Below are 56,109 nucleotides of genomic sequence, written 5' to 3'. Positions count from 1 at the left end.
CGGATGACCACAAAGTTGTCCGGCGCGGCGTCCATGAACGAGCGGCCGCATCTCGCCGAGGAGACGGTCAGGAAATCGCGCATCGAGCCGCGGTTCGTCACCGTGCGGAGGCTGGATTATCTCGAAGAGCAGTCCGTCGGACACGCTGCGTGATCTAGCATCTGGCGAGTGCCGCGCTCATCTGCAACTGCCCCACCCGTCGGTGTACTTCTGCGCCGCTACGACGACCCGGGCGAACCGCTCTCCTGCGAGCCCGTCACGCAGGGTCTCCTCAACCGCGGCTACCGGCTCGCCACCACCCGCGGCGCCTACTTCCTCAAGCACCACCTCGACGGCGACCGCGATGCCATCGCCCGGCAGCACCGTGCGACGCAGCGGCTCCAGGCCCTCGGCGTACCGGTCGCGCCGCCCGTCGAGGACGCGCACGGCGACACGGTCGCGGTGATCGGCGGCCGCTGTTACGCCCTGCACCCCTGGATCGACGGACGGCACCGCGACGGGGCGCAGCTGACAGCGGCCCAGTCGCGGCGGCTCGGCTCGCTGCTCGGGCTCGTACACACCTGCCTGGAGCAGGTCATGGAGGTCGACGCCACACAGTGCCGGGAGTACGAGAGCGCCGACCCCGAGGAGACGTTCGCGCTCATCGACGAGCTGCTGACGCTGGCGCGCGGGGCCCGGCCCCGGGACGGCTTCGACACCCTGGCCGAGCACCGGATGCTCGAGCGGCGGGCGCTGCTGGAGCGCCATGCCGACCGCAGGCCGCCGCCGGCCTCCGCGGGCTGCTGGGTGCACGGCGACTTCCACCCGCTGAACCTGCTCTACCGGGGCGGCGAGCCGGCCGCGATCGTCGACTGGGACCGGCTGGGGGTGCAGCCGCGCGCGGAGGAGGCGGTGCGGGCGGCGGCGATCTTCTTCGTCCAGCCGGCCGGGGAGCTGGAGCTGACGAAGGTACGGGCGTACGCGCAGGCCTACCGGCGGGCGGCCGGGGCGGACGCGGCGGAGCTGGCGGCCGCGGTGCACCGGGTGTGGTGGGAGCGGCTCAACGACTTCTGGATACTGCGCTGGCGCTACCAGCTGCACGACCGAAGGGCCGACCCGCAGTTTCCTGCGGCGTCGGCCCTGGCGGTGTGGTGGACGAGGGAGTACGAGGCGGTCCGCGACGCTTTCGCGGGGTGAACCGGATGAACGGGGTCAACCTGGTGAGAACGGTGTCAACCGGGTGAACGGTGTCAACGCTGTGCCGGCTTGGGCGCCGGCGTCACTCCTCGTTGCCGCCCGGGTCGCCCGTCCCGCCCGGGTCACCGGGGTCGCCAGTCGTGTTGCCGGGCGAACTCGGGTCGTCCGTCGGCTCGGTGGGGTCGTCGGTGGGATCGCCGGTCGGCTCGGTCGGCTCGGATGTCGTCGGCTCGTCCGTCGGCGTCTGCGGATCGGACGGAGTGAACGACGGGGTGTAGGACGGCGTGAACGACGGCTCCTGATTGCCACCCGTGGAGGTGTCCGGGTCCTCGCTCTGCTCGGTGTCCTGCTCGCTCGGAGTCGGCGAGTCGCCCGGAGTCGACGGGGTCTCGGTCACCGTCGTGTCGTTCTTGTCGGTGGTGCCGTTGCCGTTCGCCTTGTTCAGCGCGAACGCGACGCCCGCCGCGATGGCGAGGACCGCGAGGAACGCGAAGATCCACATCTTTCCGCGACCGCCGCCCTTGCCGCCGCGGTGACCACCGTCGTATCCGCCGTCGTTCGGGTTCATCGGCGGCAGGATCGGGCTCTGCGAGGTCTCGCCGTGGACGGGGTGGCCCATGGCGGTCGGCCCGGTCATCCCCATCGCCGGGGTCATGGCGCCGTCGTGCATCTCGACGGGACCGGTGTTCCAGGTGCCGGTGTGGCTGCCCTGCTGCTGAAGCATCTGCAGCCCGTACTGAACCAGGCCGCGCATCTCCTCCGCGCTCTGGAACCGGTCGTCCGGGTCCTTCGCCAGCGAGCGCATGACCAGCCCGTCGAGCTCCGGCGGCACCACGTCCGAGACCTCGGAGGGCGGCAGCGGGATGTCCTGGACGTGCTGGTAGACCACCGAGAGCGGGGTCTCGCCGGTGAACGGGGGCCGCAGGGCGAGCAGTTCGTAGAGCAGACAGCCGGTGGCGTACAGATCGGAGCGGCGGTCGACGGCCTTGCCCAGCGCCTGCTCGGGGGAGAGGTACTGCGGGGTGCCCATGACCATGCCGGTCTGGGTCATCGTCGACTGAGCGCCGTGCAGGGCACGCGCGATGCCGAAGTCCATCACCTTCACCGCACCGGAGTGGGTGATGATGACGTTCGCGGGCTTGATGTCACGGTGCACGATGCCGTGTTGGTGCGAGTACGCGAGAGCCTCGAGGACACCGGAGACGATGATCAGCGCCTGCTCGGGCGGCGGGGCCTCCGCGTTGAGCAGCAGATCGCGGATGGTGCGCCCCTCGACCAGCTCCATGACGATGTACGGGACGGTCCGGCCGCCCACCACGTCCTCGCCGGAGTCGTAGACAGCCACCACCGCATGGTGGTTGAGACCGGCGACCGACTGCGCCTCACGCGTGAAACGCGCCTTGGAGACGGGGTCCTCGGCGAGATCTGAGCGGAGCAGCTTTACGGCGACCGTACGGCCCAGCCGTACGTCCTCCGCGGCGAACACCTCGGCCATGCCGCCGCGTCCCAGAGGGTGCGTCAGGCGGTAGCGGCCGTCGCCGACCAGTCCGCCGATGCCCCAGTTCTCCGCCGAGTCCGGCACTCCGCCTGCTTCGGGTTCGGGTGCCATCAGTCCTCGCCGTCGTAATCTGTCCGCGTGCGTAAGGTGCCTGCGGGTGTTCGCTGTCCTCGGGGTGCTGTGCCACGTCACGCTACAGCCTTCGCGCGACGCGCCCGTTTCGAGATGGACCGGCCATCCAACCCGCTGCCGTGCGGCCAGGCAAATTCGACGCTTTTCCTGTAACGCTTCCGAGTCTCTTCTTGTGCGTACGGTCACGGAACGGGCACCTGGCTTGACGTGTCGGACCCCTCGGGCAGACTTGCCACGTACATACGGATCACGCAAGACGGGTCGCGGGTCTTACGCGCCGAGGGGGAAGCACAGCATGAGCCAGGACGGCGCACAGGGCCGCTATGCGGGAGGTTCGGTCGCCGGCGGGCGGTATCAACTCCGCGACCTGCTCGGCGAAGGCGGCATGGCCTCGGTGTATCTGGCGTACGACTCGGCGCTGGACCGCCAGGTCGCCATCAAGACGCTCCACACCGAACTGGGACGCGAGCAGTCGTTCCGCGAGCGGTTCCGGCGCGAGGCGCAGGCCGTCGCGAAGCTCTCGCACACCAACATCGTGTCGGTCTTCGACACCGGTGAGGACACGCTGACAGAACGCGGCTCCGCCGCGGGCTCCGGCGCGCTGATGCCGTACATCGTCATGGAGTACGTCGAGGGCCAGCCCCTCGGATCCGTACTGCAGGCGGACATTCAGCAGTACGGCGCGATGCCGGCCGACAAGGCGCTGAAGGTGACGGCCGATGTGCTGGCCGCGCTGGAGTCCAGCCATGAAATGGGCCTGGTCCACCGCGACATCAAGCCCGGCAACGTGATGATGACCAAGCGCGGCATCGTCAAGGTGATGGACTTCGGCATCGCGCGGGCCATGCAGTCGGGCGTCACCTCGATGACGCAGACCGGCATGGTGGTCGGTACGCCGCAGTATCTGTCGCCGGAGCAGGCGCTGGGACGCGGCGTGGATGCGCGATCCGACCTGTACTCGGTCGGCATCATGCTGTTCCAGCTGCTGACGGGGCGGATCCCGTTCGACGCGGACTCGCCGCTGGCGATCGCGTACGCGCATGTACAGGAGGAGCCGGTCGCTCCGTCCACGATCAACCGCTCCATCACTCCGGCGATGGACGCGCTGGTCGCCCGCGCGCTGAAGAAGAACCCGAACGAGCGTTTCCCGAGCGCCGCCGCGATGCGCGACGAGATCGCGCGGGTGGCGGGCGCCGGTCACACGGGCGCCCCGGTGATCATCGGTGGCGCGCCGTCGACGAGTGGCGCGGGGGTGGGTTCCGCGGTGTTCCCGCCGCTGGCCCAGTCGGCCCCGGCGCCGCAGAGCGTGCAGACGCCGTACCAGCCCGGCCCGTACGGCCCGCCGACCCCGGCGCCGACGCCGGCTCCCGCGCCGCACTACGGGTACCCGCAGACGCCCGCTCCGGCACCGGCCTACGGGACGCCGGCCTCGACGCCGCCGCCGTACACCATGGCCCCGCATTCGACGACGGCTTCGGGCGGCAGCGCCGGGGGCGGCAAGCGGAACATGCCGGTCATCGTGGGCGCGGTCGTGGTGGCGCTGCTGGCGGTCGGCGGCCTGATCACGGCGATCACACTGAACAAGGACTCGGGCGGCGGGGACAACGCGGGCGGGGACCCGAGCTCGAGCGAGTCGGCCGACACGGCGGGGGTCGTCCCGCCGGACCGCACGCGGACCATCGAGACGACGGAGTGCACGGACGCGACGGAGGACGGCACGGACCCCTCGAAGGTCCAGGCCCCCGACGTCACGTACAAGGACCTCCTCTCGGTGAAGGAGTGCCTGCGGGCAGCCGGCTGGACCTGGACGGTGACCGAGGTGGACAACCCTCAGTACGCCAAGGACGCGGTCATCGAGCAGTTCCCCAGGCAGGGCTCGCCCGTCGTGCCGAAGAACGCGGAGTTCGAGCTGAGGGTCTCCACCGGCCAGTCGGGGTGACCCTCACAGCTTTCCCATGTCCCAGGAACGGCCCGGCACGCAGCGCGCGTGCCGGGCCGTTTCCGTTGCCGTTTTCCCGTCCGCTCCGCGCGGCGTCCGCCCGAGATGCCGGAAGTGTCATGGTATGTGACGCTGAGTCCGATATCTCGGCGGCTCGGCACGGGAGGGGGTCACCCGGTGACTCCAACGCTCCGCACTCAGTGCGCGATCACGGTCGCGTCGCTCCTGCTGGTGGCCGCGCCCCACGCGTACGCCGAGGAGTCCGAGGACCCCGCCCCTTCTCCCACGGCCACGCCCAGCGTCTCGTCCTCGCTCGCCGGGCGGCCGGCCGGCGAGGGCCGCCCGCGGCCCGGACGGCCGTCCCGGAGCCCGAGCCCGAGTACGTCCCCGAGCGCCGTCCGTACGCCGTCCGGCCCTGACTCCGCGTCCCCTTCCGTATCCGCTTCCCCCTCGGCCGCTCCGTCCCGTACGCGGCCGTCCGCGTCGAAGCCCCCTCCTGTGGAGGATGAGGAACTCGAGACGGATGAGCTTGAGGAGGCGGTGGTGTCCGTGCCGCCCACCCCGTCGGCCTCCCCACCGGCCGCCGCACGTCAGCAGGCACCGCAGACGGTCCCCGAGGCGGTCGGGCGCCAGATCTCCCCGCTGTCGCTGGGGGCCGGGATGGCGCTCATGGGGCTCGGAATCGGCTTCCTGGGGGTGCGGCTGAGGCGCCGCTGATCACCATGTCCCCCTCAAGACGGACGCACAGACTCCGCCTCTCGGTGGTTGCCGCGGCTGGCATACCCGGTATACATACTGAGTATGTCGATTCGCCACGGGCTTCTCGCCCTCCTTGAGCGTGGGCCTCGCTACGGCTCTCAGCTCCGTACGGAGTTCGAGTCGCGCACCGGTGCCACCTGGCCGCTCAACGTCGGCCAGGTCTATACGACCCTCAACCGCCTGGAGCGCGACGGCATGGTCGCGCAGGGCGGCGAGGACGACGCCGGCCACGCTCTGTACGTCATCACCGATACCGGGCGCAGCGAGCTGAAGAGCTGGTTCACGACGCCCGTGGACCGCAGCAGTCCGCCCCGGGACGAGCTGGCCATCAAGCTCGCGATGGCGGTCGGCGCGCCCGGCGTGGACATCCGTGCCGTCATCCAGTCCCAGCGGCACCACACCGTGAAGGCGATGCAGGACTACACCCGGCTCAAGGCGCAGGCACTCGCCGCCATCGAGAGCGGCGGCCCGCAGGAGCGGGACGACGTGGCCTGGCTGCTCGTCCTGGAGCAACTGATCTTCCAGACCGAGGCCGAGGCGCGCTGGCTCGACCACTGCGAAGTCCGGCTCATCCGGATCTCCGCGACGGCCGATCGGGGAGGCGAGAGGGCAGCCGACCCGGCCGGGCCGCCGGCGGGCGCTGCCCTGATCGCGCCCCCGGCACCGTCGGACTCGCCGGGCCGGCCGGACTCACCGGGCCGGCCCGCGTCTGCGGCGCACGCTCGGCACGCGCCGCCGCCGACGTAGTCCGCGGGACCGGGACCGGCCGCCGCGGCACCACCCAGGCTTACCGCTCACCTCTTCGTATCCGTTCCGTACACCCGACTCGTACCGCTCGTACCGCCCGTACCGCTCGTACCGCCCGTACGCACGCCGTCCGTCCAAGGGGGGACCCTTCCCATGTCCGATCAGCATTCACAGCCGTCACCGTCGTCACAGCAGCCCGTGCTGCAACTCCAGCAACTGACCCGCGTCCACGGCAGCGGCGCCACCGAGGTGCACGCCCTGCGCGGCATCAACCTCGATGTCTTCCCCGGCGAACTCGTCGCCGTCATGGGCCCGTCGGGCTCCGGCAAGTCCACGCTGCTCACCATCGCGGGCGGTCTCGACGTCCCCACCTCGGGACGGGTGATTGTCGAGAACACCGACATCACCACCGCCGACCGCAAGACGCTCGCCGCCCTGCGCCGCCGCAGCATCGGCTATGTCTTCCAGGACTACAACCTCATCCCGGCCCTCACCGCCGCCGAGAACGTCGCCCTGCCGCGCGAACTCGACGGCATCTCCGCGCGCAAGGCCCATGGCGAGGCCGTCGCCGCGCTGGAGGAGATGGACCTCGGTCAGCTCGCCGACCGGTTCCCCGACGAGATGTCGGGCGGTCAGCAGCAGCGGGTGGCCATCGCCCGCGCCCTGGTCGGTGAGCGGCGCCTCGTACTCGCCGACGAGCCGACCGGCGCTCTGGACTCCGAGACCGGCGAGTCCGTCCTCGCTCTGCTGCGCTCGCGCTGCGACGGCGGCGCGGCCGGCATTCTCGTCACCCACGAACCGCGCTTCGCGGCCTGGGCGGACCGCGTGGTCTTCCTGCGCGACGGCGCCGTCGTCGACCAGACCATCCGCAGCCAGGCCGACTCGCTGCTCTCCGGCCAGGCGGCCGAGCTGTGATCACCTGGTACCACTCCTGGCGGGCGGCGATCCGGATCGCCCGCCGTGACGCCTGGCGCTTCAAGGGACGCAGCTTCCTCGTCCTCGCCATGATCGCCCTGCCCATCCTCGGCGTGAGCGCCGCGGATGTGACCCTGCGCAGCGCCGAGCTCTCCACGGAGCAGGGCCTTGAGCGTTCGCTGGGTGGCGCCGATGCCCGGCTGACCGACCCCGGCCTGGGCGGGGTGCCCGTCAAGCAGTCCCCGGACGCCGAAAGCTATGTGCCGGTGGGGGACTTCGACGGCAAGCCGTGGCCCGAGGGCAGGACGGACATCAGGAAGGTGCTGCCTGCCGGCGCCAAGTTCCTGACCGACTCGATCGGTTCGGCCAAGCTGCGCACCACGCACGGCCTGCTGAACACCGAGATCCGTGAGCTCAAGGCCTCGGACCCGATGGCCAAGGGCCTCCTGGCCGTCGACCGCGGCCGGCTCCCGCAGAAGGCCGACGAGGTCGCCGCGACCACGCACTTCCTGGAGAGCAGCGGCCTGAAGGTGGGCTCCGCCCTTGCGGCACGCGGCCTCGACCGCGAGTACAAGATCGTCGGCGCGTACGAACTCCCGGGCTCGCTCAAAACCGACCAGGTCAACGCGCTCCCGGGCGCGGTGCTCGCGCCGCTCGGCAAGGCCCTCGAAAAGGCCGGGCTGCCCGGTTCGGAGCCGAGCACCACGCATCTGGTGTCCCTTGCCGGTGGTTTCACGTGGAACATGGTCAAGGAGGTCAACGCCAAGGGCGTGACGGTCAATTCGCGCGTCGTGGCTCTCGACCCGCCTGCCAGGTCCGAGGTGCCGATCTACCAGGAAGAGGGCTGGGGCGACTTCGAGGAGAGCACGGCCGCCAAGGCCGCGGCCCTCGCGGCGGTGGGTACCGTCGTCGGCCTCGCCATGCTGGAGATCTGCCTGCTGGCAGGGCCCGCCTTCGCGGTCGGCGCCCGGCGTTCACGCCGCCAGCTCGGCCTGGTCGGCGCCAACGGCGGCGACCGCCGCCATATCCGTGCCATCGTCCTCGCCGGCGGTCTGGTGATCGGCGTCGCCGCCGCCGTGGTCGGCACGATCCTCGGCCTGCTTCTCACCTTCGCGCTGCGGCCGCTGCTCGAGGACTACATGGGCAAGCGCTTCGGCAGCTTCGACATACGGCCGCTCGAGCTCCTCGGCATCGGGCTGCTCGCCGTGGTCACAGGCCTGATGGCGGCGATCGTCCCGGCCATCACCTCGTCCCGGCAGACCGTGCTGGCCTCGCTCACCGGACGCCGTGGCGTACGGAAGAGCAGCCGGGTGCTCCCGGTGATCGGGCTGATCGCGGTCATTCTGGGCGCGGCGGTCGCGCTCTACGGGTCGACGATGACCGACCAGTTCATCGTTGTCGCGGGCGGCAGCGCCCTCGCCGAGCTGGGCGTGGTCGCGCTGACCCCCGCCCTGGTGGGCCTGTTCGGCAGGACCGGGCGCATCCTGCCGCTCTCCCCGCGGCTCGCGCTGCGCGACGCGGTACGCAACCGGGGCCGTACGGCTCCCGCCGTCGCCGCGGTGCTGGCAGCCGTCGCGGGCACGGTCGCCGTGGCGACGTACGCCGCGAGCGCGGACGCGCAGGGCGAGGCCCAGTACACGGCACGTCTGCCCTACGGCGCGGTCTCGGTGATGCTCGACGAGGCCGGCGGACGGGACGTCCCGTCGGTGCGTGCCACCGTGCAGAAGCTGCTGCCCATCGACGTACGGGCCGATGTGGACCGGATCTCGGTCGGCAAGCCCAACTGCCCGATGTACGGCGACGGGGAGGGCTGCGGCCGCTACGAAGTGGTCGTGCCCACGGCCAACGAATGCCCGCTGTGGAAGACCGACCCGGCGCGCCCGGACGAGGACCCCGCGGCGAAGTTCAGCAAGGCCGAACGGCGCAAGCTCGGCGACGACTGGCGCTGCAAGGAGGTCGGGGGCGGTGGGGTCTATGCCGACAGCGGTGTGCTGGTCGGCGACGCGAAGCTGCTGAAGGTGCTGAAGATCGACGACGCGGAGGCCGAGAAGGCTCTGGCGGCGGGGCAGATCGTCTCGTTCGACAAGCGCAACGTCGACGCCAAGGGCAAGATCGGCATCCGTCTGGTCACCGACATCAAGGCGGCCGACGCGGCCTCGGAGAAGGGCAAGGAGGCGCCGGGCGAGATCAAGTCGTTCGGCGTGCACCAGGCCGCCGCTGAGACGAACTCGTACGGCATCGCGATGATCGTGCCGCCCGCCGCGGTCAAGGCCTCGGGCATGGCCACAGTGCCGCTGGGTGCGTACTTCTCCACCGACAAGATGCCGAGCAGCGAGCAGCGCCAGCGGCTCTCCGGCGAGCTGGACAAGACCGGCTCGGACGTCAGTCTCAACATCGAGGAGGGCTATACCAGCGACAACAGCATCATCCTGCTGGCACTGACCGTCTTCGCCGGACTGATCACCATCGGTGCGGCCGGTATCGCAACGGGCCTCGCCCAGGCCGATGCCGAGGCCGATCTGAAGACCCTCGCGGCGGTCGGCGCACCGCCGCGGGTCCGCAGGACGCTCAGCGGATTCCAGTGCGGTGTGGTGGCAGCTATGGGTGTGCTGCTCGGCTCGGCGGCGGGTGTACTGCCGGCGATCGGGCTGCGGCTCACCGAGAAGCGCCAGCAGCTCAAGTGGTACCAGGACGCGCTTGACCAGGGCTTCGGCAGCATGCAGACACCGCCGCACGTGCCGATCATCGTCCCCTGGGCGACGCTGGCCGCGCTGCTGGTCGCGGTCCCGGTGGGCGCGGCGATCCTGGCGGCACTGGTCACCCGCTCCCGCGGGGCACTGTCCCGCCGCGCGGCCACCTGACCGGGGCCTCCTGGCCCTCCCCCGCCTGTCCAGCGGTTTTTGTGCCCCCGTGCGAGGGTGGATCACTCTCGCACGGGGGCACAACGTGTGGTGACGCACATGTGCGAGAGAATGGCGGCATGGAGATGCCGAGGAATGAACGGTCGCAAGAGAGCCCCCACGTACTCATCGTGGGACAGGACGGGAAGGCACTCGGCGGCGGTGACGGTGACGACGAGTCGCGCGAGGTCCCGGTGACGGAGATGGTCGAACAGCCTGCGAAGGTCATGCGGATCGGCAGCATGATCAAGCAGCTGCTGGAGGAAGTCAGGGCAGCACCTCTGGACGAGGCGAGCCGGGTACGGCTCAAGGCGATCCACGCCAGCTCGGTGAAGGAGCTGGAAGACGGCCTCGCCCCCGAGCTCGTCGAGGAACTCGAACGCCTCAGCCTCCCCTTCACGGACGAGGCGATCCCCTCCGAGGCCGAACTGCGCATTGCGCAGGCCCAGTTGGTGGGCTGGCTCGAGGGCCTTTTCCACGGAATCCAGACGGCCCTGTTCGCCCAGCAGATGGCGGCCCGCGCCCAACTCGAACAAATGCGCCGCGCCCTCCCGCCGGGCGCCTCCCACGAGGACGACGACGAAGGCCCGCACGGCGCGATCCGCTCGGGCCCGTACTTGTAGCCGTCGCCGCGCGACGCTGATGCCGATGCCCGGCTCACGGATGGTGAGCCGGGCATTGCCGTGGGAGCGGGTCCGGACGGACGATGCCCCAAGGCGGGCGCGGCGCGGCCGGTGCCGCGCCGGAGGTGCGGGTGGACGGAGTACCCCGTACACAAGGGCGGTGGTGGGTCAGCCGCCGCGGGCGCCACCAGCAGCACCTTGCCGACATTCGCGCCGGACTCCAGCACGGTGCCCTCCGCCGCATCCGTCAGCGGAACCGCCCGGTCCACCACCGCCCGCACCCGGCCCCTCGATCAGCGGCCAGACATGCTCCCCCACCGCCGCGATGATCGACGCCTTCTCGCCCAGCGGCCGCCCCCGCAGCGACGTCGCCGTGATCGCCGCGCGCTTCCCGAGCAGGGCCGCCAGGTTCAACTCGCCCTTGACGCCCCCCTGGAGCCCGATCACGGCAAGCCGGCCGTTGACCGCAAGCGCCCGCACATTCCGGTCCAGATACTTCGCGCCGACGATGTCGAGGATGACGTCCGCACCCGCCCCGTCCGTCGCCTTCCGCAGCTCCTCCACGAAGTCCTGCTCGCGGTAGTCGATCAGGATGTCCGCGCCCAGCTCCGCACAGCGCGCCAGCTTGTCGGGCCCGCCCGCGGTGACGGCCACCCGCGCGCCCACCGCCTTCGCCAGCTGGATCGCCATTGTGCCGATACCGCTCGCACCGCCGTGGACCAGCAGCGTCTCGCCCGGCCGCAAGTGCGCGATCATGAACACGTTCGACCACACCGTGGCGGTCACCTCCGGCAGCGCCGCGGCCGTCACCAGGTCCAGGCCCGCAGGCACCGGCAGCAGCTGCCCCGCCGGCACGGCGACCTTCTCCGCGTAACCGCCACCCGCCAGCAGCGCGCACACCTCATCGCCCACACTCCACCCGGAGACACCGGCCCCCACCTCCGCGATCCGGCCGGAGCATTCCAGGCCGGGGTAGGGGGAGGAGCCGGGCGGCGGGTCGTAGAAGCCCTGCCGCTGCAGCAGATCGGCTCGGTTGACCGCGCTCGCCACGACCTCGACGAGGACTTCGCCCTCGCCTAGTACGGGATCGGGCACCTCGGCCCAGACAAGCGCCTCGGGACCGCCAGGTTCGGGAATCGTGATCGCATGCATGGCGGCGAGGCTACTCCGGGCTGTTCATCGGCGATGCGTTCGTGGCGCGCACGATGTGATGAGCCGGTCCGTCAGCTGCGGCGGAGTCGCCGCCAGATCGTGGTAGCCGATCAGCCGGTGTCCCCGCAGCACGCACACGACCAGGTCCTCCGTCTCCCGCAGGGAGTTTCAGCCGGCTGGCGAGAAGCTGCTCGTCGGCGCCGCGCGCGATGGCGTCATGACCGGGAAGTTTCACGTGAAACACCCGCCGCCGGCGAACGCGGCCGACCAGGGCAGATCGAGGACCTCCAGCTCAACCCCGACCCGCGCGCCGCCCGGCGGAACGACGGCCAGACCATCGGCGGCGGCGATACCGCGCAGCATGGCGGGTCCGTTGTAGTGCAGCGGAACCAACTGGTCGGCGCGGTGGACGAAGGGCACCAGGCGGGTGTCGTACGGATGCCCGTGCACCTGGTCCCGTACTGGCCCGCGATACGGGGCAGGGGACGGCCGGCCCGCGAGTGCACGCAGGAGGGGCTCGGCGAGGGTGAGGAGCCCGGACACGGCGGCGAGGGGATTGCCGGGCAGGCCCACCAGATACCGGGCGGGGAGACGCGCGTCCGGCCCGTGCGGATCGGGCCCGTGCGGGTCCGGTCGAGGCGTGTCAGGGGCGAGCCGGGCCAGCAGCATCGGATGGCCGGGCCGTACCGCGACCCCGTCGACCAGCAGCTCGGCGCCGGCCTTCCGCAGGACCGGGTGGACATGGTCCACCGGCCCCGCAGCCGTCCCACCGGTGGTCAGGAGCAGGTCCGCGCCGGAGGTGGTGACAGCCTCGTGGAGGGCCTCGGCGTCGTCACCGAGTCGGCGTGTGGCGATGACCTCGACGCCGAGAGCCCGCAGCCACGGGCCGATCATCGGACCGAGGGCGTCACGGATGAGACCGTCGTGGGGGAGTCCCGCCGTGAGCAGCTCATCGCCGAGGACGAGGACTTCGACCCGCGGCCTGCGGACGGTGAGCAGCTCGTCGTAACCGGCGGCCGCGGCGAGTCCGAGTACGGCGGGGGTCACCAGGGAGGCGGCGGGCAGGAGTTCGTCGCCGGAGCGGCACTCCTGACCCCGCGGCCGGATGTCCTGACCGGGGATCACCTCACGCTCGGCGTGCAGCTGGCGCCTGTCCGCGTCGGCACGGGAGTGCTCGCCGCGGATCACCGCGGTGGCCTCGGGAGGGATACGGGCGCCGGTGGCGATGCGCACGGCCGCGCCGTCGGGGAGCGGCGAGGCGTCGCCGTGCCCGGCGAGGATCGAGCCGTCGCCCTGGATGGTCCATGGACCCGGGCCCGCGACGGCCCATCCGTCCATGGCGGAGGTGTCGAAGGAGGGCAGATCACAGAGCGCGGCGAGCGGCTCGGCGAGCACCTGGCCCAGCGCCTGATCGAGGGGCACGCGCCGGCTACGGAGCGGGGCGGCGCGCCCCAGGCGGGCGGCGAGGGCGCGGGCGTCGGGCCAGGGGGTGGCGCGGTGCCGGGTCGCGGCGGGGCCGGGTGCGGGCTCCTGCCGCGTCTGCCGGCCGACCAGCGCGAGGGCTTCCTCGACGCCGTCCACCTCGGACTCGGCCGCGTCGGCCTTGTGCACGGGGCCCACGGCGTGGCCCCTGGCATCGGCCCCATGATCCTGACCGGTCATCCGGCGTCGGCCTCGTCGGTCCTGGTGGAGTCCCCGGCAGCAGTGCCGGGAGCGGTTGGTCCCGCTCCGGCCTGGTCGGCCCGATCCGCCTCGTCGGCCCAGCGCAGGGCGAGCGCGGCGGCCTTACGGGCGGCCTCCGCGACCGCCTCCGGACCGCCACCGCCCGCCGAGGCCGCCGCGTAACCCACCAGGAAGGTGGTGAGCGGTGCGGCGGGGCGGGCGACACCGTGCGCGGCATCCCGCGCGAGGTCGAGCAGGACGCCGATGTCGACGTCGAGGTCGATGCCGAGTTCGTCCTTGACTGCGGTAATCCATTCGTCCAGCACGTTCCCATGCTCCCTGATACGGGCCCGGGCCGCGAAGATGTCCTCCCAGGTGTCGCAGTCGAAAGAGGCCAGTGGCTCCGCGGCGATCCGGGCGAGGTCCAGTTCCTGCGTCAGCAGACGCAACGGCAGCCCGGTCAGACTCCCGTACTCGGCAGCGAGAAGAGCCAGTTCACGGCGCAGCGGTTCGGTGCGGTACGCCGCTACGAGGGGCTGGTCGCGGCCGCCGGGATCGGTGAGCAGGGCAGCCTCCTGCCCGCTCGTGTCGAGAGCGCCGATCAGCTCGCGTACCGTCCGCTCCCCCAGGAACGGCAGATCGGCCGAGAGCACGAGGACGGACTGTGCCTCGACCTGCCGCACCCCGGCGTCCAGCGCGGCGAGCGGTCCGCCGCCCGGAGGCTCCTCGCGCGCCCAGACCACGGGGCGCACGGTGGCCCGGCGCCCCCCGACGACGACGGTGCGCCCCGCGTCGCGGCACACCCCGAGCACACGGTCGAGCAGGGCCCGCCCGCCCACGCTCACCGCCGGCTTGTCGGCCCCGCCCAGCCGCTTCGCGGCACCTCCGGCGAGCACGATGGCGTCATACGCGGTCATGCCTGAAGTATGGGCCGCGACGGCGTGGGCGGGGAGCCCCGATTCGATCTCTCTTCTCGGCCGGCTCTACAGGCTGCGCAGCAGAACCGCCGGATGCTCCACGCAGTCGGCCACAAAGCGCAGGAAACCGCCCGCCGTGCCGCCGTCACAGACCCGGTGGTCGAAGGTGAGGGAGAGCTGGACGACCTGGCGGACGGCCAGCTCGCCCCGGTGCACCCACGGCTTGGGCACGATCCGGCCCACGCCGAGCATGGCCGCCTCCGGGTGATTGATGATCGGCGTGGAGCCGTCGACGCCGAACACCCCGTAGTTGTTCAGCGTGAACGTCCCACCGGTCAGGTCCGCCGGAGTCAGCTTCCCTTCTCTGGCCGCGTCCGTCAGCCTCCCGAACTCCGCGGCCAGCGACTCGGCCGAGCGGCTGTGCGCATCCCGGACTACGGGGACGACAAGCCCCCGCTCGGTCTGCGCCGCGAAGCCGAGATGCACCTCGTGAAGGCGCACGATCTCCCTTGCCTCCATGTCCACCGTGGAGTTGAGCTCCGGGTGGCGCGCGAGAGCAGCCGTGCAGATCCGGGCGAGCAGCGCGAGAAGCGAGATCTTCGGGCCGCCCGCGGCGTTCATCGAGGCCCGCGCGGCCATCAGCTCGGTCGCGTCCGCATCGACCCAGCAGGTGGCGTCGGGTATCTCGCGCCGACTGCGGGAGAGCTTGTCGGCGACGGCCCCGCGCACGCCGCGCAGCGGTACGCGCTCTCCACGCCCCCCACCGACGGCAGCCGCTGTCGCAGCGACTGCGGCGGTGTCGGGTACGTCGGTCGTCCCGGCGGCGCGCACGGCGTACTCGACGTCAGCGCGCAGGATCAGCCCGTCCGGCCCGGACCCGCTCAACTGCCGCAGATCGAGATCGTGTTCACGCGCGAGCCTGCGGACGAGCGGCGAGATCACGGGCACTGGCCCGGAAGCTTCGGGCCCGGGTGGGGGCGCAGCCGCGGGCACGGCGGCCGGTACGGGCACGGGGGCACGCGTCGGCGCCTGTGCCTCGGCGCGCCCGGCCGGCCGGGCGCCGTTTCCGAGCTCCGCCCCGGGCGCGGCCGGGCGGATGCGGCGCCTGCGAGCCGCCGGCGCCCCCGTCCCATAGCCGACCAGCACGTTCCCGGACGACTCGCCGGAGGACTCGCCACCGGAAGCCGAGAGCCCGGCCGAGCCCAGGGCCGCAGCCGCCCCGGCCGACTCCACGGCACCCACCGCAACCGTCAACAGCGGTGCACCGACCGGCAGTTCCGTACCCTCCTCACCGAAGCGCGCGGTCACCACACCCCCGTACGGGCACGGCACCTCCACCATCGCCTTGGCCGTCTCGACCTCGACGACCGGCTGGTCGATCGCGACGACATCGCCGACGGCCACCAGCCAACGGACGATCTCCGCCTCGGTCAGACCTTCGCCAAGGTCCGGGAGCTTGAATTCGAGCACCTGAGCCATCAGCTCCCCGCCTCCCACTGCAGTCGCGCCACCGCGTCCAGCACCCGGTCGACTCCCGGCAGATGGTGCCGCTCGAGCATCGGCGGCGGATACGGAATGTCGAATCCGGCAACCCGCAGCACCGGCGCCTCCAGATGGTGGAAGCAGCGCTCCGTCACCCGGGCGGCGATCTCCCCGCCGGGACCTCCGAAGCCGGTCGATTCATGGACGACGACCGCCCGGCCCGTACGCCGCACGGACGCGCAGACCGTCTCGTCGTCGAAGGGCACCAGCGAGCGCAGATCGACGACTTCCAGGTCCCAGCCCTCGGCCGCGGCGGCCTCCGCCGCCTCCATGCACACCGGCACGGAGGGCCCGTACGTGATGAGCGTGGCGCTGCGCCCGGTGCGCCGGACGACGGCCCGGCCTATCGGCTCGACCGCGGACGGTGCGTCCGGCGACCACTGCGCCTTCGACCAGTACAGCCGCTTCGGCTCCAGGAAGACCACGGGGTCGTCGGAGGCGATCGCCGCCCGCAGCAGCCCGTAGGCGTCGTCGACCGTCGACGGCGTGACGACATGGAGCCCCGGAGTCGCCATGTAGTACGCCTCGGACGAGTCGCTGTGGTGCTCGACGCCGCCGATCCCGCCGCCGTACGGCACACGCACCGTGATCGGCAGCGGCATTCCGCCCCGCGTGCGGTTCCGCATCCGTGCCACATGGCTGATCAGCTGCTCGAACGCCGGATACGCGAAGGCGTCGAACTGCATCTCGACGACCGGCCGCAGCCCGTACATCGCCATGCCGACGGCCGTGCCGAGGATGCCCGCCTCCGCGAGCGGGGTGTCCGTACAGCGGTCCTCGCCGAACTCTTTGGCGAGCCCGTCCGTGACCCGGAAGACCCCGCCGAGCGCGCCGACGTCCTCCCCCAGCACATGAACGGCCGGGTCCTCGGCCATCGCGTCGCGCATCGCGCGCTGCAAGGCCTGCGCCATGGAAGCGGGCTTCACCGCGGCCGTGGTCATCGCGCCTCTCCCTCCGCGTCCAGCTCGGCCCGCAGCTGCGCCGCCTGCTCGCGCAGCTGGCTGGTCTGCTCGGCGTAGACGTGCTCGAACAGGTCCATCGGTTCCAGTACCGCATCGGCGTTCATCCGCTCGCGCAGATCCGCGGCCATCGTCTCGGCCGCGTCGGCCGCCGCCCGTATGCCGTCCTCGTCGAGCAGCCCCCGCTCGGTCAACTCACGCTCCAGCAGCCGGATCGGGTCGTGCGCACGCCAGGTCTCGACCTCGGCCTCGCCCCGGTAGCGGGTCGCGTCATCGGCGTTCGTATGGGCGTCGATGCGGTACGTCACTGCCTCGATCAGCGTCGGACCGCCACCGCGCCTGGCCCGCGCCACGGCCTCGCCGAGCACTTCGTGCACCGCGGCCGCGTCGTTACCGTCGACGAGCCGGCCCGGCATTCCGTACCCCACGGCCTTGTGGGCGAGCGAGGGTGCGGCGGTCTGCTTGGCCAGCGGCACCGAGATCGCGAAGCCGTTGTTCTGGACGAGGAAGACGACGGGGGCCCGCCACACCGCGGCGAAGTTCAGCGCCTCGTGGAAGTCGCCCTCGCTGGTGCCGCCGTCGCCGACCATGGCCAGCGCGACGACGTCGTCGCCCTTGAGGCGGGCGGCGTGCGCCAGCCCCACGGCGTGCGGCAGCTGGGTGGCGAGCGGGGTGCACAGGGGAGCTATGCGGTGCTCACGCGGGTCGTACCCGGTGTGCCAGTCGCCGCGCAGCAGCGTCAGCGCCTGTACGGGGTCCAGGCCCCGGGCCACGGCCGCCAGGGTGTCGCGGTAGCTGGGGAAGAGCCAGTCCCGCTCCTCCAGCGCCAGCGCCGCGGCCACCTCGCATGCCTCCTGCCCGGTGCTCGAGGGGTAGACCGCGAGCCGGCCCTGCTTGGTCAGGGCGGTGGCCTGGACGTTGTACCTGCGGCCGCGCACCAGCTCCGCGTACAGCCGCAGCAGCAGCTCGGGGTCGGTCCCTGCCGCGGCCTCCGTACCGAGCACGCGATACGGCTCCGGGTCCGGGAGCAGCGGTGTGGGGTCGGTGCGGGGCTTCCACGCCGGGGGCGGGGTGGGCCGGTAGGCGGAAGCGGCACCGGGCAGCTCTTGGACCGTCATGCTGCTCTTTCTCAACGCGAGCACCTCCTCGTGGGAGCGACGACGAAAGCGGGGACGAAGGTGGCGAGGCGGCACGAGTGTGGTGCGCCTCACCTACCGATTGTTCGGTCGTTGGCGCATTTTGGCTACAGGCACCTTCAGCCTGTGGACAAACGGTTCTCCACGGCTTGATATAGAGACAGGTCGTCCATGCTAGGGAGGCGGGGGGACATGGCAGCTGAACAAATGGCCGAGGACGGGGACCGCATGGAGCAAGCCCCTCCGCCGCGCCCGCTGGACGCGATCGACCGCGACATCCTGCGCATGCTCCAGACGGACGGCCGTGCCTCGATACGTTCGGTGGCCGATCGGGTCCATGTCTCGCGCGCCAACGCGTACGCCCGTATCAACCGGCTCATCGACGACGGAGTGATCCGCGGCTTCAGCGCCCGCGTGAACCACGAGCGGGCGGGCCAGGGCGCCTCCGCCTACATCACGCTCAAGATCGTGCAGAACTCCTGGCGCACGGTGCGAGAGCAGCTGCGGGCCCTGCCGGGTGCCGTGCACATCGCGCTGGTCAGCGGTGACTTCGACGTACTCCTGCTGGTGCACACCCCGGACAACCGCACGCTGCGCGAGCTCGTGCTGACCAGGCTCCAGTCGATCCCGGAGGTCCTGTCCACCCGCACGCTGCTGGTCTTCGAGGAGACGGATCTCGATCCGGGCCCCGGGCAGATTGCCGGACCGGCGCCGGACGCGGAGCCGCTCCCCTAGGGCCCTGGCGGCTCCGGGCGCCCATAGTGGCGCCGGGGGATCCAGGACCTGTCCGGCTAGGCCCTGTCCGGGCGATCTTCGAGGATCAGCCCGCGGCGTCAGATGCGGTGCATCGCAAGGCGGAGGATCGCTCTCGTACTGGACGTACTTGGGCGACTCCGACAACGCAGCGAGGTGCCGTAGCTGCCGTCGAGGGCCCGACAAGATCGCCCGGACAGGGCCTAGGAGTCCGTACGCAGCCCGTCGAAGGCCAGCCGTACGACCGCCTCGGCGACCTGGTCGCCGTCGTAGCCGCTGCCCGGATGCGGTCGGTACCACTCGACCAGGGAGTTCACCATGCCGAACAGCAGCCGGGTCGCCAGCCGGATGTCCATGTCCGCGCGGAGATCGCCGTCCGCCGCGGCCGCCTTCAGCAGGTCCGAGACCCGCTGATCGAACTCACGGCGCCGCTCCATCGCCCAGCGCTCGGTCGTCGTATTGCCCCGTACGCGCAGCAGCAGCGTCACATAGGGCAGCTCGGCCATCAGCACCTCGACGGTGCGCCGGGTCACGTACTCGACGCGCTCGACGGCCCGTCCCCGTACCGCCCCCGGCTCTTCCAGGATCGCGAAAAGGGAGTCGAGCGCCCGGCTGACGGCACGGCGCAGCAGCTCCTCCTTGCCCGCGACGTGGTGGTAGATCGAGGACTTGGAGATGCCGGCCGCCTTGGAGAGATGCTCCATGGAGGTGCCGTCGTAGCCGCGCTCGTTGAAGATCCGGACGGCTACGGTCAGCAGCGTCTCGGGTGTGTACGTGTCCCGCTTGGGCGTGGTCAAGAGCCTGCCCCGTCCTTGTCCATGCGGACGTACGAGTCGCGGTAGAGCGCCAGGGAAGCGGCGTAGCGCCCGGTGGGCACGCGCGCGTGGAGCTCGTCCAGCAGCTCGTGCGCCCAGGCGCGGCCGAGCCGGCGGCCCCACTCGACCGGCCCCAGCGGGTAGTTCACGCCGAGCCGCATCGCCGTGTCGATGTCCGCCGGTGAGGCGACCCCCTTGGCGACGGCATCCGCGGCGAGATCCACGAGCATCGCGACCGTACGGGCCACGATCATCCCGGGGACGTCGCCGATGACGCTGACCTTCTTGCCGAGTGCCTGGAAGAGGCCGATCGACTGCCTGAGCGTCTCCCATTCGGTGACCTCGGAGGCGGAGAGCGCGATCCGGGTCGCGGCCCGGTAGTCGAACGCCAGGTCGAAGTAGACGACATCGCGGAACTCGGCCGAGGTCTGTCCGTCGGTGAGCACCAGCTGTCCGCCGCTGGGCAGCAGAATCCTGGTGCCCTGGTCCTCGTCCGACTCGCGGACCGTGATGCCCGCCTCGCGGATCATCGCGAGCAGCTCTCGGGCCGGCCCGAGGTCGCCCTCGACGGTGATGTGGGACGGCGGCCCGGTGTCGGGCGCGGTGTGCGGCTCGGGGCGTATCGCGCCTTCCTCGTACGGGTACCAGCCGCGCCCGCTCTTGCGTCCGTGCAGCCCCGACTCGACCAGGCGGCGCTGGGCGAGCGACGGCGTGAACTTGGGGCTCTGGAAGAAGGACTCCCAGACCGACCGCGTCACGGCCTCGTTGACGTCCTGTCCGATCAGGTCGGTCAGCTCGAACGGCCCCATCCGGAAGCCGCCGCACTCGCGCAGCACCGCGTCGATGGTGGCCGGTTCTGCGCCGCGCTCCTCGTAGACCGCGAAGGCTTCGGCGTAGAAGGGCCGGGCGATGCGGTTGACGATGAACCCGGGGGTGTCGGTGCAGCGCACCGGCGTCTTGCCCCAGGCCGCCGCCGTCGCCCACGCGCGCGTGGCTGTCGCCGCGTCGGTCGCGTGGCCGCTGACGACCTCGACGAGGGGGAGCAGGGGCGCCGGGTTGAAGAAGTGCAGCCCGACGAAGCGGCCGGGGTGCTTCAAGGCGCCCGCGACGGCGGTGACGGAGAGGGACGAGGTGTTGGTCGCGAGCAGGCAGTCGTCAGCGACGATCTCCTCCAGGGCTGTGAACAGCTCCTGTTTGACGCTGAGTTGCTCAAGGATCGCCTCGATGACGAGGGCCGCGTCGGTGAGCTCGGCAAGATCGGCGGCCGGGTGCAGACGCTCGCGGGCGGCGTCGCGCTCGACGGCGTCCAGCCGGCCCTTCTCGACCAGCCGGTCGAGGCGCGCGCCGATGGCGTCAGCGGCCTCCGCCGCCCGTCCGGGCACGGCGTCGTAGAGGCGTACGAGGTGGCCCGCGACCAGGGCTATCTGGGCGATGCCCTGCCCCATGGTGCCGGTGCCGACGACGGCGACGGTACGTCTCTGATCGATGGCGGTCATGGGAGCGATCCTCCCCGATGAGTTGTCCACAGGTTTGACAGGCCCCCTTGTACCGACCGATCGTTCGGTTACTCTAACTCTGTCATTCCTCCCCTGCCCAGCTCGACGAGGAGTTGGTCCTTCATGCAGCTGACCGAGACCCACCGGCCCACGCTCGACCAGGCCCTCGAAGCGATCCGCACGCGCGCGTACTGGTCCCCGCACCCCGAGCACCCCAAGGCCTACGGCGAGAGCGCGCCGACCGACGGCCTCGCGGCGTTCGAGACCCTGCGCGGCTCCCGCTTCGACCTGGACCAGCCGGGCACGGACGGCTGGACGGGCGGCGAAATCTCGCCGTACGGACCGGAGCTCGGCATCGAGTATCCGCACCCGGATGTGGATGTCCTGCTGCCCGCGATGCGCGCGGGCATGGGCGCCTGGCGCGAGGCCGGCCCCGAGACGAGGGCTCTGGTCTGCCTGGAGATCCTGTCCCGGATCAGCGCCCGCACCCATGAGTTCGCGCACGCGGTGATGCACACCAGCGGCCAGGCCTTCATGATGGCGTTCCAGGCGGGCGGACCGCACGCCCAGGACCGCGGCCTGGAGGCCGTTGCGTACGCCTATGCGGAGCAGACCCGCACGCCCGAGGCCGCGGACTGGTCCAAGCCGCAGGGCAAGCGCGACCCCCTTCAGCTGCGGAAGACCTTCACCACCGCGGGACGCGGTATCTCGCTGCTGATCGGCTGCAACACCTTCCCGACGTGGAACGGCTACCCGGGGATGTTCGCCTCCCTGGCCACCGGCAACCCGGTCCTGGTCAAGCCGCACCCCCGCGCGGTGCTGCCGCTCGCTCTCACGGTGCGTGTCGCCCGCGAGGTCCTCGCCGAGGCGGGCTTCGATCCGAACCTGGTCTGTCTGGCCGCCGAGCGCCCGGGCGAGGGGATCGCCAAGACCCTCGCGGTACGCCCCGAGATCAAGATCATCGACTACACGGGATCCACCGGCTTCGGCGACTGGCTGGAGGAAAACGCCCGCCAGGCGCAGGTCTACACCGAGAAGGCCGGCGTCAACACCGTCGTCGTCGACTCCACCGACAACTACAAGGGGATGCTGTCCAACCTGGCGTTCTCGCTGTCGCTCTACAGCGGCCAGATGTGCACCACGCCGCAGAACCTCCTCATCCCGAGGGACGGCATCACGACGGACGCCGGACCCAAGTCGTACGACGAGGTGGTCGCCGATATCGCGGCCTCGGTGGGCGGCCTGCTCGGCGACGACGCCCGGGCGAACGCCCTGCTGGGCGCGCTGGTCAACCCCGATGTGAAGGCACGCCTGGACGCGGCCGCCGGACTGGGCGAAGTGGCCCTGCCCTCCAGGAAGATCGGCAACCCCGACTTCCCGGACGCCGTCGTCCGTACACCGGTCGTCGTCAAGCTCGACGGCGCGCGCAAGCTCTGGGAAGGGACCGACGCAGAGCCGGCGTATCTGTCGGAGTGCTTCGGCCCGGTCTCGTTCGCGGTCGCGGTGGACTCGACGGCCGACGGGCTGGATCTGCTGCGGCGCACGGTCCGCGACAAGGGCACGATGACAGTCGGCGCGTACACCACCTCGGCGGAGACGGAGCGTGCGATCGAGGACGTCTGCCTGGACGAGTCGGCGCAGCTCTCCCTGAATCTGACGGGCGGGGTATACGTCAACCAGACGGCCGCCTTCTCCGACTTCCACGGCTCGGGCGGCAACCCGGCGGCGAACGCCGCGCTGTGCGACGGAGCTTTCGTCTCGAACCGCTTCCGGGTGGTGGAGGTCCGCCGCCAGGCGTGATCACTTGCTGAACGCCGTGGCCCCGAGGGTGACTTGGGGCCACGGCATCATTTACGCGGGCCGCGGGACGCACCTTCCCTACGGGGAGGGGATCTCCGCGTACCGCTGCACCCACGCGTGCATCGCGATCGCCGCCGCCGCGCCCGCGTTGATCGAGCGCGTCGAGCCGAACTGCGCGATCGAGCACACCATCGTCGCGTGCTTGCGCGCCTCCTCCGTCAGTCCGGGCCCCTCCTGCCCGAAGAGCAGCACGCACCGGCGCGGCAGCTCCGTGCGCTCCAGCGGCACCGCACCCGGCAGATTGTCGATCCCGATGATCGGCAGATCCTCGGCCGCGGCCCAGGCAGTCAGCGACTCCGTGTCCGGGTGGTGCCGAACATGCTGATACCGGTCGGTGACCATGGCCCCGCGCCGGTTCCAGCGCCGTCGGCCCACGATGTGGATCTCCTTCGCCAGGAAGGCATTGGCGGTGCGCACCACCGAACCGATGTTGAAGTCGTGGCCCCAGTTCTCCACGGCCACATGGAATCCGTGCCGCCGTGTGTCCAGGTCGGCGACGATCGCCTCACGCGTCCAGTACCGGTACTGGTCGACGACATTGCGCCGGTCGCCTTCCGCGAGCAGCTCGGGGTCGTACCGCTCGTCCTGCGGCCATGGCCCCGGATGCGGCCCTACGCCGACCTTGTCCGCGCCGTAGCCGTCGTCGTACTGAATCGATTCTTCGGTGGTGCTCACCCGACGAGCGTACGGGGCTGATCCTGGCTGCCCCGCCGCTGCTCCGGCACCACGTCCGCCTTCGAGCGCACCCGGTCCCGACCCCGCACGGCCCGCCCGCCGAGCCAGACCAGGAACGCGGTCGGCAGGAACACCGCGTCGGCGGCGATCATCGCGAGCGAGAAGAAGGGCAGGCCGAGCAGCACGGCGATGCCCGCGTGCTCCAGCATCATCGCCACCAGCAGGACGTTCTTGACCCGCCGGTTGAAGAGTGTGAAGGGGAAGGCGACCTGCACGATGACCGTGCCGTAGGTCAGCACCATCACCATCAACCCGCCCGAGGCGAGGAGGTCGGAGAGGGCCGGCCAGGGCGTGAAGTAGTCGAGCTTGAGCGGGTAGTAGAGCGCGGTGCCGTCCTGCCAGCGCGAGCCCTGGATCTTGTACCAGCCGGCGGTCGCGTAGATCAGACAGACCTCGGCCATGATCACGACGAGGGCGGCGTTGTGCGTGAGGTTGGCGAGAACGTCGAGCAGGGTGCGCGGCTCGCTGTTCGGGGCGTACCGGCTCACCATCCACCAGAGGCCCTGCGCGACCCACAGCAGCCAGACAACCAGCAGGACGAGCCAGCCGGTCTGGTTCAGGAACGTGGCGATGACCAGGCCGCATCCCAGCACCAGCCACAGCGCGGGGCCGACCCGGTCGCGCGGCGGCACTCCCGGCACAGCGTTCGCACGCGCCGCGCGCCGTGCGTCCAGCGACCAGACCTGAGCGCAGCGCGTGAGGACCAGATACATCGCCATCAGATGGATGACGTTGTCGCCGCCGTCACCCATGAAGATGGAGCGATTCTGCAGCGACAGCACACCGATCATGAAGATCACGGACATGGCGCGGGTACGCCAGCCGAGCATCAGCAGCACGCTGGACAGCACGGCGGCGCCGTACACGATCTCGAACCAGAGAGTGTTGTCCGACCACATGAGCGCGGTGAAGGCGTCATTGCCCGAGATGAGCCGCCGCCCCATGTCCCAGCTCCACGGGCCGTCGGGCCCGTACATCTCATGGCGGTTGGGCAGTTCACGCAGGAGGAAGAGCAGCCAGGTGGCGGCGAAGCCGATCCGGACGACGGCGCTCTGGTACGGGCCGAGGGCCCTGGAGGTGAAGCGCTGGACGGTGCGGGCGACCTTGCCTTCGACGGGTTGGGTCACTTGCCGGCCTCCGTACGACCGTTACGGACTTGCCCGGGCAGATCCGCTGTGGTCACCGTCCACCACGGCAGCGCTCGGAAGGCCGGGCGGGTGTCGGTCTTCTCCTCGCTCCACTCCGGGGCCTTGACCGAGCGGGTGGACGACCTGAGCTGGATGCGCTCGACCGGGCCGCCCAGGTCGTGCCCCTCGAGGCGCAGCATCACGATGCGGCGGATGTAGCTCTCGGAGAGCTGGCCGCGGAGGCCGTTCGCGCGGTTCTCGTTGTCGTGGGAGTTCACGTAGAAGTCCCAGCCCCGGCGGAGCTCGTTCTGCTGGACATGGCTGGGGAGGAGATTGCCGCGGATCGCCTCGCCGTCCTCGCCGGTGAGGTCGATCCAGTCGGTGCGCTTGCGGCCGCCGTCGGGGCTGGTGACCTCGGCCCTCGCCTGCACGGCGACGTTCTGCTGGAGCGGGTTGGGGGCGAAGAGCTTCCAGTTCTGTTCGAACTCGGGGTAGACCCAGCCGTCGACCGCTTTGCCGTAGTGCTTGGTCACGGTGTTGGAGGGGGCGACGTGCAGAAAGACCATGGCCAGGTGGACACAGGCGAGTACGCCGATGATCGCGAGCGAGACGGCGGCGGCCACCTGGTAGGGGAGCGAGAGCGCCGCTATGCCACCGGTGGGGGCGGGCTCGCGCTGGTGTCCCGGCCCGGGCTGCGGCCGTACCTCGCCCGGGGGCTGTGACACGGACAGGGCATCGGGCGGGGATCCGGGCTGGTCAGAGGGGCCAGGGGCGTGCTCGGGCGGCGGCCCGGAGCTCGTGCCCCCGGCGCGTTTGACGTCCTCGTCCTCGTAGGAGTCCATCCCGCCCCGATCCCCCTCGGTCAAGCTCGGATATCCACAGGGTTGACACCCTACGGGCCGTCGACTCACCATTGAAGTCAATGAACCGAACGATCGGTCGGTAGGGAGCTCGGATGACGGCAGTGACTGCGGATGCGTACGAGGCGGTTTTTGACGCCGCCGTTGCCGCCGACGAGCGCATCGAGCCGCGCGACTGGATGCCGGACGCCTACCGGGCGACGCTGGTTCGCCAGATGGCCCAGCACGCCCACTCCGAGATCATCGGCATGCAGCCGGAGGCGAACTGGATCACGCGAGCCCCCTCGCTGCGGCGCAAGGCGATCCTGATGGCCAAGGTGCAGGACGAGGCGGGCCACGGGCTGTACCTGTACAGCGCCGCCGAAACCCTGGGCACGAGCCGCGAGGAGCTGCTCGACAAGCTCCACGCGGGCCGTCAGAGGTACTCCTCGATCTTCAACTATCCGACCCTGACCTGGGCCGATGTCGGCGCGATCGGCTGGCTGGTGGACGGCGCCGCGATCACCAACCAGGTGCCGCTCTGCCGCTGCTCCTACGGTCCGTACGCCCGCGCGATGGTCCGGATCTGCAAGGAGGAGTCCTTCCATCAGCGGCAGGGGTACGAGCTGCTGCTCGCCCTCTCCCGTGGGACGTCCGCCCAGCACGAGATGGCGCAGGACGCGGTGGACCGCTGGTGGTGGCCGTCGCTGATGATGTTCGGCCCGCCGGACGACGAATCGTCGCACTCGGCGCAGTCCACGGCCTGGAAGATCAAGCGGCACTCCAACGACGAGCTGCGTCAGCGCTTCGTGGACATCTGCGTCCCGCAGGCCGAAGCCCTCGGGCTCACCCTCCCGGACTCCGACCTGCGGTGGAACGAGGAGCGGGGTCACCACGACTTCGGCGCGATCGACTGGGCCGAGTTCCAGGAAGTCCTCAAGGGAAACGGCCCCTGCAACGAACAGCGGATAAGCCAGCGCCGCCAGGCGCACGAAGAGGGCGCCTGGGTCCGTGACGCGGCCGCGGCGTATGCCACCAAGCACCAAGCGCAGCACGTGAAGCCCGGGGAGGCGACGGCATGAGCAGCTCGACCGACTGGCCGCTGTGGGAGGTCTTCGTGCGCTCGCGCCGCGGGCTGTCCCACACCCACGCGGGAAGTCTGCACGCCCCCGACGCGCAGATGGCCCTGCGCAATGCCCGCGATCTCTACACCCGGCGGAACGAAGGCGTCTCGATCTGGGTGGTGCCGTCCACGGCGATCACCGCGTCCTCGCCCGACGAGAAGGACTCGTTCTTCGAGCCGGCCGGCGACAAGCCCTACCGCCACCCGACCTTCTACGAGATCCCGGAAGGAGTGAAGCACCTGTGACGACCACGGTGAATGCCGCCGCACTCGCCCTCGGCGACGACGCCCTGGTGCTCTCGCACCGGCTGGGGGAGTGGGCGGGTTATGCGCCCGTGCTGGAGGAGGAGGTCGCCCTCGCCAATATCGCGCTGGACCTTCTGGGCCAGGCGCGGGTGCTTCTCTCCCTCGTCGGTGACGAGGACGAGCTGGCGTATCTGCGCGAGGAGCGGGCCTTCCGCAATCTCCAGCTGGTCGAGCAGCCGAACGGCGACTTCGCGCACACCATCGCCCGCCAGCTCTACTTCTCCGTCTATCAGCGACTGCTGTACGGCCGACTGGCTGCCGGGGAAAGTGAGTTCGCCGGGCTCGCGGCGAAGGCGGTCAAGGAGGTCGCGTACCACCAGGACCACGCCGAGCAGTGGACCGAGCGCCTGGGCGACGGCACGGCCGAGAGCCATGAGCGGATGCAGCGGGCGTGCGATGCGCTGTGGCGGTTCACCGGCGAGATGTTCCAGCCGGTCGAAGGGCTGGACATCGACTCGCAGGCGCTGCAGAGCAGTTGGCTGGAGTCGGTAACCGCAGTCCTGGAGCGGGCGACGCTGACCGTGCCCGACGGGCCACGGTCCGGCGGATGGGCGGCGGGGGCCGGGCGGCAAGGTCTGCACACCGAGTCCTTCGGGCGGATGCTCGCCGAGATGCAGCATCTGCACCGCAGTCACCCGGGGGCGTCATGGTGACCGACGTGACCCAGCCGCCCGTTGTCGAAGCGGGGGCCGGCACCCGGACCGACGCCGGGACCGGGGCTGCTGCCCGGACCGGGGCCGAGACGCGGCTCGAGGCGGAGCTGCGCAGGCTCGCCGGCTCCGTGCCCGACCCGGAGCTGCCGGTGCTGACCCTGGAGGAGCTCGGTGTGCTCCGCGGCGTGCAGCTCCTCGGGCCCGGCAGGGTCGAGGTCGAGCTGACCCCCACCTACACCGGCTGCCCGGCGATCGAGGCCATGACCTCGGACATCGAGCAGGTGCTCCACGACCACGGGATACCGGACGTCTCGGTCGTCAAGGTGCTGTCCCCGGCCTGGTCGACGGACGACATCAGCGCGGAAGGGCGTCGCAAGCTCGCCGAGTTCGGGATAGCGCCGCCCCGCCCTCACGCGGCGGACGGACCGGTACTGCTCACGCTCTCCGTGCGCTGCCCGCAGTGCGGCTCGACCGACACCGAGCTGCTGAGCAGGTTCTCCTCCACCGCGTGCAAGGCACTGCGCCGCTGCGTCGCCTGCCGTGAACCGTTCGACCACTTCAAGGAGTTGTAGATGTTCCATCCGCTCCGGATCAGCGAGGTCGAACAGCTCACGGACGACTCGGTTGCCGTCACCTTCCAAGTGCCGCCCGAGCTGCGGGAGACCTTCCGCCACACGCCCGGCCAGCATCTGGCCCTGCGCAGGCTCGTACAGGGCGAGGAGATCCGCCGTACGTACTCGATCTGTGCCCCGGCCGCCGCAGCCGACGGTGATCCGGTACTGCGCGTGGGCATCCGGCTGGTCGACGGCGGCGAGTTCTCGACGTACGCGCTCAAGGAGCTCACCGTCGGCGACACCGTCGAGGTGATGCCCCCGATGGGCCGGTTCCTCCTCGCGCCGCGTCCCGGATATTTCGCGGCGGTGGTCGGCGGCAGCGGTATCACCCCGGTGCTGTCGATGGCGGCGACGCTGCTGGCGCGTGAGCCTGAGGCCCGGTTCTGTCTGATGCGCAGCGACCGCACCGCGGCCTCCACGATGTTCCTGGACGAGGTCGCCGACCTCAAGGACCGCTTCCCTGACCGCTTTCAGCTGGTCACCGTGCTCTCCCGGGAGGAGCAGCAGTCGGGTCTGCCGTCCGGACGGCTGGACAAGGAGCGGCTGACGGCACTGCTGCCCGCCCTGCTTCCGGTGGCGGATGTGGACGGCTGGTTCCTGTGCGGCCCCTTCGGCCTGGTCCAGGGCGCCGAGCGCGCGCTGCGCGGGCTGGGGGTTGACCGGAGCCGTATCCACCAGGAGATCTTCCATGTCGACGACGGAACGGCACCCTCCCCGGCGCCGGTAGCCGCGCCGGCCCACGCCGCACTCACCGCGACCCTCGACGGCAGGTCCGGCAAGTGGCCGGTGCAGGAAGGGGAATCGCTGCTGGAGACGGTGCTGCGGAGCCGCTCGGACGCGCCGTACGCGTGCAAGGGCGGAGTCTGTGGCACCTGCAGAGCCTTCCTGGTCTCGGGCGAGGTCCGCATGGACCGGAACTTCGCGCTGGAGCCGGAGGAGACCGATGCGGGCTATGTGCTCGCCTGTCAGTCCCATCCGGCCACCCCGGAAGTGGAGTTGGACTTCGACCGCTGACACCACGACACCCGCGACGTCCACCGGTGACGACGGCCGACGGCCGACGCGCCTCGGTCCACGCTGTGTTCTTTTCCAAGAACCTGTTCTATCTTGACGGTCCGTCAGATAGGGATTCTGCGCGGATCCAGGCAGGACCGGTGCGCGGGAGGACAGGGCAGTGGACTTCACCTTCACCGAGGAACAGCAGGCGGCCGTAGAGGCGGCGAAGGCGGTCTTCTCGGGCGTCGCCCCCGACGGAGTGCCGAGCCCCGCGCTCACACCGGGCGCGGTGGCCGAGGAGTTCGACCGGCCGCTGTGGGCCAAGCTCGCGGACGCCGATCTGCTGAGTCTGGTCCTCGCACCGGAACACGGCGGGGCAGGTCTCGACCCCATCGCGCTCTGCCTTGTCCTGCGCGAGTCCGCGAAGGTCCTCGCACGAGTCCCCCTGCTGGAGACGAGCGCGGTCGCCATGGCCGTAGAGCGGTACGGCAGCGCTGAATTGGGGGACGAGATCCTCCCCCGCGTCGGCCGCGGCGAGCTGGTGCTCACCGTCGGGGCCAACGGCCGCACCGGCCATGACCCCGCCGAGCTGGCCGTCACCGCCCGCCGGGATGACGGCTCCGGCTCCGGCGTCGATTCCGGGACAGGGGCCGGGACAGGGGCCGTGGCCGGCTGGGTGCTCGACGGGGTGCAGACGGGCGTGCCCTGGGCCCAGTCCGCGGACCGTATCGCCGTGCCGGCACACACCGATGAGGGCCGCGCCGTGATCGCCCTCGTCCCCCGGGATCAGGAAGGTCTCGCTCTCGCCGAGCAGATCTCCACCAGCGGCGAACGCTTCGCCGAGGTCAGCCTTGAGTCCGTACGGATCGACGCTCGCGAACTCATCGACGCCGAGGGCGCCTGGGAGTGGCTGCGCCAGCTCCTCGCCACCGGGACCTGCGCACTCGCGCTCGGGCTCGGCGAGGGCGTGCTCTCCATGACGAGTGAATACACCGGCAAACGCGAGCAGTTCGGCTTCCCTGTCGCGACCTTCCAGGCCGTCGCCGTTCAGGCAGCCGACCGCTACATCGATCTGCGCGCCATGGAAGCGACCCTCTGGCAGGCGGCCTGGCGGCTGGCCCCCTCACACAGCAGCGCGGGAGTCGGCGGACCTTTGCCCGTCTCCGGCGATGTCGCGGTGGCGAAGATCTGGGCCTCGGAAGGCGTACGCCGGGTCGTCCAGACCGCGCAGCATCTGCACGGCGGCTTCGGCGCGGACACCGACTACCCGCTGCACCGCTACCACGCGTGGGCCAAGCAGCTCGAGCTCTCTCTCGGCCCGGCCGCGGCCCATGAGGAGGCCCTGGGCGACCTGCTGGCCGCCCACCCCCTCGGTTGAGCCCGGCCTAGCAGCTCACAGGACGGAGGCCGGGCTGCCGTTGTCGGTCACCATCGGGCGCCCGGCGCCGTCCCAGGCGAGCATGCCGCCCTCGATATTCACGGCGTCGATGCCCTGCTGCACCAGATACTGGGTGACCTGCGCGGAGCGGCCACCGACCCGGCACATCACAAAGGCCCGGCGCCCGTCGGCCAGCCCTTCGGTCACCTCGCCGAAGCGCGCCACGAAGTCGCTCATCGGAATGTGCAGCGCGCCCTCGACATGCCCGGCCGCCCACTCGTCGTCCTCCCGGACGTCCAGCACCAGGCCGTCGGACGGTACCGCCGCGGCGTCCACCGAGGGCAGCGGGACGAAATTCATGGGTCATGCCTTCTCTCGTACGTGCGCGGCAGGGCTCCCCGGTCTCTGGAGGAACCTCAGAAAACCTACTGCACCAGGCCGGACAGTTCCGCCTCGCGCTCGGCGACCTGCGCCAGCAGCTGCTCGGCGATCTCCTCCAGCAGCCGGTCCGGGTCCTCGGGAGCCATCCGCAGCATCGCTCCGATAGCGCTCTCCTCCAGCTCCTTGGCCACCGCGGTCAGCAGCTCCTTGCGCTGCGACAGCCACTCGAGCCGGGCGTAGAGCTCCTCGCTCTCGCTGAGCTGCTGCTCGGGAGGTACGGGCCCGGCCGACCACTCTTCGGCCAGCTCCCGCAGCCGCTCCACGTCACCGAGCCCGTACGCGGCGTTCACCCGCGTGATGAACTCGTCCCGCCGCGCCCGCTCCGTCTCGTCCTGGGCCAGATCCGGATGCGCCTTGCGAGCCAGCTCGCGGTAGAGCTTGCGCGCCTCTTCGCTCGGCCGCACCCGCTTCGGCGCCCGCACGGGCTGGTCGGTGAGCATTGCGGCGGCCTCCGGGGACAGGCCGTCGGAGTCCATCCACTCGTGGAAGAGCTCGTCGACGCCGGGCATCGGCATCACCATGGCCCGCGCTTCCTGCGCCTTGCGCAGATCCTCCGGGTCACCGGTGGCGGCGGCCCTGGCCTCCGCGATCTGCGCGTCCAGCTCGTCCAGTCGCGCATACATCGGGCCGAGCTTCTGGTGGTGCAGCCGGGAGAAGTTCTCCACCTCCACCCGGAACGTCTCCAGCGCGATCTCGAACTCGATCAGCGCCTGCTCGGCCGCGCGCACGGCCTTGTCCAGCCGGGCCTCGGGCCGCGTCGGCGCGTCCTGCTCTTCGTCGTTCCGGGTCGTCGGCCCCCCGGGCGCATCCTGGGTCACCCGTCCAGCCTACGGGCGCGGGGGAGCACCCCGTCACACCCCCAGCTCAGCGGCTATCCGCCCGTTCTTGATCGCCGCTACGAGCTCCTCGTGGTCCGCCTCTGTACGATCCGCGTAGGTCGTGGCAAAGCCGGCCACCGCCTCGTCCAGCTCCTCGCTCTTGCCGCAGTAACCGGCGATCAGCCGCGGGTCGGCGCTGTGCGCGTGCGCCCTGGCCAGCAGCGCGCCCGTCATCCGTCCGTAGTCGTCGACCTGGTCGGGCGCGAGCGCCGCCGGGTCCACGCTGCCCTTGCGGTTCCTGAACTGCCGCACCTGGAACGGCCGTCCGTCCACCGTCGTCCAGCCCAGCAGGATGTCGCTGACCACCTGCATCCGCTTCTGGCCGAGCACCACACGGCGCCCCTCGTGCTCCACATCCGCCACCGGAAACCCGGCGGCCGGCAGATACGGCAGCAGCGCCGAGGCCCGCGCCTCCTTCACCTGCAGCACCAGCGCATCGCCCCGGTGGTCGAGCAGCAGCACCACATACGACCGGGTCCCTACGCTGCCGGTCCCCACCACCCGGAACGCCACATCGTGAATCGTGTAGCGCGCGAGCAGCGGCAGCCTGTCCTCCGACACCGTGCGCAGATACTCACCGAGTGAGGCGGCGACGGCCGCCGCCTCCGAGTCCGGCACCCGCCGCAGCACCGGCGGGGCGTCCACAAAGCGCCGGCCGTCGGCGGCGGAGCCGCTGCCGGAGACAGCCTCGGTCGCCTTGGCGGCGAAGCGCGCGCTCGTGTTGTTACGCGCCTTCTCCGAGACCCGCTCCAGAGTGCCCAGCAGATCGCGCGCGTCCGTGTGGGAGACGAGCTCCTCGTCGGCGATGGCGTTCCACGCGTCCAGCGACGGCAGCTTCGCGAGCAGACGCATCGTGCGCCGGTACGCACCCACCGCGTCGAACGCGGCCGCCCGGCAGACGGTTTCGTCCGCCCCCGCCCCCCGCCCCGCCAGCACCAGGGACACCGCGAGCCGCTTGACGTCCCACTCCCACGGGCCGACAACGGTCTCGTCGAAGTCGTTCAGGTCGATGACAAGGCGGCCGCGCGCATCGCCGTACAGCCCGAAGTTCGCCGCGTGCGCGTCACCGCAGATCTGCGCGCCGACCCCCGTGACGGGCGTGCCCACCAGGTCGTGGGCCATCAGCCCGGCCGAGCCGCGCAGAAAGGCGAAGGGTGAGGCCGCCATCCGGCCCACCCGTATCGGAGCGAGCTCCGGCACCCGGCCCTGGCTGGACTCCTCGACGGCCTCGACGGCACCTGGCCGCTCCACGGCGAGCACCAGCGAGTCGTGCGAGGAGCGCGGGACCCGGTCCCGCAGCGCCTTGCCCGCCTCCTTCGGCGACCGCGCGGCATCCGATGTGCCAGGCGTCCCGTCCGCCGCACGCCGCGCCCCGAAGCCAGGCACCACCGGAATGCGGCCACCGCCCACGGCGGTCCCGCCCACCTCGGCCCCGTCCGTCCGGACACCACCGGACTCCGGTCGCTGCACCGGCATCACCGTCTCAGCCTCGCTCATGACGCGCAGCCTCCCCCGTCGTCGTACAACATCAACATCAGCCGTCATTGACCGTACCGCCGCTGCCCGACAGTCGTCTCCCCCTGTGGATAACGTGGAAGCGACTCCGCGGCCTGCGAGGATCACTCATCCGGGCACCCAGGCCGCGCCCGGACGACCACCCACCGCGTCCAGAGTCAGCAGCCGCCCTCGTCGCTCTGCGCCAAGTGGGTCTCCGCCCACAGCGCCAGCTCCTTGAGCGCGGGCTCCATCGCCGCCCCCGCCTCGGTCAGCCGGTACGCGACCCGCAGCGGCGGCCCTTCGTCGACCTCGCGCACAACCAGACCCGCCGCCCCCAGCTCGGTCAGCCGGTCCGACAGCATGCGCTCACTGATACCGGGGATGGCCCGCCGCAGCTCCGCGAAGTGCACCGCACGCTGCATCAGTACGGAGACGATCGGCCCGGTCCACCGCTTGCCGAACAGCTCAAAGACGCGCGAGATGCCCCCGTCGACCTTCTTGCACGACTCTTCGCTGTGTTCAGCCATGCCCCCAGAGTACTGGGCCAACGCCAGGGACTTACGAAAGATAAGGAACTATGCTATCCATAGGTGCATACGGAATCTCAGTTACCCACTGCCCCCTTGGAGCACCCTCATGGCCACGCTGCTGCACATCGACTCCGCCGTCTTCCCTCAGGGCTCGGCCTCCCGCGACATCACCGCCGCGTTCGTCCAGGCCTGGCAGGAGCAGCACCCCGAGGGCAAGGTCGTCTACCGCGACCTCGCTGCCGAGCCCCTGCCCCACCTGGACTTCGCTGCCGTATCCGCGGGCGTCGACGACGCACTGCGCGCCGAGCTCGCCGCCGAGCTCGAAGCGGCGGACGCCGTTCTGATCGGCGCGCCGATGTACAACTTCACGATCCCGTCCACCCTCAAGGCATGGCTGGACCAGGTGATCGTCGTCGGTCACAACGCGGGCGTTCCCGACAGCCCGGTGGCCGGTACCCCGGTCACCGTTGTCGCCAGCCGCGGCGGCTCATACGCCCCCGGCACTCCGCGTGAGGACTTCGAGTTCGTGCAGAACTACATGGAGAAGGTGCTCACCGGCATGCTCGGTGCCGAGGTCGACTTCATCGTTCCCGAGCTGACGCTGGCCCACTCCAGGCCCGAGATGGCGGAGTTGATCCCGCTCGCCGAGGCCTCCCGGACCAAGTCGCTGGACGAGGCCTCCGAGAAGGCCAAGGCCCTGGCCGTGCGCTTCGCCGCCTGACCCCAGACAGCGCACACACGGCACACGAACGCTCGCGGGGGATACGCCTCCGCGGGCGTTTCACGTGAAACAGGCACGCGGATGTTCCACGTGAAACGTCGCTCGCACGCAGCCCCGCCTCGGCTCCCACGCCGGCCCCGCTCGCGCCCGCCCCCGCCTCTGCCCCGGCCTCAACCTCGGTCCGAGCCCCGGCCCAAACCCTGACCTCGGACCGGGCCCGCCACCCTCACAACCCCGCGTCACGCGCCAGCAGTGCCGCCTGCACCCGGTTCTCGCACTCCAGCTTCGCCAGGATCCGGCTCACATACGTCTTCACCGTGGCCTCGCTCATATGCAGCCGCCTCCCCGCGTCCGCGTTGGACAGCCCCTCCCCGAGCAGCGCCAGCACCTCACGCTCCCGCCCGCTCAGGCCGGCCACACGCGCCCGCGCCTCCTCACCCCGCGCCGCCACGCGCCCCGAGGCCAACTGGTCCACCACATGCCGGGTCGCTCCGGGTGAGAGATACGCATCCCCCGCGGCCGCCGCCCGGACCGCCCGGATCAGCTCCGCGGGCGCCGTGTCCTTCAGCAGAAACCCGGCACCCCCGTACTCCAGCGCCCGCAGTACGTTCTCCCGCTCGCCGAAGGTCGTCAGTACGATCACCCGCGCCGTCGGCGTCGCCCTGCGCAGCTCCCCCAGGGCGGTGAGCCCGTCCATCACCGGCATCTGGATGTCGAGCAGCACCACATCGACGCCGTGTGAACGTGCCAGGTCTACCGCCTCACGCCCGTTCGCCGCCTCCGCCACGACCTCGATCTCGCGGTCCGAGGTGAGGATCATCCGGATCCCGGCTCTGATCAGCGGCTCGTCATCCGCGATCAGCACCCTGATCGCCGTCCCACGCCCACCCGCCGCCGGCAAACCCGCAGATCCCGGCACTCCTGTCGGCCCCGGCACTCCTGTCGGCCCCGGCACACCCGCCGGCCCGGCTCCCGCGCCCGGCGACCCCGTCACGTCCACCCCACTACCTGCTGACCTCGTAGGACTTTTTCTCGATCAGCTTGCCGCCCTTGAAGCAGAAGCGGAACACCGGCTCGGTCTCGAAGCTGTCCCCCACGTCCGAGGACATGAGTACCAGGCACTCGGAACCCTCCGGCTCCTTCGGGCCCTTACCGTCCAGCCCCATCAGCGTGATCGTGTCCCCGTTCGGCAACCGGTCGCGCACTACGTCCTCGCCGCTGCCGATCTTGACGCTCTCGTACTCACCCGGGTCGATCATCCCCTGGCTCATCGACCCCACCAGGAAGGCCAGCGCGAAGCCTCCCGCCACCACGAGCACCAGCACCAGCGCCACGCCGATCCCGCACCCCATCGCGATCCCGCCGGCCCTGCTCCTCTCCTTGCCGCCCGCCAGTTCCCGCGCCGAAACGGTCCAGTCCATGGGCGGAAGACCGTTCACCGTCGCAGCCTTCGGCGACTGCTGGCGGAAGTCGTCCTCCGCGGCGACGAACGGCGCCGCCTCCACAACTCCGTACGGCAGCACCCCCGCCACCCGGAAGCCCCCGCCGTCCGCGGGCCCCGCGTGCACCATGCCGCCGACCAGCCGCGCCCGCTCGCGCAGCCCGGTCAGCCCCTGCCCGCCGCTCACCACCTCACCCGGCGCCGGCGCCGGCGCCGCCGCGCTGACGATCTCGACGACGAACGAGTCCGGCTCGTACCTCAGCTCCACACTGATCGAAGCGCCCGGTGCGTGCTTGTACGCATTCGTCAGCGCCTCCTGCACGATTCGATACGCCGCGTGGTCGGCCGCCGCGGCAAGCGGCCGTTCCTCGCCCGCACTCCGCAGCTCCACCGTGTTCCCCGCCGTACGCGCCGACTCGACGAGCCCCACGATCCCGGCCGTCCCGCGCCCGACCAGCCCCGAGTCGTCCACCGGCGCGGGCGCCTCGACGCCGTCCCGCAGAATCCCGACGACCTCACGCAGTTCGTGCATCGCGGTCACCGAAGCGCCCCGCAGCACCCCGACCGCCTCCCGCTGCCGCGGCGTCAGCTCGGGATCCACCTCCAGCGCCCCGGTGTGCACGGAGATCAGCGCCAACTGGTGGCCGAGGCTGTCGTGCATGTCCTGGGCTATCCGCTGCCGCTCACGCAGCCGCGCCTGCCCGGCCACCAACTCGCGCTCCCACAGCAGCTGGGCGTTGCGCTCCTGCAGGGCATGCAGCAGGGTCCGGCGCTGGGTCCAGTACCTACTCGCCAGGCCCGGCACCACGGTTGTCGCCAGGAAGTACAGAGTGGTGAGCAGCAACCGGGTCATCGGTGCCTGCTGCGACCACGAGTCCTGGAGAGTGACGCCGGCGAAGAGTACGAACGCGACAGAGAACATGGCCAGCGCCCGCCCGGCGCCCACAATCCGCCGCCCCGCCGACCACCCCACGAGCATCAGCAGCGGAGCGAACCCGCTCAGCAACGGGGTCAGTGCCGCCGTCACCGCCAGTACGGTCCCCGGCATGCGGCGCCGAAGCAGCGACAGCACCACGGCGGCGATTCCAACGACCGCGAGCCGCGGCCCCTCGCCGCCCAGCAGTTCCTCGCTCCCGGCCGCCATGATGCCCAGCACAAGGGCGAGCACCACCTCGCCGGCGGTCCGCCGTCCCGGCCACAATTCGGGCGCCGCCAGCCACGTCCATCCGGCCCGGATCTTCGATGACACATCCACGCCCGCACCCTAAGCGGCCCGCCCAGCCGCCCACGGCCCACTTTCGTCGCGCCCCGGAGCGACGAACGTCGCACAGTCGCACATCCCACACTCCGGCGACCGCGGGACAGGCGACAGACACCGCACAGCCGACGGGCAGGTGCGCCGGACAACGCGGAAGCCCCGTAGGCCGATGACCTACGGGGCTTCCGTCTTGTGCGCGAGGGGGGATTTGAACCCCCACGTCCCTAAGGACACTGGCACCTGAAGCCAGCGCGTCTGCCGTTCCGCCACTCGCGCAAGAGTGGTCTGCTTGGCTCTCTCACTGGTGTGTGCGATCGCCTGGCGACATCCGGAAGATTAGCACGCTGCACAGGGCGGATTCACATCCGTTTGTTTGGCGGACCCGGTCGGCGAACAGGGAACGGAGGGCGGCCGCCCCCCACTCCTCTTGGGTACACCCCGAGTGCGGGACACTGTCAGGAGGCCGCCTCTACGATCCGTGTGAGAGGTGACACTCATCGACGGGGCAGACAAGGGGAACCAGCCGATTTCCCGACGCGTGGATACGATCAGTAGGCAGTACCAGGACGACAACGACGGAGGAGGTGCCTCATGGGAGTCCTGAAGAAGTTCGAGCAGCGACTCGAAGGTCTGGTCAACGGCACCTTCGCCAAGGTGTTCAAGTCCGAGGTCCAGCCCGTCGAGATCGCCGGCGCTCTCCAGCGCGAGTGCGACAACAACGCGACGATCTGGAATCGCGAGCGGACGGTCGTCCCCAATGATTTCATCGTCGAGCTCAGCGCGCCCGACTTCGAGCGCCTGAGCCCGTACTCCGGACAGCTCGGCGACGAACTGTCCGGGCTGGTACGCGACTACGCGAAGCAGCAGCGGTACACCTTCATGGGCCCCATCAAGGTCCACCTGGAGAAGGCGGACGACCTCGACACCGGTCTGTACCGGGTGCGCAGCCGCACCCTCGCGTCGAGTGCGTCACAGTCCCCGGAGCGGGCACCCGCAGCCCCCGGTCCCGCCGCCCCCCAGGTCGGCGCCCGCGGTGGCTACGGCTATCCGCCCGCCGCAGCACCTCCCATGCCGGCCGCGCCGCCTCCGGGCGGCGGCCGCCCCGCGCCCGTCGCGGACCGACGCCCGGCACCCGGTCCAGGACCGATGCCGAGCACCCAAGTACGACGCTGGATCGAGATCAACGGCACACGCCATCAGATCTCCCGCCCGACGCTGGTGCTGGGTCGCAGCACCGACGCCGATGTGCGGATCGACGACCCCGGCGTATCGCGCCGGCACTGTGAGATCCGGACCGGAACGCCCTCGACGATCCAGGATCTCGGGTCTACCAACGGCATCGTGGTAGACGGGCAGCACACCACCCGCGCTACGCTCCGCGACGGCTCGCGGATCGTCGTGGGCAACACCACCATCGTTTACCGGCAAGCCGAAGGGTGAAGCGGGGGCAATGTCAGAGCTGACCCTGACGGTCATGCGGCTAGGTTTCCTGGCCGTTCTGTGGCTGTTCGTGATTGTGGCCGTCCAGGTCATCCGCAGCGACCTGTTCGGTACGCGCGTCACGCAACGCGGCTCACGCCGCAATGCCGACGCGCGTGCCCAGCAGGCGCGCCAGAGTGCCGCGCCACCGCAGCAGCGCCAGCAGACCGCCGGCAGCGGCCGCCAGCGCCGTGGTGCGCCCACCAAACTGGTCGTGTCCGAAGGCACCCTCACCGGCACCACGGTGGCGCTGCAGGGCCAGACCATCACGCTGGGCCGCGCGCACGACTCAACGATCGTGCTGGACGACGACTATGCGTCCAGCAGGCATGCCAGGATCTACCCGGACCGTGACGGCCAGTGGATCGTCGAGGATCTCGGGTCCACCAACGGCACATATCTCGACCGGACCCGACTCACCACCCCGACACCGATTCCGCTGGGCGCGCCGATCCGCATCGGCAAGACCGTCATCGAGCTGCGGAAGTAGTACGACAATGAGCGAGCGGAGCGAGCGAGCCGCACCGGTCCTGACAGCGGACCGGGACGGGCTCCCGACCGGAGGGTGGGCAGTGTGGCTCGAGAGCGGCTGTACCCCGAGCCGACGGGCGAGGTGCGCATGAGTCTGTCTCTGCGCTTCGCCGCCGGGTCGCACAAGGGCATGATCCGGGAGGGCAACGAGGACTCCGGCTACGCCGGCCCCCGCCTTCTGGCCATCGCCGACGGCATGGGTGGTCAGGCCGCCGGTGAGGTCGCCTCGTCGGAAGTCATCTCCACGCTCGTCACGCTCGACGACGACGTACCCGGCTCGGACATCCTCACCTCGCTCGGCACGGCCGTGCAGCGCGCCAACGACCAGTTGCGCCTGATGGTCGAGGAGGACCCTCAGCTCGAGGGCATGGGCACCACGCTCACCGCGTTGCTCTGGACCGGCCAGCGGCTCGGCCTCGTACACGTCGGTGACTCCCGCGCCTATCTGCTCCGCGACGGCGTCCTGACCCAGATCACCCAGGACCACACGTGGGTGCAGCGGCTGGTCGACGAGGGCCGGATCACCGAAGAGGAAGCCACCACCCACCCGCAGCGCTCCCTGCTGATGCGCGCGCTGGGCAGCGGCGAACATGTCGAGCCCGACCTCTCCATCCGCGAGGTCCGCGCCGGCGACCGGTATCTGATCTGCTCCGACGGACTGTCCGGCGTCGTCTCCCATCAGACGATGGAGGACACCCTCGCCGACTACCAGGGCCCGCAGGAGACCGTGCAGGCGCTGATCCAGCTCGCGCTGCGCGGCGGCGGCCCCGACAACATCACCTGCATCGTCGCCGACGTCCTCGACACCGACTCCAACGACACCCTGGCCGCCCAGCTCAACGACACCCCGGTCGTGGTCGGCGCGGTCGCCGAGAACCAGCTCCAGCTGAACGACGGCGGCGCCATGCAGACCCCGGCGGGGCGCGCGGCCGGCCTCGGCCGCCCCGTACCGCCGCAGCACTCCGGCGGCTTCGGCCCGCCCGGAAGCGGCGACGACATGGGGTACGGCGGAATGCCGCCGGAGGGCAGCTTCGGCGCGTACAGCGACGAGGACTTCATCAAGCCGCGCGGCGGCCGCAGGTGGCTGAAGAGATCCTTCTACATCGTGCTCGCCCTGGCGGTCGTCGGCGGCGGTCTGTACGGCGGCTACCGCTGGACCCAGACCCAGTACTTCGTCGGCTCCAACAACGAGCACGTGGCCCTCTACCAGGGCATCAGCCAGGACCTGGCCTGGGTCTCGCTCTCGAAGGTCCAGAAGGACCACCCCGAGATCGAACTCAAGTACCTCCCGCCCTACCAGCGCAAGCAGGTCGAGGCGACGATCACCGAGGACGGCCTCGACAAGGCGCGCACGAAGATCCAGGAGCTCGCCGACCAGGCCGCCGCCTGCAAGAAGGACGAGCAGCGCCGCGATGCCGCCGACCGCGCGAGCACGCCGCCGCCCGGCGAGGGCGAGGCCGGCGGCACCACCGGCAAGCCCACCACCCAGAACGCACAGACCAAGCCGAACGCACCTACTCCCACTCCGGGCCCCACCCTCTCGGAGGAGGAGCAGAAGCTGGCCTCGAACTGCGGTAAGCAGTAGTCGGCCGTAGGGGGCCTCCTTCACCATGAGCGTTGTCACCAACACCACCACGATCGGCGCGATCGAAGCACCGAGCCGCCGCAACACCGAGCTGATGCTGCTCGCGTTCGCCGTTGCCATCCCGGTGTTCGCGTACATCAATGTGGGCCTCGCCATGGACGGCGAGCTGCCCACCGGAGTACTCGGTTACGGGCTCGGCCTCGGCCTCCTCGCGGGCGTGGCCCACCTTGTGGTGCGGAAGTTCGCCAAGTACGCCGACCCGCTGCTGCTGCCCCTGGCGACGCTGCTGAACGGTCTCGGGCTGGTTCTGGTCTGGCGGCTCGACCAGTCTCCGCGCCTCATCGCGCGCGCCGAGACCCTGTTCGGCGCCTTCAGCCCCGACGCCCCCAAGCAGCTGCTGTACTCCGCGATCGGCATCGCTCTCTTCGTCGCCGTGCTGCTCATCCTCAAAGACCACCGCATCCTGCAGCGCTACACGTACATCTCCATGGCGGTGGCGCTGCTCCTGCTGATCCTGCCCATGTTCTTCCCCTCGGTGAACGGCGCGAAGATCTGGATCAGCCTCGGCCCCTTCTCCATCCAGCCCGGAGAGTTCGCGAAGATCATCATCGCGGTCTTCTTCTCCGGCTACCTGATGGTGAAGCGCGATGCCCTGGCGCTCGCCAGCCGCCGCTTCATGGGCCTGTATCTGCCACGGGGCCGTGACCTCGGACCGATTCTGGTCGTCTGGGCCATCTCGATCCTGATCCTCGTCTTCGAGACGGACCTCGGCACCTCGCTGCTGTTCTTCGGCCTCTTCGTGATCATGCTGTACGTCGCCACGGAACGCACCAGCTGGATCGTCTTCGGCCTGCTGATGTCCGCGGCCGGAGCGGTCGGCGTGGCCACCTTCGAACCCCACGTCCAGTCCCGCGTCAACGCCTGGCTCGACCCGTTCGCCTGCTACTCGACCGACACGAGCGGTGCCTGCGAGCAGATCTCCAACGCGATCATGTCCTTCGGCTCCGGCGGCACCCTCGGCACCGGACTGGGCCAGGGCAACTCCGACCTCATCGGCTTCGCCGCCAACGCCGACTTCATCCTCTCCACGGTTGGCGAAGAGCTGGGCCTGGCCGGGATGATGGCGTTCCTGCTGATCTACGGTCTGATCGTGGAGCGCGGTGTACGCACCGCCCTCGCCGCCCGCGACCCCTTCGGCAAGCTCCTCGCGATCGGCCTCTCCGGAGCCTTCGCCATCCAGGTCTTCGTCGTCGCCGGCGGTGTGATGGGCCTCATCCCGCTGACCGGTATGACGATGCCGTTCGTCGCGGCCGGCGGTTCTTCCGTGATCGCCAACTGGGCTCTGATCGGGATCCTCATCCGTATCAGCGACACCGCGCGCCGTCCCGCGCCGGCTCCCGCCCCGTCCCCCGACGCCGAGATGACCCAGGTGGTCCGACCGTGAACAAGCCCCTGCGCCGGATCGCCATCTTCTGCGGCCTGCTCGTCCTCGCCCTGATGGTGCGCACCAACTGGCTCCAGTACGTCCAGGCCGAAGACCTGAACACGAACTCCAAGAACAAACGGATCCAGATCGAGCGGTACGCCAGCGAGCGCGGCAACATCATCGTCGACGGCAAGCCCATCACCGGCTCAGTCGACTCGAACGACGAGTACTTCAAGTACAAGCGCACCTACGTCAACGGCCCCATGTGGGCCCCGGTGACCGGATACGCCTCGCAGGCCTACGACGCCAACCAGATCGAGAAGATCGAGGACGGCATCCTCACCGGCAACAGCGACCAGCTCTTCTTCGACCGCACGATGGCGATGTTCACCGGCGACAAGAAGAAGGGCGGCAACGTCGTCACCACCCTCAACGGAGCCGCCCAGAAGGCCGCCTACGACGGCCTCGGCAACAAGAAGGGCGCCGTCGCCGCGATCGACCCCAAGACGGGCAAGATCCTCGCGCTGGCCTCCACACCCTCGTACGACCCCGCCACCTTCGCCGGCTACTCCGGCAAGGACGAGAAGGCGTGGCTGGCGCTGGAGCGCGACAAGGACAAGCCGAAGCTCAACCGCGCACTGCGCGAGGTCTACCCGCCCGGCTCCACCTTCAAGGTGGTCACCGCGGCCGCGGCCCTGGAGCACGGCGTCGTCGACGACATCGACGCGGCCACCGACACCCCTGAGCCGTTCCTCCTGCCCACCACCCGTGTTCCGATGGTCAACCACGCCAACGGCTGCAAGAACGCCAGCCTCAACCAGGCGCTCAAGGTCTCCTGCAACTCCGTCTTCGCCAACCTCGGCGACAAGGTCACCCGCGACAAGATGGTGGAGACGGCGCAGAAGTTCGGATTCAACAACCCGGAGATCGACATCCCGGTACGCGCGGCCGCCTCCGTCTACGACAAGGCGATGGACCGCCCCCAGAACTCCCTCTCCTCCATCGGACAGTTCAACACCGCCACCACCCCCCTCCAGATGGCCATGGTCACCGCGGCGATCGCCAACGACGGCAAGCTGATGAAGCCGTACATGATCGACCAGCTGGAAGCGCCCAACCTCGACGTCATCGAGAAGACCGAGCCGCAGGAGATGAGCCGCCCGCTCTCCCAGAAGAACGCGCAGCTCCTCCAGCAGATGATGGAGAACGTCGTCGAGAACGGCACCGGCGGCAACGCCAAGATCGATGACGTGACCGTCGGCGGCAAGACGGGCACCGCCCAGCACGGCGAGAACAACAGCAAGAACCCGTACGCCTGGTTCATCTCGTACGCGAAGGCCGCCGACGGATCTACTGTCGCCGTCGCGGTCGTGGTCGAGGACAGCGAGGCCAAGCGCGACGACATCAGCGGCGGCGGCCTCGCGGCCCCCATCGCCAAGGACGTGATGCAGGCGGTACTGGACAGCAAGAAGTGACGCGGATCACGTCTGGCGCCCATACCTGCACATTGCGATACCGGTCGGGTATCAGGTGACGGTCACGGGCGGATCAGGTGCGGCGTGGCCGGTAGCGTATGCGCGAACAGCACACCGCCGGACCACACACGGGTGCGGTCGGGACTGACGGAGAGGGCTGGAACAGTTATGGAAGAGCCGCGTCGCCTCGGCGGCCGGTACGAACTGGGCTCGGTGCTCGGCCGTGGTGGCATGGCGGAGGTCTACCTCGCCCACGACACCCGGCTCGGCCGCACCGTCGCCGTGAAGACGCTGCGGGCCGACCTCGCCCGCGATCCGTCCTTCCAGGCCCGGTTCCGCCGTGAGGCCCAGTCGGCCGCCTCGCTCAATCACCCCGCGATCGTCGCTGTCTACGACACGGGCGAGGACTACGTCGACGGGGTCTCGATCCCGTACATCGTGATGGAGTACGTCGACGGGTCCACGCTCAGAGAGCTGCTGCACTCCGGGCGCAGACTGCTGCCCGAGCGCACCCTCGAGATGACCATCGGCATCCTCCAGGCGCTGGAGTACTCGCACCGCGCCGGAATCGTCCACCGCGACATCAAGCCGGCGAACGTCATGCTGACGCGCACCGGCCAGGTCAAGGTCATGGACTTCGGCATCGCCCGCGCCATGGGCGACTCCGGGATGACGATGACCCAGACCGCGGCCGTGATCGGCACCGCCCAGTACCTGTCCCCGGAGCAGGCCAAGGGCGAGCAGGTCGACGCGCGCTCCGACCTGTACTCCACGGGCTGCCTGCTCTACGAGCTCCTCACCGTCCGTCCCCCCTTCGTGGGCGACTCCCCGGTGGCCGTGGCGTATCAGCACGTACGGGAAGAGCCGCAGCCGCCGAGCAACTTCGACCCCGAGATCACGCCCGAGATGGACGCCATCGTCCTGAAGGCCCTGGTCAAGGACCCCGACTACCGCTACCAGTCGGCCGACGAGATGCGCGCGGACATCGAGGCCTGCCTCGACGGCCAGCCGGTCGCGGCGACGGCGGCGATGGGCTCGGTCGGCTACGGCGGCTACGGCTCGGACGACCAGCCGACCACGGCACTGCGCCAGGCCGACCCGGCCGGCCAGACGTCGATGCTCCCGCCGGTGAACCCCGACGGCGGCGGCTACGGCGGTTACGACGACCGCCCCGACCGCCGCCGCCAGAAGAAGTCGAACACCTCGACGATCCTGCTGGTGCTCGCGGGCATCCTCGTACTGGTCGGCGCGGTACTGATCGGCAAGTCGGTCTTCGGCGGCGGGGGCGGCAACGGCGATGTGCCGGTGCCGCTGCTCGTGGGCAAGACCTTCGATGAGGCCAAGGTTCTGGCGACCAATGCAGGCGTGGAGGTCGCGCAGTCCGGCACGGACCGGTGCGACCAGCCGAAGGGCAGTATCTGCACCCAGACTCCGGACGGGGGCAAGATGAAGGAGGGCGACACCGTCCAGGTCGTCGTCTCCGAGGGCGCCCCCAAGATCGAGGTCCCCGACGTCACGGACAAGCCGGTGGACAAGGCGACGCAGATCCTGGAGGGCAAGGTCTTCAAGGTCAAGACCAAGGAGATCGAGTCCGACGAGGATCCCGGCACTGTCCTCACGCAGAGCCCGGTGGGCGGTGCTCAGGCCGAGAAGAACTCCACGGTCACCCTCACCGTCGCCAAGCAGACCAAGGTGCCGGTGCCTCCGGTGGTGGGCGCGCAGTTCGACGCCGCCAAGGCCCAGCTCGAAGGCCTCGAATTCACGGTCGCGCGGGTCGACGTGGACTCCACCGAGCCGGCGGGCCAGGTCATCAAGCAGGACCCGGCGGGCAACTCGAAGGCGGCCAAGGGCGCGACGATCACCCTGACCGTCTCCAAGGGCCCGCAGACACCGCAGGTTCCGGTTCCCCAGATCCGGGGTATGACGGTCGCCCAGGCAAAGCAGCAGCTGGCACAGAGCGGATTCACAACCGTCGGGTTCGCTCCTGGAAGCTCGCAGGACGACAACGCCTTGGTCACCAACACCGACCCGCAGCCCGGCACCCAGGTGGACCCGGCGACCACGACGGTCACCCTCACCACTGTCGGCGGCGGCGGCAACGGCGGCGGCAACGGCGGCGGATTCATCGGCGGCGGCGACGGCTAGCCGCCCTCCTCCGTAACAGCACTCCGTACGGCAGATGCCCCGGCACCCAACCAAGGATGCCGGGGCTTCTCGCTTCCGCAGCGTCCGCCGTGTCCGTGCCGACCGCTGCGGCTAGCGCAGTTCCTCCGGCGGCGTACGGTCGCTGTCGACCTTCACCGTGCGCTCCAGCTCGCCCCAGACGATGTAGCGGTAGTCCGACGTGAAGACGGGCGTACAGGTCGTCAGCGTGATGTAGCGCCCCGGCTTCGTCTTCCCCGACTCCTTCGGGACCGGCTGCAGCACGGCCACGTTGTACTTCGAGGTCTCCTTGAGCTCCTTGTAGACCTTGTAGACGTACCAGGTGTCCCGGGTCTCGAAGACGATCGCATCGCCGTTCTTCAGCTTGTGGATGTTGTGGAACTTCGCTCCGTGCCCGTCCCGGTGCGCGGCCAGCGTGAAGTTCCCCTTGCTGTCCCAGGGGAGCGCCGACTTGATCGGGTCGGTGTAGTAGCCGGCGATGCCGTTGTTCAGGGCCTTGGAGTCGGTGCCCTTCTTCACCAGCACCTCACCGCTGTTCATGGCGGGTACGTGGAGGAAGCCGATGCCGTCCTTGGTGTCGAGGGCGCCGGGACCGCTGTTCGCCCAGCCGTCGCGCATCTGGTCGCCCTGCTTGGAGGCCTCGCGGTCGGCGAGGACGTTCGTCCACCACAGTGAGTAGACGACGAAGAGCCCCAGCACCACGCCCGCTGTGATCAGCAGCTCGCCGAAGACACTGATGGAGCCGACGATCCGGCTACGCGCACGTGACACTGCACCTGTTCCCGTCTTGAAGTCCCACAGCCCACTGCGTTCAGCCGACGAGCGCGTCGGGTTTGCCCTTGCTGCGCGGCCGTTCCTCGACCATCTTGCCCCACACGATCATTCGGTACGTACTCGTGAATTCCGGCGTGCACGTCGTCAGCGTGATGTACCTGCCCGGCTCCGTGAATCCGGAGCCCGGCGGCACCGGACCGATCACGCCGACGTTCGACGGCGAGGTCTGGGGGAGGATGCTCGCCATCGTGTACGTGTAGTACGCGTCCTGCGTCTCAACGACGATCGGGTCCCCCGGCTTGAGACGGTTGATGTACCGGAACGGTTCGCCGTGCGTGTTGCGATGGCCCGCGACAGCGAAGTTGCCCGACTTGTCCGCGGGCATCGCGGTCTCGAGCTTGCCCTCGGCGTAGTGGCCGACCATGCCGCGGTCGAGGACCTTGGGCTTGCTGATGCCCTCGGCGATCGGGACGACCACGTCCAGCTTGGGGATGTGCATGATGGCGAAGCCCTGACCCGGCTCGAACACACCCGGCGTGCGGCCCTTCGCCCAGCCGTCCTGGATCTTGTTGGTCTCCTGGTTGGCCTGCTGCCCGGCGCGGACGTTCGTCCACCACAGCTGGTAGGTGACGAACAGCAGCAGCAGCACGCCGAAGGAGATGAAGAGTTCGCCGATGGCACGGCTGGCGATGACGGCGGGGCTGTCCTTGAGCGCACGCGCGGCACGGCGGGCCTCGACGCGCGACAGGGGCTTGGCGGGCGCGGAGGTGTCGGAGGCGGTGGGAGCGGGCTCAGGACGCCTACGGCCCCGGCCCTTGGCCGCCCTGCGGCGCTCGGCGCGACCGGGACCCGTGGGGGTCTCCGCCGCGCGGCGGGTGTCCGAGGTACGCAGGGCAACGGTCTCGTCGTCCGGTACGGGTAGGGGACCGGACGCCGGCAGGGGTGCCGGAACCGGCTCCGGTGCTGGAGCCGGGTCGAACATCGGCTGCGGATCGGGCATCGGCCGACGCTGGGGCCGGGCCTGCGGCCGGGGCTGGGCCTGAGGCCGGGGCTGCGGTGCCGGCTCCTGCTCCGGCTGTACGTACCAGTCCCGCTGGTACCCCTCGGGGTCGTACCACTCCTGCGGCTGCTGCACGGGCTGCGGCTGCTGGGGCAGCTCCTCCTCCGGAACGCCTGTCGGCCGGAACCACGGCGAGCCGAGCTCCCCCGGCGGCAGCGGATCCGTCAGCGGGTCGTACTCGTCCTCCGGACCGACGGCACTCACGCCACAGCCTTGCCCACCACCGGTGCGAGCCCCGCCGACCGGCCGATCGCCCCGGTGTCGCCGCACTGCTCCAGCCAGTTGGCGAGCATCAGATGGCCGTGCTCGGTGAGGACCGACTCGGGGTGGAACTGCACGCCCTCGACGGCCAGTTCACGGTGGCGCAGCCCCATGATGATGCCGTCCGCCGTCCGCGCCGTGACCTCCAGCTCGTCCGGCAGCTCCGCCGGCTCGGCGGCCAGCGAGTGGTAGCGCGTGGCGGTGAAGGGCGAAGGCAGTCCGGCGAAGACGCCCTTGCCCTCGTGGGTGACGAGCGAGGTCTTGCCGTGCAGCAGCTCGGGGGCGCGGCCCACCACACCGCCGTACGCCACCGCCATCGACTGCATCCCCAGGCAGACGCCGAAGACGGGCACGCCGGTGTCCGCACAGTGCCGCACCATGTCGATACACACACCGGCCTGCTCGGGCGCTCCCGGACCGGGGGACAGCAGCACTCCGTCGAAACCGTCCTGGGCGTGCGCGAGTTCAACCTCGTCGTTCCGCCGGACCTCGCACTCGGCGCCGAGCTGGTACAGGTACTGGACGAGGTTGAAGACGAAGCTGTCGTAATTGTCGACGACCAGGATGCGGGCGCTCATCGGGCCGTCCCCGCCCCGTCGACCGTCACATCGTTGAACGGAAGCAGCGGCTCCGCCCACGGGAAGACGTACTGGAACAGCATGTAGACGACCGCGAGGGCGAGCACGAGCGAGATGAACGCCCGCACCCATGCGTTGCCCGGCAGATGCCGCCAGATCCAGCCGTACATGCTGTCCCTTTCCGTTTGGTACCGCACCAGACTAAAGGGCGGCAGGGGCGCATGGGTCAGCTGCGCAAAGCTTCCGGTTTGCCGTCGGTCACAGGCTGGGTGGCGTCCAGATGCGCCCAGGCGATCAGGCGATGGCTGCTGCCCCACTCCGGATCGCAGGTGGTCAGCGTCAGATAGCGCCCCGGCCCGTCGAATCCCGACTTTCGCGGGACGGGGTCGATGACGCCGACATCGCCCGGCACGGTCCGGTAGGGCTTCTTGTCGATGCGGTACGTGAACCAGGTCGTCCCGTCCGTCAGCACCACGGCGTCCCCGGGCCGCAGCTTCGGGAAATCCTTGAACGGATCCCCGTACGTACGGCGGTGGCCGGCGACCGAGAAGTTGCCGCCGCCGCCGAGCGCGGCGGTGGAGCTGTAGTGCCCGAGGCCCTTCTGGAGCGTGCGCACCTTGGTGCCTTCCAGGACCGGCCAGTCCCAGCGCCCTCCGAAGCGGGGGATGTACATGACGGCGAAGGGCTTGCCGTCGCGGTACGCCTCCGGAGCAGGGTCGGGGGCGGGGGGCGTCGCCGTGGGTTCCGGCGCGGGGGCCGCGACCGGGCCCTGCGACCACTCCTCCTGGAGCTTGTCGATCTGTCCGTCAGTGGCACTGCCGGCCTTGATACCGGTCCAGAACAGCACGTACACCACAAAGAGCACGATCAGGGTGCCGACGGTGATGCAGAGTTCGCTGAAGGTCCTGACGATCAGCCGTACCGACACCGTCCCCCCAGGCGCTGCTACTTCACAGGCTTCGCGTAGTGGAGATCCACTGTGCCCGAGTAGCCGGGGAGAGTCACCGCCTCGCGCTCGTCGACTTTCCAGCCGAGGCCGTACGCCTTCACATACAGCTGGTAGTTCTGGATCGCCGGGGAGGTGGTGAGCGCCTTCTCGAGGGCGCTCTGGTCGCCGACAGCGGTGATCTTGTACGGCGGTGAGTAGACGCGCCCCTGGAGGATCAGCGTGTTCCCCACGCACCGGACGGCGCTGGTGGAGATCAGCCGCTGGTCCATGACCTGGATGCCCTTGGCGCCGCCCTTCCACAGGGCATTGACGACGGCCTGCAGGTCTTGCTGGTGGATGACCAGGTCATTGGCCTGCGGCTCGGGGTAGCCGGGGGCGGCCTGGGCATTGGGCGGGGCGTCGTTGAGGGTGACCGTGAGGCCCGGTCCGCTGAGCTTCCTGGTGCCCGCGGCCTGCTCCAGGGCGCCCAGCTTCGCGTCCTCGGCCTTGGTGGAGCCGTCGTCACGCCGGGCGAGGGCGTCGACGTCGTCGCGTACCGACGCGGTGGACTCGTCGAGATCGCCGTTCTTGGCACTGCGCTGCTCGATCAGGTCGGAGAGCTTCAGCAGCGAGCCGTCCGTACGCAGGTTGGTGCCCTTGGCGGTATTGAAGCTGGTCACGAAGATCAGCCCGGCGAGAGCGAAGACGGCAGCGCTCAGCAGCCGGACCGGCCGCCAGTCGAAGCGGTGGACCGGCCCTTGGGGGGAGTCGGCAGAATTGCTCAACGTACCCTTATCTCCTTAGGCGCCGCGGAAGCACTACGCTAACGGACGCCCGGGCTCAGCAGTGGTCCCCCTCGCTTCAGCCCCGGCGCCAGCCACAGTTCCCTGCGCGGTAACGCAGCGCATCGACAGGAGAGTCCCTCGTGCCGAAGTCACGTATCCGCAAGAAGGCCGATTTCACGCCGCCGCCGGCTACGAAGCAGGCGACCAGTATCAAGCTGACCAACCGCAGCTGGGTCGCACCGGTGATGCTCGCTCTGTTCCTGATCGGGCTCGCCTGGATCGTCCTGTTCTATGTGACCGAGGGCGATCTGCCGATCAAGAGTTTCGGCAACTGGAACATCGTCGCCGGCTTCGGCTTCATCGCCGCCGGCTTCGGCGTCTCCACCCAGTGGAAGTAGCCGCTTCGCAGCCCGCCCGTCAAGCCCTGCCCTGAGGTTATCCACAGCGTTGTCCACAGTGGGGAAAAGGTCTGACGATCTGTGGATAACCCTCGCAGCGTTGACGCCGGTGTGACTGCATCGGCCATGCTGGTGAAGCGAACCGCCCCTTGTCCCTGCTGGGAAAACCCAGTTCAGCGACAAGGGGCACGCTTGTTCCCCACAGCATGCACAAGATCGGACACACGCTGTGGACAACTTTGGGGATAGCACGCTCAGGTGAGCGAGACGGTCCTGGCCACCACGATCCCGACCGTCGCGAGAAGGACCAGCGCACAGGTCCCGACCTGCACGAGCGTGCGGTGCTCGCGGGGCGCGTAGACCAGGCCGAGGGTGACGAGCGCGCCTACCACCAGGCCGCCGATGTGCCCCTCCCAGGAGATGCCCTCCCTGGTGAAGGTGAGGAGCAGGCTCAGCGCGAGGATCGCAATGACGGGCCTCATATCGAGGTTCACGCGTCGCGCTAGCACGGCGAACGCGCCCATCAGACCGAAGATGGCGCCCGAGGCACCGAGCGAAGGCTGGTTCGGGGCAGCGATCAGATAGGCGAGGGTGCTGCCGCCGAGGCCCGAAAGCAGATAGACGGCGATGAAGCGGCTGCGGCCGAGCGCCGGCTCCACGAGTCTGCCCAGGAACCACAGGCTCACCATGTTGAACAGGATGTGCGACACCTCTTGGTGCAGAAACGTCGAAGTGAGCAGCCGGTACCACTCACCGTCGGCCACTCCGACCACCGCGTTGAGCTGTGGGCTGAAGGCATATCCGATCAGGTCCGTCTCGGCGACAAATCGGTCGCGGAGCGCGAGCACCACCACGAAGACCGCGACATTGATCGCGACGAGGATCTTGGTGACCAGGAAGGAGTCGGCCACGATGGTGCCTCCGGCCACCGTCCGCGGCTGGTTCGCCGTCGGGCCGTGTCCCGTACCGGAGCCGGTCCGTACGCACTCCGGGCACTGGAATCCGACCGACGCGCTGACCATGCAGTCCGGGCAGATCGGGCGCTCGCAGCGAGTGCAGCGGATGCCCGTATCGCGGCCCGGATGCCGGTAGCAACTGGGCAGCCCGTGCGCGTCCTGCGGCTCCTGCGGACTGCCTGGCGCCTGGTCCATGAGGTCCCTCAATCTCCCTAGCTCAACACACCGCCCCGCTCATCCATACGGATGGGCGGGGCGAAATGGTTCCCCCGGAGAGCCCTGGGGAGGCTGTGGTTCAGCCCTCGCGGGTCTCCACGACGACGGACTGGATCACGACGTCGCTGACCGGGCGGTCGGTGCGCGGGTTGGTCTGGATGCCGGCGATGGCGTCCACGACCTTCTTGCCCGCCTCGTTGGAGATCTGACCGAAGATGGTGTGCTTGCGGGTCAGCCAGGCAGTGGGCGACACGGTGATGAAGAACTGCGAGCCGTTGGTGCCCGGGCCGGCGTTGGCCATGGCCAGCAGGTACGGCTTGTCGAAGGCGAGGTCCGGGTGGAACTCGTCCTGGAACTCGTAGCCCGGGCCGCCGGTGCCGTTACCCAGCGGGTCACCGCCCTGGATCATGAATCCGCTGATCACGCGGTGGAAGACCGTGCCGTCGTACAGCTTGTCCGAGGACTTCTTGCCGGTCGCCGGGTGGGTCCACTCCCGCTCGCCCTGCGCGAGCTCGACGAAGTTCTTGACGGTCTTGGGCGCGTGGTTCGGCAGGAGCCGGATCTCGATGTCGCCTTGGTTGGTCTTCAGGGTGGCGTAAAGCTGCTCGGCCACGATCTGCCTTCCGTAAGTCTGCTCTGACGTCTCCCGATCCTTGCACGGAAGCATCCCGTACGGATAAAAGCCGCCGAGTAGTCGCCGGAGCGGCGCGTTATGAGGCGAACCGTGGCATCGTCGACCGCAAGCTCCCTACATGACCCGGATGCCCGCCCCGCATGCCGAGGCGGCACTCAAGAGGCATGATTTTCAAACGGGTGGAAAGGCGAAACTGTGCCCAACTGGGGATAAACCCTCAGTCCCCCAGAACGCCACCGAGGAGGAGGATCCCGTGACCCGCATGGAGAGCGTGCGCGCCGCGACCGATACGGCGAGGGAAAGCGTGCTGCACGCCGCGGAAGTGGTGGCGCCCTACGCCGGCACGGCCAAGGAGCAGGCCGCGCATTATGCGCAGGAGGCCCGCGTTCGGCTCGCGCCCAAAGTCTCGAAGGCCGCTTATCAGGCCCGTGTGCAGTACGGCGCGCGTGTTGCGCCGCATGTGCCGCCAAAAGTGGACGAGGCCGCGCACCGAGCCGCGTTTCAGGCCCGGAAGGCCGCTCGTCAGGCGGCGGATTACACCGTTCCGCGTGTCGAGCACGCGGTGGCCGTCGCTCAGCCCGTACGGGAAGAGGCCGCGGCCCGCTCCGCTGCCGCACTGGCCGCACTGCGCGGACAGGTGACGGCGAAGGACATTCAGAAACTGGTGCGGAAGCACGAACGGCGGTCCAAGGCCGGACGCCTCGCCAAGGGCCTCCTGGTCATCGGCGTAGTGGCCGTCGGAGCTTTCGCCGTCTGGAAGTGGTGGGACAAGCAGGCCAACCCCGATTGGCTGGTGGAACCGCCCGCTGCCACGGAGGTTTCCGACCGTGCCCCGCTGACGTCCGTCGACGGCAGTGCGGCTGCGCTCGACCCCGAGGTGCAGGCGAAGCAGGCCGAGGCGGAGGCGGAGGCTGCGGAGCGCGACGAGGATCGCTGAGCCCAGACCGCTCGCAGGGCAGGTGGCGCCGGAAGAGGTGACAGCTCCCGGCGCCTCATGCCGCGGCGAGCGCCGGGTCCGCGACCGGGTCCGCGTCGGAGCTCAGCTCATCGTCGGCGTCGATCGCGGACAGGTGACGGGTCGCGGGAGACGATCCATGGGCCTCGGCGCGGATGCGCTGCTTGATCGTGGGCGGCAGTGACCTGTCGCGCGCCGTCGGGCTCCATCGTGTATTGGGCACGGGTACCGTCGCCCGCACAGCTTGCCGGCGCGCCTGCTTCGGCAGGGCCGACCGGAGCGCCCGGTCCGGCGTCTGCACGGCGGGCTGCTGCGCGGCGGCGGCCGCGGTGGTCAGACCCGCCGAGGCAAGCAGCGCAAAGAATGCGGTGATGAACGCGGTCCACAGACTCTTGACCTTGAAGGCGGCCATGACCCCTCGCTTTCGGGTTGAGCGATCTACATACCTTCCTCATGATGTGTACGCATCTTGAGAAGTGGGGGAGCGACGCCGCCGCTGTGCAGTTCTTCGGATGAACACCACCCGGACGGTCCAATGACGGCCCGATGACGGCCCAAAACCTGGCCTGAGCACGGCCTGAGCACGGCCCCACGGCAGTAGCACGGCAGCAAAAAAAGGGCGCTCCGACCTGTTCTCAACAGGTCGGAGCGCCCTTGGTGCTGTGGAGCCTAGGAGATTCGAACTCCTGACATCTGCCTTGCAAAGGCAGCGCTCTACCAACTGAGCTAAGGCCCCGGAAGGGTGGGTACGACCGAGCAGAAACGTGCCTCGGCCACCGCCGGAGACCAGAGTACCGGGTCACCCCCGTGATCCTGCAAAAGGATTGGGACTCCCGGTCCGCGACCACCCTCCGTAGGATGCTCGACGAGGTTCGCAGCAGCGAAGCCCGCTTGGGGAAGCGATGGGGAGACGCGATGGACGCCGCACAGCAGGAAACGACCGCAAGAGCCAGAGAGCTGCAGCGCAGCTGGTACGGAGAGCCGCTGGGGGCGCTCTTCCGTCGGCTCATCGATGACCTCGGTCTGAACCAGGCCCGGCTCGCGGCGGTGCTCGGTCTTTCGGCTCCGATGCTCTCGCAGCTGATGAGCGGCCAGCGCGCCAAGATCGGCAATCCTGCGGTGGTCCAACGGGTACAGGCGCTGCAGGAGTTGGCGAGTCAGGTCGCCGACGGCAGCGTCAGCGCCTCCGAGGCCACCGAGCGGATGGAAGAGGTCAAGAAGTCGCAGGGCGGCTCCGTGCTGACCGGCACCACTCACAGCACCAGCAGCTCGGGTGCGCCGACGGTGCGCCGTGTCGTACGGGAGATCCAGTCGCTGCTGCGCTCGGTGGCGGCCGCGGGCGACATCATCGATGCGGCGGACTCCCTCGCCCCGAGCCACCCGGAGCTGGCAGAGTTCCTCCGGGTGTACGGCGCGGGGCGCACTGCCGACGCGGTCGCCCACTACGAGTCGCACCAGAACTGACCGAGAGCTGACCGAGGCAGGAAGCCTCACAAGGGAACGGGGAGCGGGCGCAGCACAATGGGTGAGGTCTTCGCTGGTCGGTATGAACTGATCGACCCGATCGGACGCGGTGGTGTCGGCGCTGTCTGGCGCGCCTGGGACCACCGGCGCCGTCGTTACGTGGCAGCCAAGGTCCTGCAGCAGAGCGATGCGCACACTCTGCTGCGCTTCGTCCGCGAGCAGGCTCTTCGGATCGATCATCCTCATGTCCTCGCCCCGGCCAGCTGGGCCGCGGACGACGACAAGGTGCTGTTCACCATGGACGTGGTGAGCGGCGGATCGCTTGCGCACGTCATCGGCGACTACGGTCCGCTGCCGCCCCGCTTCGTCTGCACCCTGCTCGATCAGCTGCTGTCCGGACTGGCCGCGGTGCACGCGGAGGGGGTCGTGCACCGCGACATCAAGCCGGCCAACATCCTGCTCGAGGCCACCGGAACCGGGCGGCCGCATCTGCGGCTGTCCGATTTCGGAATCTCCATGCGCAAGGGCGAGCCGCGCCTCACCGAGACCAACTACGTGGTGGGCACGCCCGGTTATTTCGCACCCGAGCAGATGCTGGGCGCCGAGCCGGACTTCACGGCCGATCTCTTCGCGGTCGGCCTGGTGGCGCTCTATCTCCTCCAGGGCCAGAAGCCCGACTCCAGGGCTCTGGTCGAGCACTTCGCCAACATCGGCACCCCCGGCGCTCCCCAGGGCATCCCGGAACCGCTGTGGCAGGTGCTCGCCGGTCTGCTGCAGCCCGACCCGCAGGCCCGGTTCCGTACGGCCACGGGAGCGCGCAAGGCGCTCACGGCCGCCGTCGAGATGCTTCCGGAGGCGGGCGCCGACGAGGAGCCGGTCGAGGTCTTCGACCAGATCGGACCGCTCCCCGCCGGATTCGGCCC

At 70.0% G+C, this 56,109-nt stretch carries 53 protein-coding genes, 2 tRNA genes and 3 pseudogenes (2 of these 58 running past the window's edge); 27 read left to right on the top strand and 31 right to left on the bottom strand.

Features of this window, described 5'->3' with window-relative positions; all coding sequences use genetic code 11:
* Together SLUN_RS20395 and SLUN_RS20390 are read left to right on the top strand one after the other, a co-directional pair.
* Positions 1-38 (top strand): annotated as a pseudogene (locus SLUN_RS20395) (DNA-binding response regulator); its annotated part reaches 34 nt to the left of the window's first position; the annotation flags it as partial.
* Between the two features lie 130 nt (positions 39-168).
* Complete coding sequence (locus SLUN_RS20390) at positions 169-1,176, top strand: phosphotransferase (protein WP_108150370.1); 1,008 nt, start codon at positions 169-171, stop codon at positions 1,174-1,176.
* 82 nt (positions 1,177-1,258) lie between these two features.
* Here the strand turns inward: SLUN_RS20390 and SLUN_RS20385 are convergent, their stop codons facing one another.
* On the bottom strand, positions 1,259-2,785 hold the full coding sequence (locus SLUN_RS20385; protein WP_108150368.1) for a protein kinase domain-containing protein: 1,527 nt from the start codon (positions 2,783-2,785) through the stop codon (positions 1,259-1,261).
* 316 nt (positions 2,786-3,101) lie between these two features.
* Between SLUN_RS20385 and SLUN_RS20380 the strand changes: the two genes are divergently transcribed.
* Complete coding sequence (locus tag SLUN_RS20380) at positions 3,102-4,745, top strand: protein kinase domain-containing protein (protein ID WP_108150366.1); 1,644 nt, start codon at positions 3,102-3,104, stop codon at positions 4,743-4,745.
* Between the two features lie 197 nt (positions 4,746-4,942).
* On the opposite strand, the gene SLUN_RS41370 is transcribed toward SLUN_RS20380, so the two are convergent.
* Positions 4,943-5,305 (bottom strand): hypothetical protein, encoded by a 363-nt coding sequence (locus SLUN_RS41370; protein ID WP_254710215.1) that lies wholly within the window; start codon positions 5,303-5,305, stop codon positions 4,943-4,945.
* Between SLUN_RS41370 and SLUN_RS41365 the strand changes: the two genes are divergently transcribed.
* From SLUN_RS41365 to SLUN_RS20355, 5 genes are all read left to right on the top strand, one after another.
* The gene (locus SLUN_RS41365; RefSeq protein ID WP_254708652.1) at positions 5,289-5,462 is read left to right on the top strand and encodes a hypothetical protein; all 174 of its coding nucleotides are present in this window, start codon (positions 5,289-5,291) and stop codon (positions 5,460-5,462) included. The two genes, SLUN_RS41370 and SLUN_RS41365, sit on opposite strands and share 17 nt — an antisense overlap.
* A gap of 84 nt (positions 5,463-5,546) precedes the next feature.
* Positions 5,547-6,251: a PadR family transcriptional regulator gene (locus tag SLUN_RS20370; protein ID WP_108150362.1), complete on the top strand. Its 705-nt coding sequence runs from the start codon at positions 5,547-5,549 to the stop codon at positions 6,249-6,251.
* A 153-nt stretch (positions 6,252-6,404) separates the two neighbouring features.
* On the top strand, positions 6,405-7,166 hold the full coding sequence (locus tag SLUN_RS20365; RefSeq protein ID WP_108150360.1) for an ABC transporter ATP-binding protein: 762 nt from the start codon (positions 6,405-6,407) through the stop codon (positions 7,164-7,166).
* Positions 7,163-10,027, top strand: a complete 2,865-nt coding sequence (locus SLUN_RS20360) for an FtsX-like permease family protein (protein WP_108150358.1) — start codon at positions 7,163-7,165, stop codon at positions 10,025-10,027. Before SLUN_RS20365 ends, SLUN_RS20360 begins: the two co-directional genes overlap by 4 nt.
* A 119-nt stretch (positions 10,028-10,146) precedes the next feature.
* Entirely contained in the window at positions 10,147-10,689 is a 543-nt protein-coding gene (locus tag SLUN_RS20355; RefSeq protein WP_108150356.1) for a bacterial proteasome activator family protein, read from the top strand.
* A 173-nt stretch (positions 10,690-10,862) separates the two neighbouring features.
* On the opposite strand, the pseudogene SLUN_RS20350 reads toward SLUN_RS20355, so the two are convergent.
* The 7 genes and pseudogenes from SLUN_RS20350 to pdhA all read right to left on the bottom strand — a co-directional run.
* Positions 10,863-11,841, bottom strand: a pseudogene (locus SLUN_RS20350) (NAD(P)H-quinone oxidoreductase); the annotation flags it as partial.
* Positions 11,842-11,851: 10 nt separating this feature from the next.
* Positions 11,852-12,006: pseudogene (locus tag SLUN_RS41360) on the bottom strand (Ion channel protein); the annotation flags it as partial.
* Between the two features lie 66 nt (positions 12,007-12,072).
* Positions 12,073-13,503 carry a molybdopterin molybdotransferase MoeA gene (locus SLUN_RS20345; protein ID WP_108150354.1) on the bottom strand — a complete coding sequence of 477 codons (1,431 nt, stop codon included), beginning with the start codon at positions 13,501-13,503 and terminating at the stop codon, positions 12,073-12,075.
* Entirely contained in the window at positions 13,500-14,420 is a 921-nt protein-coding gene (locus tag SLUN_RS20340; RefSeq protein ID WP_108150352.1) for an NTP transferase domain-containing protein, read from the bottom strand. The genes SLUN_RS20345 and SLUN_RS20340 overlap by 4 nt, the downstream gene beginning before the upstream one ends.
* A 66-nt stretch (positions 14,421-14,486) precedes the next feature.
* Positions 14,487-15,899 carry a dihydrolipoamide acetyltransferase family protein gene (locus tag SLUN_RS20335; RefSeq protein ID WP_108154849.1) on the bottom strand — a complete coding sequence of 471 codons (1,413 nt, stop codon included), beginning with the start codon at positions 15,897-15,899 and terminating at the stop codon, positions 14,487-14,489.
* Positions 15,899-16,903: an alpha-ketoacid dehydrogenase subunit beta gene (locus SLUN_RS20330; RefSeq protein WP_108150350.1), complete on the bottom strand. Its 1,005-nt coding sequence runs from the start codon at positions 16,901-16,903 to the stop codon at positions 15,899-15,901. The genes SLUN_RS20335 and SLUN_RS20330 overlap by 1 nt, the downstream gene beginning before the upstream one ends.
* Positions 16,900-18,039 carry a pyruvate dehydrogenase (acetyl-transferring) E1 component subunit alpha gene (gene pdhA / locus SLUN_RS20325; RefSeq protein WP_108150348.1) on the bottom strand — a complete coding sequence of 380 codons (1,140 nt, stop codon included), beginning with the start codon at positions 18,037-18,039 and terminating at the stop codon, positions 16,900-16,902. The genes SLUN_RS20330 and pdhA overlap by 4 nt, the downstream gene beginning before the upstream one ends.
* A gap of 225 nt (positions 18,040-18,264) precedes the next feature.
* Here pdhA and SLUN_RS20320 point away from each other — a divergent pair, with 225 nt between their 5' ends.
* Positions 18,265-18,792: an Lrp/AsnC family transcriptional regulator gene (locus SLUN_RS20320; protein ID WP_108150346.1), complete on the top strand. Its 528-nt coding sequence runs from the start codon at positions 18,265-18,267 to the stop codon at positions 18,790-18,792.
* A gap of 221 nt (positions 18,793-19,013) precedes the next feature.
* On the opposite strand, the gene SLUN_RS20315 is transcribed toward SLUN_RS20320, so the two are convergent.
* On the bottom strand, positions 19,014-19,607 hold the full coding sequence (locus SLUN_RS20315) for a TetR/AcrR family transcriptional regulator (RefSeq protein WP_108150344.1): 594 nt from the start codon (positions 19,605-19,607) through the stop codon (positions 19,014-19,016).
* On the bottom strand, positions 19,604-21,121 hold the full coding sequence (locus tag SLUN_RS20310) for a 3-hydroxyacyl-CoA dehydrogenase (RefSeq protein ID WP_108150342.1): 1,518 nt from the start codon (positions 21,119-21,121) through the stop codon (positions 19,604-19,606). Before SLUN_RS20310 ends, SLUN_RS20315 begins: the two co-directional genes overlap by 4 nt.
* Before the next feature lie 123 nt (positions 21,122-21,244).
* Here SLUN_RS20310 and paaN point away from each other — a divergent pair, with 123 nt between their 5' ends.
* Positions 21,245-22,921, top strand: coding sequence for a phenylacetic acid degradation protein PaaN (gene paaN / locus SLUN_RS20305; RefSeq protein WP_108150340.1), 1,677 nt, complete (start codon positions 21,245-21,247; stop codon positions 22,919-22,921).
* 78 nt (positions 22,922-22,999) lie between these two features.
* Here paaN and SLUN_RS20300 read toward each other — a convergent pair whose 3' ends face one another.
* The 3 genes from SLUN_RS20300 to SLUN_RS20290 are packed head-to-tail and all read right to left on the bottom strand — an operon-like array spanning position 23,000 to position 25,685.
* Positions 23,000-23,656, bottom strand: a complete 657-nt coding sequence (locus SLUN_RS20300) for a TrmH family RNA methyltransferase (protein ID WP_108150338.1) — start codon at positions 23,654-23,656, stop codon at positions 23,000-23,002.
* Complete coding sequence (locus tag SLUN_RS20295; RefSeq protein WP_108150336.1) at positions 23,653-24,843, bottom strand: HTTM domain-containing protein; 1,191 nt, start codon at positions 24,841-24,843, stop codon at positions 23,653-23,655. Before SLUN_RS20295 ends, SLUN_RS20300 begins: the two co-directional genes overlap by 4 nt.
* Entirely contained in the window at positions 24,840-25,685 is an 846-nt protein-coding gene (locus tag SLUN_RS20290) for a DUF5819 family protein (RefSeq protein WP_108150334.1), read from the bottom strand. Before SLUN_RS20290 ends, SLUN_RS20295 begins: the two co-directional genes overlap by 4 nt.
* Positions 25,686-25,798: 113 nt before the next feature.
* Between SLUN_RS20290 and paaA the strand changes: the two genes are divergently transcribed.
* The 6 genes from paaA (at position 25,799) to SLUN_RS20260 (ending at position 30,752) form a co-directional block, all read left to right on the top strand.
* Positions 25,799-26,764, top strand: coding sequence for a 1,2-phenylacetyl-CoA epoxidase subunit PaaA (paaA, locus tag SLUN_RS20285; RefSeq protein ID WP_108150332.1), 966 nt, complete (start codon positions 25,799-25,801; stop codon positions 26,762-26,764).
* The gene (paaB, locus tag SLUN_RS20280; RefSeq protein WP_108150329.1) at positions 26,761-27,051 is read left to right on the top strand and encodes a 1,2-phenylacetyl-CoA epoxidase subunit PaaB; all 291 of its coding nucleotides are present in this window, start codon (positions 26,761-26,763) and stop codon (positions 27,049-27,051) included. The genes paaA and paaB overlap by 4 nt, the downstream gene beginning before the upstream one ends.
* Positions 27,048-27,764 (top strand): 1,2-phenylacetyl-CoA epoxidase subunit PaaC, encoded by a 717-nt coding sequence (gene paaC, locus SLUN_RS20275; protein WP_108150326.1) that lies wholly within the window; start codon positions 27,048-27,050, stop codon positions 27,762-27,764. Before paaB ends, paaC begins: the two co-directional genes overlap by 4 nt.
* Positions 27,758-28,336: a 1,2-phenylacetyl-CoA epoxidase subunit PaaD gene (gene paaD, locus SLUN_RS20270; protein ID WP_108150324.1), complete on the top strand. Its 579-nt coding sequence runs from the start codon at positions 27,758-27,760 to the stop codon at positions 28,334-28,336. The genes paaC and paaD overlap by 7 nt, the downstream gene beginning before the upstream one ends.
* Positions 28,337-29,392 carry a 2Fe-2S iron-sulfur cluster-binding protein gene (locus SLUN_RS20265; RefSeq protein WP_108150322.1) on the top strand — a complete coding sequence of 352 codons (1,056 nt, stop codon included), beginning with the start codon at positions 28,337-28,339 and terminating at the stop codon, positions 29,390-29,392. It abuts the gene before it with no gap.
* Between the two features lie 160 nt (positions 29,393-29,552).
* Positions 29,553-30,752: an acyl-CoA dehydrogenase family protein gene (locus SLUN_RS20260; RefSeq protein ID WP_108150320.1), complete on the top strand. Its 1,200-nt coding sequence runs from the start codon at positions 29,553-29,555 to the stop codon at positions 30,750-30,752.
* A 15-nt stretch (positions 30,753-30,767) separates the two neighbouring features.
* On the opposite strand, the gene SLUN_RS20255 is transcribed toward SLUN_RS20260, so the two are convergent.
* From SLUN_RS20255 to SLUN_RS20240, 4 genes are all read right to left on the bottom strand, one after another.
* Positions 30,768-31,112: a rhodanese-like domain-containing protein gene (locus SLUN_RS20255; protein WP_108150319.1), complete on the bottom strand. Its 345-nt coding sequence runs from the start codon at positions 31,110-31,112 to the stop codon at positions 30,768-30,770.
* A 65-nt stretch (positions 31,113-31,177) separates the two neighbouring features.
* Positions 31,178-32,011 carry a J domain-containing protein gene (locus SLUN_RS20250; protein WP_108150317.1) on the bottom strand — a complete coding sequence of 278 codons (834 nt, stop codon included), beginning with the start codon at positions 32,009-32,011 and terminating at the stop codon, positions 31,178-31,180.
* 33 nt (positions 32,012-32,044) lie between these two features.
* Positions 32,045-33,568: a DUF2252 domain-containing protein gene (locus SLUN_RS20245; RefSeq protein WP_108150315.1), complete on the bottom strand. Its 1,524-nt coding sequence runs from the start codon at positions 33,566-33,568 to the stop codon at positions 32,045-32,047.
* Between the two features lie 176 nt (positions 33,569-33,744).
* Entirely contained in the window at positions 33,745-34,095 is a 351-nt protein-coding gene (locus SLUN_RS20240) for a winged helix-turn-helix transcriptional regulator (protein WP_108150313.1), read from the bottom strand.
* 109 nt (positions 34,096-34,204) lie between these two features.
* Here SLUN_RS20240 and SLUN_RS20235 point away from each other — a divergent pair, with 109 nt between their 5' ends.
* Positions 34,205-34,819, top strand: a complete 615-nt coding sequence (locus SLUN_RS20235; protein ID WP_108150311.1) for an FMN-dependent NADH-azoreductase — start codon at positions 34,205-34,207, stop codon at positions 34,817-34,819.
* A gap of 226 nt (positions 34,820-35,045) precedes the next feature.
* Here SLUN_RS20235 and SLUN_RS20230 read toward each other — a convergent pair whose 3' ends face one another.
* From SLUN_RS20230 to SLUN_RS20220, 3 genes are all read right to left on the bottom strand, one after another.
* On the bottom strand, positions 35,046-35,681 hold the full coding sequence (locus SLUN_RS20230) for a response regulator transcription factor (protein WP_108154848.1): 636 nt from the start codon (positions 35,679-35,681) through the stop codon (positions 35,046-35,048).
* 142 nt (positions 35,682-35,823) lie between these two features.
* Positions 35,824-37,515, bottom strand: coding sequence for a sensor histidine kinase (locus SLUN_RS20225; protein WP_257153763.1), 1,692 nt, complete (start codon positions 37,513-37,515; stop codon positions 35,824-35,826).
* A 196-nt stretch (positions 37,516-37,711) separates the two neighbouring features.
* A tRNA-Leu gene (locus SLUN_RS20220) sits at positions 37,712-37,794 on the bottom strand.
* A 315-nt stretch (positions 37,795-38,109) separates the two neighbouring features.
* Between SLUN_RS20220 and SLUN_RS20215 the strand changes: the two genes are divergently transcribed.
* The 6 genes from SLUN_RS20215 (at position 38,110) to pknB (ending at position 46,159) form a co-directional block, all read left to right on the top strand.
* Entirely contained in the window at positions 38,110-38,958 is an 849-nt protein-coding gene (locus SLUN_RS20215) for an FHA domain-containing protein (RefSeq protein WP_108150309.1), read from the top strand.
* 10 nt (positions 38,959-38,968) lie between these two features.
* Positions 38,969-39,487 (top strand): FHA domain-containing protein FhaB/FipA, encoded by a 519-nt coding sequence (locus SLUN_RS20210; RefSeq protein WP_108150307.1) that lies wholly within the window; start codon positions 38,969-38,971, stop codon positions 39,485-39,487.
* A gap of 129 nt (positions 39,488-39,616) precedes the next feature.
* Positions 39,617-41,113: a PP2C family protein-serine/threonine phosphatase gene (locus SLUN_RS20205; protein WP_108154846.1), complete on the top strand. Its 1,497-nt coding sequence runs from the start codon at positions 39,617-39,619 to the stop codon at positions 41,111-41,113.
* 25 nt (positions 41,114-41,138) lie between these two features.
* Positions 41,139-42,557, top strand: coding sequence for an FtsW/RodA/SpoVE family cell cycle protein (locus tag SLUN_RS20200; protein WP_108150305.1), 1,419 nt, complete (start codon positions 41,139-41,141; stop codon positions 42,555-42,557).
* Entirely contained in the window at positions 42,554-44,014 is a 1,461-nt protein-coding gene (locus tag SLUN_RS20195; protein ID WP_108150303.1) for a peptidoglycan D,D-transpeptidase FtsI family protein, read from the top strand. The genes SLUN_RS20200 and SLUN_RS20195 overlap by 4 nt, the downstream gene beginning before the upstream one ends.
* A gap of 168 nt (positions 44,015-44,182) precedes the next feature.
* Complete coding sequence (gene pknB / locus SLUN_RS20185) at positions 44,183-46,159, top strand: Stk1 family PASTA domain-containing Ser/Thr kinase (protein WP_108150301.1); 1,977 nt, start codon at positions 44,183-44,185, stop codon at positions 46,157-46,159.
* Between the two features lie 111 nt (positions 46,160-46,270).
* On the opposite strand, the gene SLUN_RS20180 is transcribed toward pknB, so the two are convergent.
* The 6 genes from SLUN_RS20180 to SLUN_RS20160 are packed head-to-tail and all read right to left on the bottom strand — an operon-like array spanning position 46,271 to position 50,563.
* Positions 46,271-46,948: a class E sortase gene (locus SLUN_RS20180; protein ID WP_108150299.1), complete on the bottom strand. Its 678-nt coding sequence runs from the start codon at positions 46,946-46,948 to the stop codon at positions 46,271-46,273.
* Positions 46,949-46,988: 40 nt separating this feature from the next.
* Positions 46,989-48,281: a class E sortase gene (locus SLUN_RS20175; RefSeq protein ID WP_108150297.1), complete on the bottom strand. Its 1,293-nt coding sequence runs from the start codon at positions 48,279-48,281 to the stop codon at positions 46,989-46,991.
* A complete protein-coding gene (locus SLUN_RS20170; RefSeq protein ID WP_108150295.1) occupies positions 48,212-48,850 on the bottom strand; it encodes an aminodeoxychorismate/anthranilate synthase component II in 639 nt (212 codons plus the stop codon). Before SLUN_RS20170 ends, SLUN_RS20175 begins: the two co-directional genes overlap by 70 nt.
* Complete coding sequence (locus SLUN_RS40035; RefSeq protein WP_170146593.1) at positions 48,847-49,020, bottom strand: hypothetical protein; 174 nt, start codon at positions 49,018-49,020, stop codon at positions 48,847-48,849. Before SLUN_RS40035 ends, SLUN_RS20170 begins: the two co-directional genes overlap by 4 nt.
* A 56-nt stretch (positions 49,021-49,076) precedes the next feature.
* Positions 49,077-49,778, bottom strand: a complete 702-nt coding sequence (locus SLUN_RS20165) for a class E sortase (RefSeq protein WP_108150293.1) — start codon at positions 49,776-49,778, stop codon at positions 49,077-49,079.
* Positions 49,779-49,795: 17 nt separating this feature from the next.
* Positions 49,796-50,563: a DUF881 domain-containing protein gene (locus SLUN_RS20160; protein WP_108150291.1), complete on the bottom strand. Its 768-nt coding sequence runs from the start codon at positions 50,561-50,563 to the stop codon at positions 49,796-49,798.
* Positions 50,564-50,703: 140 nt separating this feature from the next.
* Between SLUN_RS20160 and crgA the strand changes: the two genes are divergently transcribed.
* Positions 50,704-50,961 carry a cell division protein CrgA gene (gene crgA, locus SLUN_RS20155; RefSeq protein WP_108150289.1) on the top strand — a complete coding sequence of 86 codons (258 nt, stop codon included), beginning with the start codon at positions 50,704-50,706 and terminating at the stop codon, positions 50,959-50,961.
* A gap of 254 nt (positions 50,962-51,215) precedes the next feature.
* On the opposite strand, the gene SLUN_RS20150 is transcribed toward crgA, so the two are convergent.
* Positions 51,216-52,112 carry a rhomboid family intramembrane serine protease gene (locus SLUN_RS20150; protein WP_108150287.1) on the bottom strand — a complete coding sequence of 299 codons (897 nt, stop codon included), beginning with the start codon at positions 52,110-52,112 and terminating at the stop codon, positions 51,216-51,218.
* Positions 52,113-52,212: 100 nt separating this feature from the next.
* Positions 52,213-52,746 carry a peptidylprolyl isomerase gene (locus tag SLUN_RS20145; RefSeq protein ID WP_108150285.1) on the bottom strand — a complete coding sequence of 178 codons (534 nt, stop codon included), beginning with the start codon at positions 52,744-52,746 and terminating at the stop codon, positions 52,213-52,215.
* 274 nt (positions 52,747-53,020) lie between these two features.
* Here SLUN_RS20145 and SLUN_RS20140 point away from each other — a divergent pair, with 274 nt between their 5' ends.
* Positions 53,021-53,704, top strand: coding sequence for a DUF5324 family protein (locus SLUN_RS20140; RefSeq protein ID WP_108150284.1), 684 nt, complete (start codon positions 53,021-53,023; stop codon positions 53,702-53,704).
* Positions 53,705-53,759: 55 nt separating this feature from the next.
* On the opposite strand, the gene SLUN_RS20135 is transcribed toward SLUN_RS20140, so the two are convergent.
* Positions 53,760-54,134 (bottom strand): DUF6344 domain-containing protein, encoded by a 375-nt coding sequence (locus tag SLUN_RS20135; protein WP_108150282.1) that lies wholly within the window; start codon positions 54,132-54,134, stop codon positions 53,760-53,762.
* Between the two features lie 251 nt (positions 54,135-54,385).
* A tRNA-Ala gene (locus tag SLUN_RS20130) sits at positions 54,386-54,458 on the bottom strand.
* 179 nt (positions 54,459-54,637) lie between these two features.
* Between SLUN_RS20130 and SLUN_RS20125 the strand changes: the two genes are divergently transcribed.
* Complete coding sequence (locus SLUN_RS20125; protein WP_108150280.1) at positions 54,638-55,186, top strand: helix-turn-helix domain-containing protein; 549 nt, start codon at positions 54,638-54,640, stop codon at positions 55,184-55,186.
* A gap of 57 nt (positions 55,187-55,243) precedes the next feature.
* Positions 55,244-56,109, top strand: the 5' portion of a protein-coding gene (locus tag SLUN_RS20120; RefSeq protein WP_108150278.1) for a serine/threonine-protein kinase. Its footprint extends 499 nt past the window's final position; only the first 866 of its 1,365 coding nucleotides appear in the window; its start codon is at positions 55,244-55,246; its stop codon lies off the right edge, out of view.

The sequence above is a fragment of the Streptomyces lunaelactis genome, from assembly GCF_003054555.1.
Lineage (GTDB): Bacteria > Actinomycetota > Actinomycetes > Streptomycetales > Streptomycetaceae > Streptomyces > Streptomyces lunaelactis.
The sequence above is the reverse complement of the archived record's forward strand: the minus strand, read 5'-3'. Positions and strand labels throughout refer to the sequence as shown.

What these genes read in the sequence shown, in the direction of transcription:
- SLUN_RS20385 (WP_108150368.1), bottom strand. Translation starts at nt 2,785, where the DNA reads ATGGCACCCGAACCCGAAGCAGGCGGAGTGCCGGACTCGGCGGAGAAC.
- SLUN_RS20380 (WP_108150366.1), top strand. Translation starts at nt 3,102, where the DNA reads ATGAGCCAGGACGGCGCACAGGGCCGCTATGCGGGAGGTTCGGTCGCC.
- SLUN_RS20370 (WP_108150362.1), top strand. Translation starts at nt 5,547, where the DNA reads ATGTCGATTCGCCACGGGCTTCTCGCCCTCCTTGAGCGTGGGCCTCGC.
- SLUN_RS20365 (WP_108150360.1), top strand. Translation starts at nt 6,405, where the DNA reads ATGTCCGATCAGCATTCACAGCCGTCACCGTCGTCACAGCAGCCCGTG.
- SLUN_RS20355 (WP_108150356.1), top strand. Translation starts at nt 10,147, where the DNA reads ATGGAGATGCCGAGGAATGAACGGTCGCAAGAGAGCCCCCACGTACTC.
- SLUN_RS20345 (WP_108150354.1), bottom strand. Translation starts at nt 13,503, where the DNA reads ATGACCGGTCAGGATCATGGGGCCGATGCCAGGGGCCACGCCGTGGGC.
- SLUN_RS20340 (WP_108150352.1), bottom strand. Translation starts at nt 14,420, where the DNA reads ATGACCGCGTATGACGCCATCGTGCTCGCCGGAGGTGCCGCGAAGCGG.
- SLUN_RS20335 (WP_108154849.1), bottom strand. Translation starts at nt 15,899, where the DNA reads ATGGCTCAGGTGCTCGAATTCAAGCTCCCGGACCTTGGCGAAGGTCTG.
- SLUN_RS20330 (WP_108150350.1), bottom strand. Translation starts at nt 16,903, where the DNA reads ATGACCACGGCCGCGGTGAAGCCCGCTTCCATGGCGCAGGCCTTGCAG.
- pdhA (WP_108150348.1), bottom strand. Translation starts at nt 18,039, where the DNA reads ATGACGGTCCAAGAGCTGCCCGGTGCCGCTTCCGCCTACCGGCCCACC.
- SLUN_RS20320 (WP_108150346.1), top strand. Translation starts at nt 18,265, where the DNA reads ATGGCCGAGGACGGGGACCGCATGGAGCAAGCCCCTCCGCCGCGCCCG.
- SLUN_RS20310 (WP_108150342.1), bottom strand. Translation starts at nt 21,121, where the DNA reads ATGACCGCCATCGATCAGAGACGTACCGTCGCCGTCGTCGGCACCGGC.
- paaN (WP_108150340.1), top strand. Translation starts at nt 21,245, where the DNA reads ATGCAGCTGACCGAGACCCACCGGCCCACGCTCGACCAGGCCCTCGAA.
- SLUN_RS20290 (WP_108150334.1), bottom strand. Translation starts at nt 25,685, where the DNA reads ATGGACTCCTACGAGGACGAGGACGTCAAACGCGCCGGGGGCACGAGC.
- paaA (WP_108150332.1), top strand. Translation starts at nt 25,799, where the DNA reads ATGACGGCAGTGACTGCGGATGCGTACGAGGCGGTTTTTGACGCCGCC.
- paaB (WP_108150329.1), top strand. Translation starts at nt 26,761, where the DNA reads ATGAGCAGCTCGACCGACTGGCCGCTGTGGGAGGTCTTCGTGCGCTCG.
- paaD (WP_108150324.1), top strand. Translation starts at nt 27,758, where the DNA reads ATGGTGACCGACGTGACCCAGCCGCCCGTTGTCGAAGCGGGGGCCGGC.
- SLUN_RS20265 (WP_108150322.1), top strand. Translation starts at nt 28,337, where the DNA reads ATGTTCCATCCGCTCCGGATCAGCGAGGTCGAACAGCTCACGGACGAC.
- SLUN_RS20255 (WP_108150319.1), bottom strand. Translation starts at nt 31,112, where the DNA reads ATGAATTTCGTCCCGCTGCCCTCGGTGGACGCCGCGGCGGTACCGTCC.
- SLUN_RS20245 (WP_108150315.1), bottom strand. Translation starts at nt 33,568, where the DNA reads ATGAGCGAGGCTGAGACGGTGATGCCGGTGCAGCGACCGGAGTCCGGT.
- SLUN_RS20240 (WP_108150313.1), bottom strand. Translation starts at nt 34,095, where the DNA reads ATGGCTGAACACAGCGAAGAGTCGTGCAAGAAGGTCGACGGGGGCATC.
- SLUN_RS20235 (WP_108150311.1), top strand. Translation starts at nt 34,205, where the DNA reads ATGGCCACGCTGCTGCACATCGACTCCGCCGTCTTCCCTCAGGGCTCG.
- SLUN_RS20215 (WP_108150309.1), top strand. Translation starts at nt 38,110, where the DNA reads ATGGGAGTCCTGAAGAAGTTCGAGCAGCGACTCGAAGGTCTGGTCAAC.
- SLUN_RS20210 (WP_108150307.1), top strand. Translation starts at nt 38,969, where the DNA reads ATGTCAGAGCTGACCCTGACGGTCATGCGGCTAGGTTTCCTGGCCGTT.
- SLUN_RS20205 (WP_108154846.1), top strand. Translation starts at nt 39,617, where the DNA reads ATGAGTCTGTCTCTGCGCTTCGCCGCCGGGTCGCACAAGGGCATGATC.
- SLUN_RS20200 (WP_108150305.1), top strand. Translation starts at nt 41,139, where the DNA reads ATGAGCGTTGTCACCAACACCACCACGATCGGCGCGATCGAAGCACCG.
- pknB (WP_108150301.1), top strand. Translation starts at nt 44,183, where the DNA reads ATGGAAGAGCCGCGTCGCCTCGGCGGCCGGTACGAACTGGGCTCGGTG.
- SLUN_RS20170 (WP_108150295.1), bottom strand. Translation starts at nt 48,850, where the DNA reads ATGAGCGCCCGCATCCTGGTCGTCGACAATTACGACAGCTTCGTCTTC.
- SLUN_RS40035 (WP_170146593.1), bottom strand. Translation starts at nt 49,020, where the DNA reads ATGTACGGCTGGATCTGGCGGCATCTGCCGGGCAACGCATGGGTGCGG.
- SLUN_RS20150 (WP_108150287.1), bottom strand. Translation starts at nt 52,112, where the DNA reads ATGGACCAGGCGCCAGGCAGTCCGCAGGAGCCGCAGGACGCGCACGGG.
- SLUN_RS20135 (WP_108150282.1), bottom strand. Translation starts at nt 54,134, where the DNA reads ATGGCCGCCTTCAAGGTCAAGAGTCTGTGGACCGCGTTCATCACCGCA.
- SLUN_RS20125 (WP_108150280.1), top strand. Translation starts at nt 54,638, where the DNA reads ATGGACGCCGCACAGCAGGAAACGACCGCAAGAGCCAGAGAGCTGCAG.